Source organism: Flavobacterium sediminis, from assembly GCF_003148385.1.
In the GTDB taxonomy this organism is placed as follows: Bacteria; Bacteroidota; Bacteroidia; order Flavobacteriales; family Flavobacteriaceae; genus Flavobacterium; species Flavobacterium sediminis.
This window is the reverse complement of sequence record NZ_CP029463.1, coordinates 229634-287304: the sequence shown is the minus strand read 5'-3', so window position 1 is coordinate 287304 and position 57671 is coordinate 229634. Positions and strand designations below refer to the sequence as shown.

Sequence of the window (57671 nt, the reverse complement as noted above, 5' to 3'; positions counted from 1 at the left end):
GGAAAAAATAGAAAAAGGAGATGAGGTTATCGTTCCTGCCAATACCTATATTGCAACTATTTTAGCAATTCTGGAAGCCGATTTAATTCCGGTTTTAGTAGAACCAAAGTTAGAAACCTATACAATAAACCCTGATCGGATCGAAGAAAAAATATCCTCAAAGACAAAGGCAATCCTTCCGGTACATTTGTACGGACAATTAGCCGAGATGGATGAAATTTCAGCTATAGCTAAACGATATGATCTATTAGTTATAGAGGATGCAGCACAATCTCACGGAGCTAAAGCTCATTATGAAAACTATCCGAAAGCCTATAGCTTTTATCCCGGAAAAAACTTAGGTGCTTTGGGTGATGCCGGAGCCATTACAACAGATGATCCCGAATTAGCAGAAGTTTTGTATGAACTACGGAATTATGGTTCGAAGAAAAAATATGAGAACGAACGCATCGGCGTAAATTCTCGTTTAGATGAGTTACAAGCGGCATTTCTGAACTTAAAATTACCTTTTTTAGACAAGGAAAATGAAGCCAGAAGGCATATTGCCCGATGCTATTTAACGGAAATAACAAACCCTAAAATCATTTTACCGGATTGGAATAGGGAAGCTGCTCATGTTTTTCATCAGTTTGTTGTCCGTACGGAAAACAGAAATGCATTTCAGAACTTTTTGCAAGCGAACGAAATTGAAACGATGATCCATTATCCGATTCCGCCCCATCAGCAAAAAGCATTAAAAGACTGGAATCAGCTTTCGTTTCCTGTCACTGAGAAAATCCATCAGGAAATAATCAGCTTGCCGATCAACAGCAGTTTGACCGAAGAAGAAATAGCAACCATTATTAAGGTAGTAAATGCGTATTAAGTTTGAATGAATTTCAAAAAATAAAGGAAAATGTGCTTTTTAAAATCTTCTCATTCAATAGTCTGAGTTTGGTTTTAAGAGTCGTGACCAGTTTTTTGACCTCAAAGGCAATTGCTATGTTCATCGGAGCTTCCGGAATGGCATTAGTAGGCAATCTGAGAAACTTTCTATCTTCTTTAGAGGCTTTAGGAACTTTGGGAATCCAAAATGGAATTATTAAAAGAGTAGCAGAGAATTATTCCGACAAAAAGAGATTATCACATTTGTTCTCAATACATTTTTTAGGAATTCTCATTCTTTCCGTTTTTTTAGGAATCGGAATTGTTGTGTTTTCTGAGTTCATTGCGAACAAAATTTTCGATCATGCCGATTATTCAACGGTTCTGAAAGCCATTGGAATTTTATTCCCTTTTCAGGTACTGAATGTGTATTGCATTGCTTTTCTGAATGGGTTGAGTCGCTATAAAAAAGTAGTCTGGGTAAATAGTGTCAGTTACTTGTCCGGATTGGTACTTTCTGTTGTTTTGATGTATTTTTTCAGAACAATGGGGCATTATTGGCCGTTTCAGTCATAGGGCTTGTTTTGTTTTTGGTTTCTTTTTATTTTGTAAAGGAAGAAATCACAGCTTTTCAGATCGGGAGTTTAAGAAGTAGCTTTAAAGAGCTGAAAGGAACCTTGTCGTATGGACTAATGAGTTTGTTCTCAGCAATAATTTCGCCTCTTATTTATTTGTTTATCAGAAGTCTGGTTATCAATTGGGACAGTCTGGATGCGGCTGGATATTACGAGGCAATGAACAAGATTTCGGCCCTGTATATGATGTTTATTTCTTCCATGATAACCTTATATTATTTGCCGGAATTTTCAAAAGATACAAATCAGATAAAGCCTTTAACTAAAAATTACCTGACTAAGATCATTCCGCTTTTTGCTTTGGCACTGAGTGTTTTATACTTGTTGCGAATGTATTTTATTCCGTTGTTTTTAAGCAAGGAATTTTTACCGGTTTCCCAATTGTTCTTTTGGCAAATGCTGGGCGATATTTTTAAGGCAGCTTCTTTAATACTGGGAATACAGTTTTACGCCAGAAAGTTAGTGAAGCCTTATTTTATATTTGAAATTATTTCTTTTGCAACGATGATCTCTTTGAGTTGGTTTTTGATTTCGTATGCTAAAGTAGAAGGAGCCGTTATGGCTTATTGCGGGACCTATTTTGTGTATTTTGTAATGTTATGGATGTACTTTAACGGTTTATGGAGAAAACAAACAGAATAGGCATATTGATCCCTTGTTTTAATGAAGTTGAGCGTTTTAAAATGCTCAACTGGAGCAAGCAATTTGAAACCTATCGGGATGTCGATTTTCTGTTTATAAATGACGGAAGCTCAGATCAGACTCAGAATGTATTGGATACTTTTAGCAAGGAGTTTGAAAATGTTTTTTGCCTGAGCCTGTTAAAAAATTCGGGAAAGGCTGAGGCTATCCGGCAGGGAATTTTTCAGTTTAACATTATTCAATATGATTATGTAGCGTATTTAGATGCTGATCTGGCAACTCCGGTTTCTGAATTGATTCGTATCTCTCAGTTTTTACTGCAAAACGATAATTTGGCTCTGGTAATGGGAGCAAGAATAAAACTGACCGGAAATCAGGTAAGAAGATCGTTGGTACGCCATTATTTCGGACGTGTATTTGCAACTATCGTGAGTCAGGTTATTCTAAAATTTCCCATCTACGATACGCAATGCGGGGCTAAAGTCATACGTTCTGATTTGGCATACCGATTATTTAAAGATCCTTTTATAACCAAATGGCTTTTTGATGTTGAATTGCTTTTGCGGTTTAAAAGGTCAGATCGTGAGTTTGAGTTAAAAATTAAAGAGATCCCGTTGGAAATATGGGAAGAAAAAGGAGGTTCAAAAATAAGAAAAAGAGAATTTTTTCAGTTTCCTTTGCAACTTTTAAAAATATATTTCAACTATGTTTAAATGGATCGATAAGATTTATATCCCTTTTGTAAAAACAGCGGAGGTAAAATTTCTCATTCTCTTTGGGTTTTTCTTCAGAGCCCTATTCTTTGCGTTGTATTTTACAATTACTAAATGGCCGGATAGCTGGAGCTTTATGGAGTTAGTGCCTTATCTGATGAAATTTAATTTATCCGGTTATACCGGAGAAAGGAGTCCCGGATATCCGTTATTGATAGCATTAGGGGGAGGAACTATGCGGCTAACGATCGTATATCAATTTGTTATCGGTGTTGTAACTTCTGTGATCCAGTATAAGTTATTATTAAAATTAGGTTTTCAAAATAAAAATGCGCTTTGGATCGCGGTTTATCTGGAAACTTTACTATATGTGTTTTTTTATGAAACAGCTATTTTAATAGAAAGCCTTACCGTTTTTTTACTATCGGCCGTTTTTTATATTTTAGCAGATAATTATTTTAATAAGCGAGACCTTAAATCAGAGTTATTGTTTAGCCTTCTTTTAGGTTATCTGGTTTTAACCAAACCTTTCTTTGCTTATATTCCGTTTGTTATCTATGGTTTTAGTGTTTTGTATCGATTTCATTGGAAAAAGATCATCAACCAGAAGATCATTATTTTAATTTTTCCCTTATTAGCCTATTTCGGTTGGTCTTATGTCAATAAAGTAAACACAGGATATTTTGTTTCTACAACTTATTTTGGTCTCAACATTTCCCAAAATTGCGTTTATTTCGCTGAAAAAGGTCCGGAAAAATACCGGTGGATCATAGATCCTTATGTAAAATACAGAGAAGAAACCATCAGAGAAAAAAAAGATGTGGCAATGGCTATCTGGCATGCTCATTATCATGATTTACAACATAAATATCCTTATTTTCCGGAGTGTTCCTATTATTTGGGAGAATATGCAAAAGAAACCATCAAGAACAATCAGTATGATTATTGGAAACAGGTTGTAACCCGTTCCTGGTTGGATTTTTGGAGGGTAAAGATTTATTGGGATTTTGAAAAAGTAAAATTAAAACCACTTGTAAGAACCATTTGGCGTTTGCAAAAGATTACATTGTACTTTTTTAAATGGAGTTTTCTGGCTTTAGTTCCTTTTTTTGTCTTCCGATTTTTTAAGAAACGTAAGATCACTTTTGAAATAGTAGCAGTGACCATTATATTTGCCGGATCGCTTCTACAAGGTATTGTTACTTACGGAACGAATGTAAAGTACGCTTATCCGTATGAATTTTTAATGATTATTGTAGTGCTGTTGTTTTTTAAAAAAGAAGTCAAATTGCCCAGACGGATAAGTACTTTTTTGCAATGATCCGATAATGATGTTCTGTCTCAATAAACTTTCGGGCATTAGTTGAAATATCAATGATCTCGGCAGGATTTTCAATTAAAAAAGAGAGTTTTTGACATAGTTTTTCTACATCAGGAACAGCATTGATACAAACACGGTCATCCTGTAAATGGTAGTACTCGGAAAATTCGGTTTCGGCACCGGTAAAAACAACTTTTCCTTTAGCCATAGCCTCTAAAGCATTATAGCCCTGATCGTAAGCATAAACCTGATCTAAAAGGATATGTGCTTTGTTGTATAACTGAATATATTCGGCATAGGGAATGTTTTCCGTTACAATTGCCTCAACACAATTCGGGTATTTTTTTTGAATTCTTTCCAATGCCTGTTCAAAGAACGGAATGCCTTTTTTTTGATAACTCAAGTGGTTAATGCCTAAAAAGATGATAATTTTATCTTCAAAATGTAAAGGTTCAAATTTGATTTTGTCAACATTAACAGGATTCGGAATAAAATGGGTTTTAAAGCCCGTTTTTTGCATTGGAATCTCATAATCCAGATCAGATGTAATGAGCGATTGACAATTGTTTTTTAGCCATTGAAATGTTTTTCGGTAAGATGTTTTTCTGTATTTTAACGGAAACTGAAATAGTTTTTTGAGACCCGGATTTTCAAAGTAAGGGGTTAAAATAGAATAGTTAAGTTCTTGTTTGAAAAGATAGTCTATAACAGGAGTTTCATCGCCGCAAATTAATAAACTTCTGTTCTTTATCCTTTGAAACAGCTTTTTATAAAGCCATCGACTGAGTACCGGATAGGTTTCTAAAGCATCTGAATTAATTAGCTGAACATGGTTGTAATCTGAAAATTGAGGAAGTAAGAAATAAAAACGAATTGCCTTTTCAAGTTTTTCTAAATTGATGAGCTGTAGTTTTCGCAGTAGTTTATGAACATAAATGATCGGTTTAGTATGCGTAAAAGAAGCGTAGACAGAATGATCTACCGGAAATTGTTTGAATTTATCGCCGCAACCTACAATGGTAACCTCATGACCTAAAGTTTGTAGCCCTTCCTTTAAAGAATTGTGCAATCGGCTGTATTCACCAACTAAAAGGATTCGCATATAATTAATTCTAAAATATTCTAATTTCTGATTACATTTGTGTAAATATACTACAATTTGAGTGTGCTCTACCAACAAAATGATTTAGAAATTTTAGTTTCGACCATGAATCAAAAGGATCTCGGTTTTTTATATCGAATGTTTCCCGATGATCTATGGCAATCAATTTCCGTTTTGGTGGTGAATCAAACCGACGGAGAAGAGCTGCAGTCTGGTTTTGAAAATGTGAAAGTTGTGAACTGTTATGAATTCGGACTTTCAAAGAGCAGAAATATAGCCTTACAACAGGCTGAAAAAGATTTGGTTCTGCTAGCTGATGACGATGTTATTTTTGAACATGATTTTGCGGCTAAGTTATTACATGCGTTTAATAAAAATCCTTTTACAGATGTTGTTAGGTTCCGGTATACTCAAAACGGAAAACAGATCAAGAAATATCCGCAAGCCTTCTGTCAGGATTTAAACTGGTTTCAGGTTTTAGATATCTCTTCTGTAGAATTAGCTTTTAAGAGAAAAGTTATTCTGGAAACTAATGTCAGGTTTGATGAAAATTTCGGTATCGGAGCTTGTTTTCCGATAGGAGAGGAGGCAATTTTTGTGTCAGATCTGAAAAATAAAAACTTCAGGATAAGTGGTGAGCCGGAAGTCATTTTAGATCACCCGGGAGAAACAACAAGTAAAAGGATAAATTCTGAGATGCTTTATTTTAATCAAAGTGCCGTTTTTTTTAGAATTTTCAGGAATAAATATGTACTTTGGATTTTCTTAAAACTATTTTTTGATCTCAAACAAGGTAAAATAGGGATACTTCAGATTCCCAAGTTAATTTCACAGGCTATAAAAGGTAAAAAGCAGTATGTCAAAAATTCAAGATTGTAAAATAATTGCCATTCCGAAAATCCATGATCCGAGAGGGAATTTATCGGTTATAGAAGAACAAGTTATTCCTTTTGAAATAAAGCGTGTGTATTATTTGTATGATGTTCCGGCCGGAGCAGAACGCGGCGGACATTCGCACAAAGAACAGCAAGAATTTCTAGTGGCTTTATCCGGAAGTTTTGAGGTAATATTAAATGACGGTGAAAGGGAGAAAACAGTTGTTCTGAATAAACCCTATGAAGGCTTATTAATAGCTAATAATATTTGGCGCGAATTGCGCAATTTTTCTTCAGGATCTGTATGCTTGGTTATCGCTTCAGATGTGTTTGAAGAAAGTGATTATATCAGAGGATTTAATGACTTTTTACAAACAAAACGTTAGTTGTAAATACTAAAATCAAAACCTTTACTTCTTAAGAATTGCTTGAACCGCAAAAGCTTTTTAAGAACACTGCCGGGCATTTTATACAATAGTTTTGTTTTGAACGGAATTGAAGTCTTTATTGTTTTAAAATAATGTTCTGATCGCTCTAGATCACCGGCAATTTTAAACTGCATTGCATATTCTAAACGGTAGAGATCCAAAAACCGTTGTAAACTTCCGTTACTTTTTTCTTTTTCAGAGAATTGTTCAAAATTCATTAATCTTTTCCGAGTGATCGGAGTTTTAGAAAGTTGGTTGTCTAAAGAAAAATTGTATTCTACAGTGAATGCCGAAGTCAGGGCAACAGGATATTCAAGAGCAATCTTAGTATATAGTTCCAGATCCTGTCCGCTAGTTACAGTAGGATTGAATCTTTTCTCCGTAAAGATACTTTTCGGAATAGCAAGAGAAGATGTTAATCCGATCCGATAAGGTAAACTGGCGTCAAAAAAATTGTTCACGACACCTCTGAAGTCTTGGGCAATATTTTTATAAAATGTTCTGACGTTCTTGTGAGTAGCTATTTTCATAAAATAACGACTTGCATAGATACCACAATCAGGAAAATCCTGATACAAAAGATAAATTTCCTCTAAGTGATCGGGTAGCCAATAATCGTCAGCGTCTAAAAAAGCAATCAATTCTGATGTAGCCTTTTCAATTCCGAAATTACGTGCCGTTCCTACACCTTGATTGTCCTGATGGTATAATTTAATCCTTGAGTCATGGTATGATTTAAGAATCTCAACAGAATTATCATCGGAACCGTCATTAACAACGATAAGTTCGAAATCTGTAAAAGATTGTTGTAATACAGATTCTAGGGTTTTCTGAAAAATAAACCCTTTGTTGTAAAGTGGTATGATGATCGAAATTTTGGGCATTTATTTTGTAGCGACTAAAATGATTTCGTTTTTACGGAAGCCAAAATAATCATTTTTATCAAAACTTTTGACTTCAATCGAAAAACCAACGGATTCTAATCGTTTTTTTAAGCCTTCAACGGAATAGATACGAACATGATCTTCTTGTCCGAAATGGATCAAGCGGTCTTGTTCTGAAGTGATATTTTTGTCTTCGTAGATCTCTCCGTCTTTAAAAGGAGTCTGTATCAGAATCTTTCCGTTTGTCTTTAAAACCCGAAACAATTCTTTCATAGCTTGCACATCATCAGGAATATGTTCCAGAATATGATAACAAAGAATAAGGTCAAAAGAAGCATCAGAAGTAGCTATCTCAGTGATATCGTAGTGATGGTCAGAAATAAAATCACCTGACAGATCAGAGGCATAATAGTCCTTATTTTGTATATTTTTCCACTTTCGGTACAAACATCTGGAAGGGGAGAAATCTAAAACGGAATGTACCTGAGGTAAATATTCAGAAGCAATGATCTCCCATAGTCTTCTGTCGCGTGATAAGCTACCGCATTTCGGGCAAAGTTTGTCCTCATTTTCCAGAATGATCCATTCTTTATTTTTAAAATGGCAGATAGTACATTCGTGTTGGTTTCCTTTTTTAGATAAGGCAAAAAAACTCCGCAAACCGGGCTCAATCATATAAAGCACCTTATTAGGAATAAGGTTGCGGATAACTTTCTTGAGAGAATTATACATTTTGTTTTGGGCTAATGGTACAAAAATAGCCTAATTTATAAAGGAAAAACAGATTTAAATTTGGTTTTTTTGAAATTAAATTGTTTCGTATGCTTTTTTCAAATTGTTTGAATAAGAACTTGAAGAAATTTAAGAATCCGAATTTCTTTAAGAATTGATAACTTGTTCCTAATTTTGTGTCTGTATATTCTAAGCGTTGGTTACAGATCAGAAAGTATAAGTTTTCAATAGCCTTTTCTGTTTTTTTTATAAATACGGAGTTCGTCTCTACATTAAGATGGATCAAAGGGTTTTTAAAATGTTCCACAAGAACGTTTTCTTGCTTTAAAAGCTTTAAAAAAACAACATCTTCATAACCGTATTCTGTTATGTATTCCGGAAATCTGATAGTTTGAAAGATTTCTTTTTTAAGTGCCAGATTCCAGGTAAAGACAAATTGATATGGATTTTTTTTTCGAAATTCTAATTTTTTCACTTCTGTTTTCGTACCATATAACCAGCGAAGTTTGTTTTCGGCAAAAGGTTCTTCCGGATACAAAACGCCACCGAAGATGGCATCTTTATTAGTTTCTTTTAAAATAGTTACCCAATTTTTAATGTAGTTTTTTTGTTGCGGCATGGCATCGGCTTCCTGAATTAATATCCAGTTATATTGCGATTGCTCTACCAGAAAATTAATGTTTTGTCCCCGACCTAAATTTTTTTTGTTTTTTATATACCTACAGTGTGATAAATGTGTTATTTCTTCGTTATCAGCTGAAGTATTACGACTATCATCTCCTACAATTATCTCATAATCAAAACCTAAGGTGTCGGCTTGATTCTTTAATTCCCTTACTAATGGCAAGACATTATATTCGTATGTAGGGATCAGAATAGAAAGCATATTTACACCGTTCTTTGAACTACTTCAAATACTTTTCCTTCATCAAACTTTAGGGTTTTAGAAGGGAATTTCAATAATAAAGCATAATCGTGAGTAGCCATAACGATAGTTTTGCCGTTAGCATTAATTTTTCGTAACAATTCCATTACTTCAACACTGGTTTGCGGATCAAGATTTCCGGTAGGTTCATCGGCTAGTATTAAATCTGGGTCGTTAAGTAAAGCTCTGGCAATGGCAATGCGTTGTTGCTCTCCACCCGAAAGTTGGTGGGGCATTTTATTGAGATAATGCTTTAAGCCTACTTTTTCCAGTACTTCATCAATCTTAAGGTTTATTTCTGCTTTGTCTGTCCAACCGGTTGCTTTCAGTACAAAAAGAAGGTTCTCTTTTATATTTCTGTCCGGTAAAAGTTTAAAATCTTGAAAAACAACGCCCAATTTCCTTCTCAGGTAGGGAATGTTCTTTTCTTTTAAACCGTTTAAATCATAACCTACAAGTCTTCCTTCTCCTTCTTTTAAAGGTAAATCAGCATATAAAGTCTTTAAAAAACTACTCTTTCCTGCTCCGGTTTTACCTATCAGATAAATGAACTCCCCTCGTTTAACTTCTAAATTAATATTGGTCAATACGGGGTTTTTTTCTTGGTAAATGGTCACATTTTTTAAAGAGAGAATGCTTGTGGACATAATTTGACGACAGATTTTGGTGTAAAAGTAAGAACTAAATTTTCGGTTACAAAATTTTATTTCACTTAACGGGAAGTTCCTTTTTTTATTGCTTGGTTTAAAATAATTGTTTGATCGTTTTTATTTCGTTACGGTTAATAAAATGTTACAATAATCTGTTAACACTTTTCGTTAATACCATAAGGAAATATTATCTTTGAGGACTATTACAAAAAACAAATTCAAATGATTAAGAAAATCAGACTAGCCTCCCTTTTGTTTATGGGAAGTCCGGCTTTGCTTTTTTCGCAGCAAACGGCCATTTATACAAATGAATTGAAAGAGTTTGACAGAGCGGTTGAATTGTACAAAGACAAACAGTACCAATCCGCTCAGATTATGTTTGGGGAAGTTAAAAATACAATAAAGAATCAGGAAGTTCAGGCTGATTGTGCTTACTACATTGCAAATTGTGCCATTCGTTTAAATCAATACGGAGCCGATCAATTAATTGAAGATTTTGTAGAAGATTATCCGACAAGTACAAAACAAAATCAGGCGTATATTGAAGTGGCTCATTACTATTTTAACCAAGGAGGCTATGCTAAGTCCTTAGAATGGTTTGACAAAGCCGATACGAGTAATATGTCAAATGCCGACAGGGAAAAATACAATTTTCAAAAGGGATATGCCTATTTTACTTTGAAACGAAATAAAGAAGCTCAGAAACACTTGAATCAGGTAGTTAATTCGCCTGTTTACGGTAGTCAAGCTAAATATTATTTAGGTTATATGTCTTATGAAACAGATGATTATAATGCTGCTAATGAATACTTTGATCAGGTTTCAGATCAGGACAAGTACAAAGAAAAGATGGGCTACTTTCAGGCCGATATGAATTTTAAACTGGGAAATTTTCAAAAGGCTATTGATCTGGGGCTGGCTCAGTTGCCTAAGTCAAATGCTCAGGAGAAAAGCGAACTGTCTAAAATTATCGGAGAAAGTTATTTTAACCTGAAACAATACGATAAAGCACTCCCTTACCTGTTAGATTACAGAGGAAAAAAAGGCAAATGGAATAATACTGACTTTTACCAGTTAGGGTATACCTATTACAAGCAGAACGATTATGAAAATGCTATAAATCAGTTCAATAAGATCATTAACGGAAATGATCATGTGGCACAGAATGCTTATTATCATCTGGCAGAATGTTATTTGGAAACAGATAAAAAACAACAGGCTTTAAATGCTTTTAAAACAGCTTCTGAAATGGATTTTGATCTGAAAATTCAGGAGGATGCCTATCTTAACTATGCCAAGTTGAGTTATGAAATAGGAAATCCTTATCAATCCGTTCCGGAAGTATTGAAAGCTTATTTGGATAAATATCCGGATACATCTTACAAGCAGGAAATTAATAATCTATTGATCAGTTCATACATCACATCTAAAAACTATACAGAGGCTTTAGAGTTGTTAGAGAAAAACAAATCCCCTGAAAATCGTCTCGCTTACCAAAAAGTAGCTTTTTACAGAGGACTGGAACTTTTTACAGACGGGAATTATCAGGCGGCTTTTGACTTGTTTAAAAAGTCGATCTCAGAAAATAAAGATCTGAAGTTTACGGCACGTGCAACTTTTTGGAAAGCTGAAGCAGAATATAATTTAGAACAGTATAATGAAGCTATGTTAAGCTATAAACAATTTTTAGGTTATAGTGAAGCAGCTTCTGTACCGGAATATAAAAATGTTCAGTACAATTTAGCGTATGCGTATTTTAAATTAAAGGATTATGATAATGCCATCAAGCATTTTACGGATTTCTTAGCGGTGGTTAAGAATGATAATGTAAGAAAGGTTGATGCTTATTTACGCTTGGGAGATTGTAACTTTATTTCAGCTAAGTATTGGCCGGCAATGGAAGCATATAACAAAGCTATTGAAATGAATAGCGTAAGTAAAGATTATGCTGCATTCCAAAAAGGGATCAGTTACGGATTTGTCGGAAAGAATGACCGAAAGATTGAAGATCTGGAAAAATTTATTAAAACGTATCCGAACTCACAATATGCCGATGATGCTTTGTATGAGTTAGGGAATACGTATGTGAATGAAAATAACGAATCAAAAGCTATTGCATCTTATGATAAGTTAATCGCTAATTACCCGAGTAGTTCTTATGTAGCCAAATCGATTTTGAAACAAGGATTGATCTACTACAACAACAATAAATCAGAACCGGCTTTAGTGAAGTTTAAAAAAGTAGTAGCGGAGTTCCCGAATTCGCCGGAATCTTTACAAGCGGTTTCAACGGCACGTTTGATCTACGTCGATAACGGAAGAGTAGATGAATATTCAGATTGGGTAAAAACGTTGAGTTTTGTTGAAGTGTCGGATGCCGATTTGGACAATACTACTTATGAATCGGCTGAGAAGCAATATTTGATGAATAATAGCAAACAGGCTATTTCAGGATTCAGCAATTATGTAGCTAAGTTTCCGAATGGATTGCATGCTTTACATGCTAATTTCTATTTGGCGCAATTGTATTTTGCTGATGGTTTAGAAAGTAATTCGGTTAAACATTATGAATATGTGATCAGTCAGCCGAGAAATGAATTTACAGAACAAGCTTTAGCTCGTTTGAGTCAGGTATATTTAAAAGCGAAAGAATATGACAAAGCCATACCGGTTCTGTCCCGATTAGAAAATGAAGCCGATTATCCGCAAAATAAAACCTATGCGCAGTCTAATTTAATGAAAGCATATTATGAAAAAGAGAATTATGCGAGTGCTGTTGTATATGCCGAAAAAGTTTTGTCAAACGATAAAGTAGATGACCGGATAAAAAGTGATGCACAGATCATTATTGCACGTTCTGCTATTAAAACCAATGACGAAACAAAAGCAAAAGCAGCTTATGCAGATTTGTTGAAAATTGCAAAAGGAGAATTAGCTGCCGAAGCATTGTATTATGATGCCTATTTCAAAAATAAAGACGGAAAATTTGAAGAGTCAAACAAAGCGGTTCAAAAATTAGCAAAAGATTATTCAGGATATAAATATTACGGAGCAAAAGGCTTAGTAGTAATGGCAAAAAACTTTTACGGATTGAAAGATAGTTTCCAGGCAACTTATATTCTAGAGAGTGTAATTAAAAATTTCGGAGATTATCCTGATGTTGTGGAAGAAGCTCAAACCGAGTTGGCAGCCATAAAAGCAGAAGAAGCCAAAACGAATTCATCAATCACAGAATAAATTACTTCAGATGTTAACTGATAATCGAAAAAAAGAAAACGTACGTATGAAAAATATCAAGATATACCTTCCTTTAGCTATAGCTTTGTTCATAAGCCAAGTTTCGTTAGCACAAGAAGAAGATAATATAGGTTCAGAAGTTGTAAATGTTGTAAAACCTTATACTCCGGCTATTTCTGATGCTTTTAAAGTGAAAGAAACACCGGTAATAGACGATGATGAAAACACACAGAAAGAAGCAATAGAATACAATATTTTTTCTTTTCCGGTAGCCTCAACCTTTACGCCGGCAAAAGGAAAAGCAGCAGGAGTTGATAAAGCAGAAAAAGAAAAGCTCTATAGGAATTATGCAACTCTGGGTTTCGGAAATTATCCGACAATCAATGCCGAACTCTTTGTTACCGAAAATTTCGGGCGTAACAGTTACATAGGCGGAATGTTGCGTCACCTGTCATCGCAAGGCGGAATTAAAGATGTGGTTTTAGATGACAAATATTACAACACCAGTTTGGATGTTACTTACGGTACCCGGGATCGTGATATGAGTTGGAATGTTGATCTAGGTATAAAAAATCAAATCTATAACTGGTACGGATTACCTGTTGAGAATATCATCTTTACAGAAGATATGATTAATGCAATAGACGAAAAACAATCGTATAACACTATTGCACTGGGAGGAAAATTGAGTTTAACGGATAGTTATTTCAGCGAAGTAAGTTTGCAGTTCAAGCGCTTTTCCGATGCTTTAAGTTCAGGCGAAAATCGCTTTTTTGTAAAACCGAATTTTGATATTGAAGCTTTCGACCAAAAGATCAAGGCTAATTTCATTATTGATTATGTTGGTGGAAGTTTTGATAAAGATTACGAAGGTCTTTCTGATATCAGTTACAGTACTATCATTTTCGGAACTAAACCGAGTATTTTATACCAGCAAGACGATTTATCAGTTCAGTTAGGTGCAGGAGTATTCTACAGCACAGGTAAATTCAACGGAACAAGTGATAGTAAAATATTTGTATATCCTAATGTAAAAGCATCGTATAAGATCGTAGGCGATTTATTGATCGGTTATGCCGGTGCTGAAGGAGGATTAAATCAAAACTCGTATGCTGATTTTGTAGATCAGAACCCTTTTGTATCGCCAACGCTTTACGTTGCACCAACTGACAATAAATATGATATTTATGTCGGTTTAAAAGGGAAATTAGCTAATTCAGTAGCATTTAATGTAAAAGGTTCTTATAACAATGAAGATGGAAAAGCACTTTTTACAAGTAATCCCTATATTTATGCAAATGCAAATACAGAAGGCTATACTAACGGAAACTCTTTCGGCGTGGTATACGATAATGTAAAAACGATAAGCATTTTCGGAGAACTAAAAGCTGATTTCTCTAAAAGTCTAAGCTTAGGAATTAACGGAACCTATAATAACTTTTCAACAGATTATGAAACAGAAGCATGGAATTTACCGCAATTGAACATCGGAGCGACTGTTGATGTTGATTTTGATGAAAAATGGTATGCTGGAGCCAAAGTGTTTTTTGTAGGCGAAAGAAAAGACAGAATTACAGTTCAGAGCTTAGCGGCTGTTTTTCCGCCGGAGTTCATGACAGAGGAAGTAACACTTGATAGCTATTTTGACCTGAATATGCATGTGGGGTATAAGTATAATGACCGTTTAACCGCTTTCTTGAAAGGAAATAATTTAGCAAGCCAACAATACAATCGTTGGGCTAACTATCCGGTTCAGGGAATTCAGATTTTGTTAGGTGCAAATTATAAATTTGACTTCTAAACCACAGAATTAAAACAATATAACCTGTAAGATTTTTTAAAAGCTTACAGGTTTTTCTTTTTTTAGCTATGACATCACTTAAATCGAAAATATATACACATTATCAAGAACTTTTAGAAGATAAGGTTCAAACCCTGCGAAAACAAATTTCGGATCTGGCAGAGGATGCTCAAAACGATGCTAAAGGTTCTGCGGGAGATAAGCATGAAACAGCATTATCAATGATGCATTTAGAGCAGGAAAAGCTAAATCAGAAACTAAAAGAAACCTTAGTACAAAAAAGCATATTAGAAAGTATTGATATTTTAAAAGTAAATAAATTAGTAGGAATAGGAAGTCTGGTATATACGGATAAGTTCTTGTTTTTTGTAAGTACGGCACTGCCAAAAATAATTATTGATGGTGCAAACATAATCTCATTATCACTTGAATCTCCTATCGGAAAAGAGATGAAAGGAAAGCACGCCGGAGACGAATTTAGTTTTAATACGTCAAAATATAAAATCTTAAAAATAGAATAGATAGATTGTTACAAAACAACTTCTTTGTCAATCTGAGCCGGTTTCAGATTCTATAGTAAATTGATTATCATTTGAAATCGAAGATTTAACAACGTAGGACACGGTCAAAATAGCAACTGTTTAACTTTTTACAACCGTTTCTCTCGGTTCTTAAAGAAGATCTTCTTTTCCGAAGATTAAAAAATTAAATAAAAAAATTGAAATATGTAACTAAAGTTAACTAAAACCGATTCGTTTAGTTTGTAATAGTTGTAAAAAGTGTATTTTTTGTTTTAAAATATAACTAATAATCTCATTGTGGTTTATAAAAATAAGCTAAAAGCCCAACTTTGCTTCATCAAAATAATGTTACAAGATAAAAACATTAAAAAAATAAAGTAAAAAGATAGCAACGATATGTGTGGTATTTTAGCAGTTATAGGAAAAGGAAAAGATGAGGCTTTAGTTAAGCAACTTTCTAAAAGAATGAGTCACAGAGGTCCGGATGAAAGTGATGTTCATGTGACGGAGGCAGGACATATTCTGGCTCACGAACGATTATCAATTGTAGATTTACAAACCGGAAAGCAACCTATTCAGGGAACTTCAACCGCTTGGATGGTTCACAACGGAGAGATCTATAATCATAAGAAATTAAGAGAAACAGTTTTGAAAGACCATACATTCAGAACAACTTCTGATTCTGAAGTTATTGTACACTTATACGAAGAATTCGGATATGATTTTTGTGATTATTTGGACGGAATGTTTGCTTTTGTTGTGGTCAATGGAGATGATTTTATAGCCGGACGTGATCCGCTGGGGATTAAACCGTTGTACTACGGTATTGATGATAGAGGAAGGTACTATTTCGCAAGTGAAATGAAAGCAATTGCAGACCAGTGTACGACTTTTTCAACTTTTCCTCCGGGGCATTTTTATACTGAAAAAACAGGATTTGTTAAATATTACAAACCAGAGTGGGAAGAGGCCGCAAAAGCAGTTGAAGAGATCGATTATAAAGCCATTCGTGAAACATTGACCGAAGCGGTTAAAAAACGTTTAATGGCAGATGTCCCTTTTGGAGTATTGCTTTCTGGCGGATTGGATTCTTCTTTGACTTCTTCGATAGCGAAAAGATTACTGGAAAGTTCCGGACAAGTGTTGCACTCATTCTCTATTGGCTTAGATGAATCAGCACCTGATTTAATTGCTGCAAGAAAAGTAGCGGAGTTTATCGGTACCCAACATCATGAGTTCTACTTTACGGTTGAGGATGGTATCCGGAACCTTGAAAAATTAATATGGCATTTAGAAACATATGACGTAACGTCCATCAGAGCCAGCACGCCAATGTATTTTATGTCTAAGGCTATTAAAGAAACAGGAATCAAGATGGTATTGTCCGGTGAAGGAGCAGACGAGATTTTCGGAGGATATTTGTATTTCCGCAATGCACCTTCAGCAGAAGAATTCCAAAAAGAAACTATCGAAAGAGTTCAGAAGCTATTTACAGCTGATTTATTAAGAGCAGATAAGTCAACTATGGCTCATGGTTTAGAAGCTCGCGTTCCGTTTTTAGACAAAAGTTTCCTGGAATTAGCCATGAAAGTAAAACCGGAAGAAAAACAACCGAAAACGTATAACGGAGTAGAAAAATATATTTTGAGAAAAGCGTTTGATACCCTGAAAAACCCTATTTGCCGGATGAGGTATTATGGCGTCAGAAAGAACAATTTTCAGACGGAGTAGGATATAACTGGATCGATACCTTGATCGAATATTGTGAATCACAGGTAACAGATGAAGAATTTGCTAAGGCCGCAGAATTGTTTCCGTACAACACACCGTTAACAAAAGAAGCCTTTTATTATAGAAGTATCTTTCATAAACATTTTCCGCAACAAAGCGCAGCGCAAACCGTGAGAAAATGGATTCCGAAGTGGCAATCTAATCAAGACCCAAGCGGAAGAGCAAATGAAGCCCATGTAAAAGCAGATGTAACTATTGCTACTAAGGATACCTCTAAACTGACCGTTTAATTTTTTTATGGTTATAGTTTGTTTTGATAATCGTCGACTCGTGTAAAATGAGTCGGCGTTTATTGTTTTAGGGCAATAAATCAGCTATTTTGTTAATAACTTGCCGATAAAATGCAATTCTTTAAGATATTTTTTTTATCTTATTACTTATATTTGTCTGTTTAATAGAAATGAGAATATAAGCATTTAGATATGAGTGAAGAAGTAAAGAAGAACAATTATTCGGCTGATAGTATTCAGGCATTAGAAGGGATGGAGCACGTAAGAATGCGTCCTTCCATGTACATCGGGGATACTGGCGTTAGAGGTTTACATCACTTAGTTTATGAAGTAGTAGATAACTCGATTGATGAGGCTTTAGCCGGACATTGTGACACTATTTTGGTTGCCATTAATGAAGACAATTCTATAACAGTTGAAGATAATGGTCGTGGTATCCCGGTGGATATCCATAAAAAAGAAGGCGTATCAGCGTTGGAAGTAGTAATGACCAAAATCGGAGCCGGAGGTAAATTTGATAAAGATTCGTATAAAGTATCAGGTGGTCTTCACGGAGTAGGTGTTTCTTGTGTGAATGCGCTTTCAGATCATTTAAAAGCTACAGTTTACCGCGAAGGAAAAATTTGGGAACAAGAATATGAAAGAGGAAAATCTCTCTACCCTGTAAAACAAATCGGTACCACAGAAAAAAGAGGGACTATTGTAACTTTCAAACCGGATGGAACGATTTTTCAACAAACTTTAGAGTATTCGTATGATACCTTAGCCGCTCGTTTAAGAGAACTTTCTTTCTTGAATAAAGGAATTACCATTACACTTACAGATAAAAGAGAAAAAGACGAAAAAGGAGACTTTAAGTCGGAAACTTTTCATTCAAAAGAAGGTCTGAAAGAATTTGTAAAATTCCTGGACGGAAACAGAGTGCCTATTATAGGTCATGTTATCAGTATGGAGAATGATAGAGGCGAAATACCTGTTGAAGTAGCATTGATCTATAATGATAGTTATACAGAAAATATATTTTCGTACGTAAATAATATCAATACCCATGAAGGAGGAACGCACCTTCAAGGGTTCCGTATGGGATTAACACGTACCTTGAAAAAATATGCCGATGCTTCCGGATTGTTAGATAAATTAAAATTCGAGATTTCAGGAGACGATTTCCGTGAAGGATTAACAGCGATCATTTCAGTTAAAGTAGCCGAGCCTCAGTTTGAAGGGCAAACCAAGACTAAATTGGGTAACAGAGAGGTGGTTTCTCCGGTTTCTCAGGCAGTTGCGGAAATGTTAGAGAATTATTTAGAAGAAAATCCGAACGATGCTAAGATCATTGTACAAAAAGTGATTTTAGCCGCTCAGGCGCGTCACGCTGCTAAAAAAGCACGTGAAATGGTACAGCGTAAAACCGTAATGGGAGGCGGTGGATTACCCGGTAAACTTTCTGATTGCTCTAATCAAGACCCTGAAAAATGCGAAATTTTCCTTGTAGAGGGAGATTCGGCAGGGGAACGGCTAAGCAAGGTCGTGATCGAAATTTTCAGGCTATTTTACCTTTGAGAGGTAAGATACTGAATGTAGAGAAAGCAATGCAGCATAAAGTATTTGAGAATGAAGAGATTCGAAATATTTTTACAGCATTGGGGTTACTATCGGAACAGAAGAGGATAGTAAAGCATTGAATTTATCTAAATTAAGATACCATAAAGTAGTCATCATGTGTGATGCCGATGTGGATGGTAGCCACATCGCAACGTTGATTTTGACCTTTTTCTTCCGTTACATGAAAGACCTTATTGAACAAGGTCATGTTTATATTGCTACTCCGCCTTTATATATGGTTAAAAAAGGAAATAAAAAGGAATATGCTTGGAATGATGAGCAACGTGACCAGATTTCAAATCAAATGGGAAGCGGATCTTCTATCCAGCGTTACAAAGGTCTTGGAGAGATGAATGCGGAGCAGTTGTGGGATACAACTATGAATCCGGAATTCAGAACATTAAGACAGGTTAGTATTGATAGCCTTTCTGAAGCAGATAGAATATTTTCTATGCTAATGGGAGATGAAGTACCGCCTCGTAGAGAATTTATAGAGAAAAATGCAGCTTATGCAAAAATTGATGCGTAAGACGAATTGTAGTATAGCGGTTTTGTTTATGCTTTGTTTTTCAATGGCAAAAGCGCAAACAACATTAGAACAAGAAATAGGGTATCTGTTATCAGATGCCCTTTTCTATTCCGAAAAGTATATAATACCGGCAACTGACGGCGCGGTTTATCAGGCTTCATCAGCATGGATGAGTACTGCTAAAAAACGTGAAAAATGGACTGTTGAAGCCGGGATTTATGGAAATGTGTTTTTTGTTCCCAATAGAGATAGGTCATTTACAGTTTCGAACAGTGATTTTCAGTTTTTTCAGATTGAAGGAGCGGAAAGTGCAACTGTACCTACCGCATTAGGGATAATCATCAGGTGTATTTGGTGGGAGATTTAGACGGTGAACAGATCCGTTTTAAAACGCCGCAAGGTATTAATCAGGAGACAGTCGTTTATCCTTACTTACAGGTGGGGGTAGTATTGCCTTATGGCTTTGAAGTAATGGGGAAATATTCGACACGAACTAAGTTGAAAAAAGGCGATTATCAGGTCTTCGGATTTGGATTAAAGCACAACTTCAGTCAATATTTTCCATCACTTGAAACTAAAAAAATTAACCTAGCTGCCATGATGATGTATTCTAATGAAGATATTAGTTTCGATTTCTTAGATGTGAATACGAGTTATGGTAATATGGGGATCAATCGGTTCACCGGAATTGTAAATACTTATCATCTGCAACTTGCCGCTTCAAAAGAAATTAAAGATTTTGAATTAATGTTAAGTTTTATTGCAAATGTAAGTGATTTTAGTTACAAGGTAAATGGAACAACCGAAGAACCTACAATTTTTGCAAATGCAATTAATGATCTGTTGCCGGAATTAGAAGAAACTAAATTCAACTATGTGGGGGAATTCTCTGTGAATTATTTCTTTAATAAGTTCTATGCTAAAGGAACATTTTCTTTCGGCAAATTTGCGAATGCAAATTTAGGTTTAAACTATATAATCAACTGATAAATTAAACAGGATGAAAGTAACAGTAGTAGGTGCAGGACATTTAGGTGCTACTTGTGCTAATGTTTTGGCATACAGAAAAATTGCAAGCGAAATCGTATTGCTGGATATTGAAGAAGGTTTAGCAGAAGGTAAAGCGTTAGATATCATGCAAAGTGCTCCGACTACGGGGTTTACCTCTGTGGTTTGTGGTTGTACCAATGATTATGAAAGAACAGCTGATAGTGACGTTGTAGTGATCACATCCGGTATACCGAGAAAACCGGGAATGACCCGAGAAGAGTTGATCGGGATCAATGCGGGAATCGTAAAATTGGTAGCAACAAATGTTCTTAAATTTTCACCGAATGCAATATTCGTTGTGGTTTCCAACCCTATGGATACTATGACCTATCTGACATTAAAAGCAACCGGATTGCCTAAGAATAAAGTAATAGGTATGGGAGGGGCTTTAGATAGTTCTCGTTTTAGGTATTATTTGTCTCAGGCTATGAATGAACCTATGAATGATATTCAGGCAATGGTTATTGGAGGGCATGGAGATACGACAATGATTCCTTTAACTCGTTTAGCAACTTATAATGGTTTACCTGTTACAACTTTTCTATCTGATGAAGAACTACAGGAGGTAGCTGCTAAAACAATGGTTGGCGGAGCTACTTTGACTAAATTATTAGGTACGTCGGCTTGGTATGGACCGGGTTCGGCAGTAGCATTTTTAGTGGATAGTATTTTGAACAATCAAAAACGGATGATTCCTTGTTCAGTATATTTAGATGGAGAATATGGTGTTGAAGATGTCTGTATTGGAGTGCCTTGTATCATCGGAAAAAACGGAGTGGAGCAAATCGTTGATGTAAGGTTAGATGAGGAAGAAAAAAATAAGTTTGCAAAAAGTGTGGAAGCAGTACGGAATATGAATAAAGACCTTCGTTCAGTCTTGTAAACTTTTGAACTTCAAATGTTAAAAAAATAAACAACTTTCGGCTTATATAGGTTTAAACAGTAGAATAATCATATTTAGAAAAAAAACGAATTTTATTTTGTAATAAAATTGGTTAATCCTGTTGTAAATTATATATTTGTCCGTTTTTTATAAAAAAATAGAGTAATTAATATTTAGTAGTAATGCAGAATAAAGGACTAATTAAATTTTTCGCAGTATTATTTGCCTTGGTTTGTCTTTATCAATTGTCATTCACTTTTGTGGCAAACGGAATTGAAAAAGATGCGAAAGCACATGCAAATGGAGATTTCCAGAAAGAGGTAGCTTACTTAGACTCAGTAGCTAAAGAAAAAGTATTCTTAGGGTATACTTTTGACGAAGTAAGAAATAACCAAATTAATAAAGGTCTTGACTTAGAAGGAGGTATCAACGTGATCCTTCAAATCTCAGTTAAAGATATTTTAAATGGTTTGGCAAATGGTTCAAAAGACCCTGCTTTCAATAAAGCTTTAGCAGATGCAAAAAAGAACCAGGAAGGAAATCAGGATTATATAGATGCTTTCTTTAAAGAAGCAAATGCTGCAAATATCAAATTGGCAGATGCGGAAATTTTTGGAAACAGAAATTTAGATGACGTAATCAAGTTTGATATGACTAATGCTCAGATTGAGCCAATTATTAAACAAAAAGTTCAGGAATCTGTAGAATCAGCTTTCAAAGTATTAAGAGAGCGTATCGATAAATTCGGTGTAACTCAGCCTAATATTCAGTTATTAGGAAATTCAGGAAGAATTTTGGTTGAATTACCGGGAGCTAAAGATGTAGATCGTATTAAAAGACTTTTACAAAGTACGGCACAATTAGAGTTCTGGGAAACTTATAAAGTAGAAGAAGTAGGGAACTTCTTAATGGCAGCTAATGAACTTCTTAAGAAAACAGAAGTTAAAGAAGAAACTTCTGAAATTAAAGAAGCAGCTAAAGGACTTGATTCTTTGCTTACAGATAATGTAGATTCAACAAAAGTACAAGTGAATCCTTTGTTTGACAGTATGTTAATGCCGGGGCAACAAGGAACTCCGTATGTAGGAGTGTTCAATGTTAAAGATACGGCTAAAATTAGTTCTTATTTAAACCGAAGCGATGTTCGTTCATTATTGCCTTCAGAATTATCGAATGTAAGATTTGCTTGGGGTAAAATCAATGAAAAATCACCGGAAACGGTTGAATTATACGCTTTAAAAGGAAACAGAGAAAATAAAGCACCAATTAGTGGTGGTGTAATTGTAGATGCCAGAGATACTTTTGATCAATTAGGAAAGCCTGCTGTGTCAATGCAAATGAATGGTGTTGGAGCACGTGAGTGGGAAAAGTTAACCGGTAAAGTATCACAACAAGGAAATGCAATTGCTATTGTTTTAGATAATATTGTTTATTCGGCACCCGGTGTAAGCAGAGGTGCAATCAGCGGAGGTCAGTCTGAAATTTCAGGAAGTTTTACTATCAATGAAACAAAGGATTTAGCTAACATTTTAAGAGCAGGTAAATTACCGGCTGCTGCTGAAATCGTACAGTCAGATGTTGTTGGACCGTCATTAGGAGAAGAAGCTGTGAATAGCGGTATGATTTCATTCATTATCGGTTTCTCTTTAGTGCTATTATGGATGATCGTGTACTATGGTAAAGCTGGTTTCTATGCTAATTTAGCTTTATTAGTGAATATCTTATTCATTTTTGGTGCTTTAGCAAGTTTTGGTGCTGTATTGACATTGCCGGGTATTGCAGGTATCGTATTAACAATCGGTATGGCAGTAGATGCTAACGTAATTATCTACGAAAGGGCTAAAGAAGAGTTGGATTCCGGTAAAACGGTTGAAGAAGCCATCAATTATTCATTTACATGGAAAGGAGCAATGTCTTCAATTGTTGATGCTAATATTACAACAGCATTGACCGCTATTATCTTATTAGTTTTCGGTACAGGTCCGATCAAAGGTTTTGCTACCACTTTATTGATAGGTATTATTACTTCTGTATTTACAGCAATTTTTATTACAAGAATATTATTGGATTGGAGTTTGTCAAGAAACGAAAATATCACTTTTGCAACTTCAGTTACTAAAAACTGGTTTAAAAACTTAAACTTTGACTTCTTATCAAAACGTAAGATCGCTTATATGATTTCAGGTGTTTTGATCGTTTTGAGTTTGATCTCATTGTTCACAAAAGGTTTAAATCAAGGTGTTGACTTTGTAGGAGGTAGAACTTATCAGGTTCGTTTTGATAAAGAAGTTTCTGCACCTGAAGTAGCAGCTGACTTAACTAAGATTTTCGGAAGTGCTGAAGCGAAAGTGTTCGGTAATAAAAATCAGTTAAAGATTACTACAAAATATAAAGTAAATGAAGAAGGTGAAGGAGTAGATAAAGATGTAAATGAAAAATTATACAGTGGACTTCAAAAATATTTACCGGCTGATTTAACGTATGATAATTTTGTTAATTCTTATGAAGGTAAAGAATTTGGAATCATGCAGGCTTCTAAGGTTTCCGGTACTATATCTAAAGATATTAAGACAAACTCTATCTGGGCAGTATTAGGATCGCTATTAGTTGTATTTGTTTATTTGATGATCTCGTTCAGAAAATGGCAGTTTGGTTTAGGAGCAATTGTAGCGGTAGCGCATGATGTTATCATTGTATTAGGTATATTCTCGTTCTTCTATACTATCTTACCGTTTAATATGGAAATTGATCAAGCGTTCATCGCTGCTATCTTAACGGTTATCGGGTATTCATTGAACGATACGGTAATTGTATTTGACCGTGTAAGAGAGTATTTAGATTACAATTCGTCACCTGACTTTAAAGGATTGGTAAACAAAGCCTTGAACTCTACATTGAGTAGAACGGTGAATACATCTGCTACAACATTAGTTGTATTGATTGCAATCTTTGTTTTCGGAGGAGAAACAATTCAAGGTTTCGTATTTGCGATCTTAGTAGGTATTTTGGTAGGTACCTATTCGTCTTTATTTGTGGCAACACCGGTAATGAACGATACGATGAGTGCTAAAGAAGCGGAAAGAATGGCTTTGAATAAAAAAGAAGAATAATAAAAAGATAAAAATATTTCTTTAGAAAAAAGTCCTGACACTGTCAGGACTTTTTTTTGTAAATTAACATTTTAAAATGTATTTGTTATGAGGAAAATTTCTGTTTTAGTATTGTTGTTGCTAATAGCCTGTAATCAAAATATAGTTGTGGATGAATTGGATAAGAGTTTGACTAATAATCGTTGGCAGCAAGCAGATGATAAAGTATTTGAATTTGCGATAGAACAAGAAGGCGAATATCAGTTGGAACTGCATCTGGCGCATATTTATGATTTTCAATTTGAACAGGTGCCTGTTGAAGTGTATTTATTGAAAGAGGAACAGATTCTTTTAGGAGAAGAATTAGTGGTTAGTTTTAAAGATGATGATGGAAAAGAGTTAGGCGAGTGTGTAGGAGATATTTGTGATTTATATATCCCTGTGAGTTCGAAAATAAAGTTGTCTGAGGGAGAGTATAGAGTAGTGGTTCAAAACGGATTTAAAGGAACTTATTTACCTAATATGTTAGGAGTAGGTATACGGCTTAAAAAGACCCCGTAAAAAAAGCCGAGTTCACTCGGCTTTTTTTACGATTATTATTGCTTTTAAGCTGTTTTTTTAGCTCTGTATACTAAGTAGAAACCTACTATGATGAAAGGAATGCTTAGCCATTGTCCGGTTGAAAAAACACCTAAGGCACTTTCGAAACCTCCTTGGCTTTCTTTCACGAATTCTACTAAAAAGCGAACGGTCCAAAGTAAGATCAAAAAGATACCGAAAATATAACCTAATTTGTTTCTGGCATCTGTTTTCCAATATAAATAGAACAGAATGGCAAATACAAAAATGTATCCGAATGCTTCGTATAGTTGAGCCGGATGTTTAGGCGTTACAGCATTTAATAATTCGGCATATTGAGGATTGTTTGCAATGGCATCATAAGCTTGATTAACATTGGTAATTCCTGTCTTTTCCACTGCTGATCTAGGACTGTAATAGTCTCTGATGAATTTAATTCCGAAAGAAGAAGTAGTAGGAGTACCGACGATCTCTGAATTAAAGAAATTTCCCAGACGAACAAAGATCCCACCTAAGGAAACAGGGATTACAATACGATCTAAAATCCAAAGAACCGGCTTTTTAACTACTTTCTTACTGTAATAAATCATTACTAATATGATTGCAATAGCAGCACCGTGACTTGCTAAGCCTGCAAAACCTGTAAATTCCCAACCTTGAGCTGTTTCTCTGATCGGTAGTAAGATCTCTAATTTATGGTCTTTAAAATAATCCCAATCATAGAAAAAAACATGTCCTAATCTGGCACCGATAAGAGTGGCTAAAACAGTATATACAAATAAATTATCCAGTTTGTCTAAAGATTCACCTTCTCTTTGGTAAATAGCTTTCATGACGTACCAGCCTAATCCAAAGGCGACAACAAACATTAAACTATAAAAACGCAGGGTGAAAAAACCGATGTCTATTCCTTCAGAAGGATTCCAAACCATGTTTAAGGCAAGCATAAGTATTTATTTTAGGCTAAAATAAGGATTAAAATTGGTAAAAATGTTAAAGAAATTGAAATAAAAAGGACTTAAATCTGAAATTTAAAGAGCAATATTGTCAGGGAACCGGGTCGTATCCACTACCTCCCCAAGGGTGACAACTCAGGATTCTTTTGATAGCCAGCCAACCCCCTTTAAATAGTCCGTGTTTTTTTAACGCTTCTACTGTATAATGTGAACATGTGGGTTCGTATCTGCAAGTAGCAGGAGTGTACGGAGAAATGGCCACCTGATAGAAGCGGATTATAAAAAGGAATGGAGCAATGAGTATTGAACGTAGGGTTATTTTGTTGTTTTTTGAGCACATAATCAGTCTTCTGAAGTAAAATTATTAAATAATATTTGAAAGATAAAAGAGAACATGATTAATGTCAGCTTTTATACTTAAAAGAGTACTTATTTTTGTATTGTAGTTTTAAAATTTCATTTTTTTGGGCGTTGGTTAGAAATAACAAACGATTTTTTGTTTTAATTTATAGTTTTATAGAATTGTTAAAAAGAAAAAAGGATTGGTTTTTTACCAATCCTTTTTTTATTGAAATTAAATGCAATTAATAATTAAAAGTAGTTCCTTCTTTTCCGTCCTTTAATAGGATACCTAATTGAGCCAGATTGTCCCTTATCTGGTCTGATAAAGGCCAGTTTTTATCAGCTCTGGCTTGATTTCGCATACCAACAAGCATATTAAGTACTCCGTCTAATTTGTCAGAGTTAGCGCTGGTATTTTTTTCATCTTTAATCCCTAAAACGTCAAAAACAAAGGTAGCTAAAGTTGTTTTTAGAGTTTCGATGTCAGTAGCGTTTAAAGTTTCCTTTTCGTCATGAACTAAATTAACAAATCTGATTCCTTCAAATAACTGGGCTATTAAAATAGGAGTATTGAAATCATCATTCATGGCATCATAACAACTTTGTGTCCATTCTGCAATATTTAAACTGGAACTATCTGAAGCTTTAAGTTTATCAATAAGTTCAATACTTTCCATTAATCGGTTGTATCCTTTTTCGGCGGCTAAAATGGCTTCGTCAGAAAAATCTAAAATACTTCTGTAGTGTGCCTGCATCATGAAAAAACGAGCAACACCAGAACTGAAGCCTTTACTCAGATTCGGATTATCTCCCGAAAATATTTCTTGCGGTAAGATATTATTTCCGGTTGATTTAGACATTTTTTTACCGTTAAGGGTCAGCATGTTAGCGTGCATCCAGTAATTTACAGGGTTGTGTCCGGTGCAAGCCTCTGACTGAGCGATTTCACACTCATGATGTGGGAATTTTAAATCCATTCCTCCGCCATGAATGTCGAAGGTTTCTCCCAGATATTTAGTACTCATGGCTGTACATTCTAAGTGCCAACCGGGAAATCCGTCACTCCATGGAGAAGGCCAACGCATGATGTGCTCAGGTTCGGCTTTTTTCCAAAGAGCAAAATCCTGAGGATTTTTTTTATCACTTTGACCGTCCAAATCACGGGTGTTGGCAATCATATCTTCTAAGTTACGACCACTTAAAATACCGTATTTGTAATCTTTATTGAATTTAACAACGTCAAAATACACAGAGCCGTTAGAAAGATAAGCATAGCCATTATCAATAATGGCTTTGATGATTTCTATTTGTTCAATAAGATGTCCGGTTGCAGTTGGCTCTATACTAGGAGGTAAAAGATTGAATTCTCTAAGAATTTCATGAAAATCAACGGTGTAGCGTTGAACGATTTCCATAGGTTCAACCTTTTCCAAGCGAGCCATCTTGGCAATCTTATCTTCTCCGTCATCAACATCATCAACCATGTGACCGACATCTGTAATATTTCTTACATATCGAACTTTATAGCCTAAATGCAATAAATAACGAAAAATGACATCAAAACTCATAAAAGTTCTGACATTTCCTAAATGAACGTTGCTGTAAACTGTAGGTCCACATACATACATACCAACTCTTCCTTCATGGATAGGTTTGAATATTTCTTTTTCTCCACTAAGGGAATTATAAATTTTCAGTGTTTGGGATGTATAAAGTTTCATCTAAAAAGTGTATGTGAGTTTTTGTCTATTAATGAAATTTAGTTTCAAGTTTGATGTAGTCTAAGAATTCTTTTCTTACATTCTTGTCCTTAAATTGTCCTCCAAATTCAGCTGTGACTGTGCTACTTTCTATATCGCGAATGCCTCTTGAGTTAACACATAAGTGCTTTGCATCAATAACACAAGCAACATCTTCAGTATTTAATACTTTTTGCAATTCCTGTACAATTTGTATGGTTAGTCGCTCTTGTACTTGAGGGCGCTTTGCAAAATAATCAACAATACGGTTCATTTTTGATAGCCCCACTACTGTTCCGTTAGAAATATAAGCAACATGAGCCCTACCTACTATAGGTAAAAGATGATGTTCACAAGTAGAGTAAACTACGATGTTTTTTTCAACCAGCATTTCACCGTATTTGTATTTGTTTTCAAAAGTTGATGAACTAGGCTTTTTATTAGGGTTTAATCCACTGAATATTTCACGGACAAACATTTTAGCAACACGGTTAGGAGTTCCTTTTAAACTGTCGTCAGTTAAATCCATTCCTAAGGTATGTAAAATATTCTCAACGTCTTTTTTGATTAATTCTATTTTTTGATCATCTGAAAGGTCAAATGCATCTTCGCGTAAAGGAGTCTGAGCACTTGTAGCAATGTGGTTATTGCCAATTTCGTCTTGTAAATCCTCGTTTTGAATCATTTTTATGGTTTTATAAAGCTTTTTTTAATTCGCAAAGATAACTAAAACTTTAAAAATAATAGAAGCTAAAATAAAAATGGTTTTTTATGAGTTTTTTTGGATATTTCATTTACTTTGAAAACTAAATAATAGATAAAAAATGTTAATTATTAAGAAAAAGGTGTTTTAATATTAAATATTTGTAAATTTGTGAACCTAACTATATCCATGAAAAAATGAAAAAAATATTTTTTATTCTTCTGTTTTTAATTGGCCTTTATTCGGGCTTTTCTCAATCCAAAACCAATAAATGTAAATTTAATTTTTCTTTTGAGGTTTTAAATAGTAAAGAAAATATGTCACCAAAAGATGAATATGTTTCTTTAAACTGGGATTTTTCAAAATTGAATTTAAAAAAAGATTTAGTTGAAATTGAGATCGTTCCGATCTTAGATTGCTTTAATGGTTTAGATGCAACTGATTTGAGAGATGTTGTAACTATTAAAAGTACAGATAAAGACTTTAAAAGTACTGAAGAGAGAAAAATTAGACATTTAGAGTTAATGTCAAAATGTTTTAAATATAGATTGATTGTGAGAAATAATAATTGCTCAGAAACTTCTGAGTGGAAGTATTTTTCTTTTTTTTAATTAATTATTGCTAGATAATGATAAAGAAATTACTTTTTCAATTCGTTTTATTACTGTCTTTTGTAGGGTATTCTCAGTCTCCGACTTGTGATGCTGCAGATCCTATATGTTCTGGTAATGTGGCCCCTTTTCCTAATACAACAGGAGTTCCTTCTTTCGGAGGGCCAGGATGTTTAGGTACTACACCTAATCCGGCTTGGTTTTATTTCCAAATATCGGAATCCGGAAATTTGGAGTTTACTTTAAATCAAGGGAATAATGCACCTAATTACAATAATCAAGATGTCGATTTTATTCTTTGGGGACCTTTTACAGGACCTAATTGTGTCGATTTGTACGATTATAGTCCGGGAGCGACAGTAGATAATATTGTCGATTGTAGTTATTCTGCTGCTGCAACTGAAACAATTTCAATTCCTAACGGAATAGCGGGAGAATTTTATGTTTTATTAGTAACTAATTATTCTAATAATTCAGGATATATAGAGTTAAATCAAACAAATCAAGGACAATCCGGAGCAGGATCTACTGATTGTGATATAGTGTGTGGTGTTGATTTAGGCGCTGACCAGTATTTTTGTACTACTAATGTTAGTTGTTATACCTTAACGGCAGAGTTTAACCAAGCTCCTACGCAAGCAGGTACACCAACGTATTCTTGGTATTTAGATACGGTATTTTACCAATCAACGAATGTAAATACATTACAGGTTTGTCAATCAGGAACCTGGAGTGTTGAAGTAGTTCGTCCGGGATGTTCCGATGTAGCTACAGATAGTGTAGATGTTGTTTTCTCGTCACCTCCGGTTTTAAATACACCAAGCGATATGTCGGGGTGCGGCCCTTTTGATTTGAATTCTCAGATTTCTGCAATCGTGGCTCCGAATGATCCATCGAATTATGTCGTTTATTTTTATCTGGATGTCTTTGAATGTTGGGGAGGTACCTCTAACTATATTCAAAATCCGGGTGCTTTTATGCCAACGGCTGCTTCAACTGAGATTTATGTCAGAGTTGAAAATGCAGGAAATCCAAGTTGTGCTAATGCAGACGAATATTTTACAATTAATTTAAGTACTTGTGTTACCGCAACACAGCCTTCTGATTTATATTTATGTGATTTAGACGGAGACGGAGTAGAGTCATTTGATTTAACGCAGCAAGACGCTACAGTATTAGGGTCGTATACACCTGCATCTGATTATACGATAACGTACCATACGACGCAGGCCGGAGCCGATGACGGAACTATAGATTTAGCGACACCTTTCAATGCCTATCTCAATACGAGTAATCCCCAGACGATTTACGTTCGATTAGAGGAAAATGCTACAGGAGATTACGGTACGACGACTTTTGAGTTAAATGTTTTGGGAGTTCCGTCTATAGTGATCACAGATCCTTCAGCGGTATGTTCGCCTAATACAGTAGACATAACAGATCCTTCCGTTACGGCCGGTAGTAGCAATACAGGGACATTTGATTATTGGGAAGATGCAGCGGCAACGGTAGCAGTATCCGATCCGACAGCAATAGATGTCAGTGGTACTTATTATATAAGCACAACAGTAGGTAGTTGTAGTGATATCCAGCCTGTAGCGGTAACGATCAATCCAACGCCAAGTTTAGTGATTACGGATCCTGCATCGGTATGTTCACCTACTACGATAGACATAACAGACCCTGCTGTAACAGCAGGTAGTACCTTAGGCGGGACGTTGAGTTACTGGGAAGATGCAGCCGGAACGATAGCGGTATCCGATCCTACAGCGATAGATGTCAGCGGCACGTATTACATTATGAGTAGTTTAGGTAGTTGTAGTGATATTCAGCCTGTAGTAGTGACGATCAATGCGACGCCAAGTTTAGTGATCACAGATCCTGCATCGGTATGTTCACCTAATACAGTAGACATAACGGATCCTGCTGTAACCAGCGGTAGTACAAACTTAGGGACTTTCAGTTATTGGGAAGATGCAGCAGCAACGGTAGCAGTATCCGATCCGACAGCGATAGATATCAGTGGAACATATTATATTATGAATGCGCAAGGTAGTTGTAGTGATATTCAGCCTGTAGAGGTAACGATCAATCCAACGCCAAGTTTAGTGATTACGGATCCTGCATCGGTATGTTCACCTACTACGATAGACATAACAGACCCTGCTGTAACAGCAGGTAGTACCTTAGGCGGGACGTTGAGTTACTGGGAAGATGCAGCCGGAACGATAGCGGTATCCGATCCTACAGCGATAGATGTCAGCGGCACGTATTACATTATGAGTAGTTTAGGTAGTTGTAGTGATATTCAGCCTGTAGTAGTGACGATCAATGCGACGCCAAGTTTAGTGATCACAGATCCTGCATCGGTATGTTCACCTAATACAGTAGACATAACGGATCCTGCTGTAACCAGCGGTAGTACAAACTTAGGGACTTTCAGTTATTGGGAAGATGCAGCAGCAACGGTAGCAGTATCCGATCCGACAGCGATAGATATCAGTGGAACATATTATATTATGAATGCGCAAGGTAGTTGTAGTGATATTCAGCCTGTAGAGGTAACGATCAATCCAACGCCAAGTTTAGTGATTACGGATCCTGCATCGGTATGTTCACCTACAACGATAGACATAACAGACCCTGCTGTAACAGCAGGTAGTACCTTAGGCGGGACGTTGAGTTACTGGGAAGATGCAGCCGGAACGATAGCGGTATCCGATCCTACAGCGATAGATGTCAGCGGCACGTATTACATTATGAGTAGTTTAGGTAGTTGTAGTGATATTCAGCCTGTAGTAGTGACGATCAATGCGACGCCAAGTTTAGTGATTACAGATCCTTCAGCGGTATGTTCGCCTAATACAGTAGACATAACGGATCCTGCTGTAACCAGCGGTAGTACAAACTTAGGGACTTTCAGTTATTGGGAAGATGCAGCAGCAACGGTAGCAGTATCCGATCCGACAGCGATAGATATCAGTGGAACATATTATATTATGAATGCGCAAGGTAGTTGTAGCGATATCCAGCCTGTAGAGGTAACGATCAATCCAACGCCAAGTTTAGTGATTACGGATCCTGCATCGGTATGTTCACCTACAACGATAGACATAACAGACCCTGCTGTAACAGCAGGTAGTACCTTAGGCGGGACGTTGAGTTACTGGGAAGATGCAGCCGGAACGATAGTGGTATCCGATCCTACAGCGATAGATGTCAGCGGCACGTATTACATTATGAGTAGTTTAGGTAGTTGTAGTGATATTCAGCCTGTAACAGTGACAATTAATTCAGTTCCTGGTTTTGTAGTGAATGATCCTGCATCGGTATGTACACCAAGTACAGTAGACATAACGGATCCTGCTGTAACTAGCGGCAGTACAACAATAGGGACATTGAGTTATTGGGAAGATGCAGCAGCAACGGTAGCGGTATCCGATCCTACAGCAATAGATGCCGGCGGCACATATTATATTATGAATTCAGTTAATGGTTGTGCAGCTATGGAAGCAGTAAATGTAACTATAAATGCGAGTCCTACTTTTGTAAGTATCAGTAATAACAGCCCGATATGTTCAGGAGAAACGGCAACGTTTTATGTAGAAGGAACAGCAAATGCTTATGTAGCGTATACAATTGACGGAGGAAGCAGCACACAAGTACAGTTAGATACATCAGGTCAGGGTAGTATTTCGGTTAACAATGCTACATCAGATGTAGTAGTAAATATAATATCTATAGATAATGGTTGTACGGTAGTAGTCGGTCAGAACAGTACGGTAACCGTTAATCCTCTGCCAAGTATTACCTCTGTGACTAATGACGGTCCGGTATGTGAGGGAACCTCGGGTAGTTTTACCATTACAGGAACTCCGGGATCAGAGGTAGAGTATACCTTAAACGGAACCCCGGGTAGTGTAACATTATCATCATCAGGGACAGGAAGTGTACCGGTAGCTAATGTAACGGTAGATCAAAACTTGGAGTTGAGTATGATAACCAACCTTTCAACTACGTGTTCAAGTACGGTAGGAAACAGCAGTACATTATCAGTATTGCCTTTACCGACAGCAAGTATCAGTGCGCAAAGCAGTGCAGTTTGTTTAAACGGAGCAACGTTCTTGGATTTTAGCGGAACACCAAATGCAACAATAGAATTTACAGACGGAGCATCAACCTATCAGGTACAATTAGATGCGTCAGGAAGTTATACGAATTGGGCAACCCCTGACTTAACAGTAGATACGACTTACACTTTAGTAAGTGTAACATCTTTAACGACACCTGCTTGTGTACAACCGTTAGGAGATAATGTAACGATAACGATCAATCCGACACCATCTATTAGTGATTTGGTATATTCCGATCAGATCTGTAACGGAACATCAACAGATATCTCCTTTACATTAAACAATACAACGTCGTACTATTGGAGTGCAACGATTGTGAATATTGACAATACCACTTATGTACAAGGCGGAGATGAAACCGTAGCGATCAACCAGGTAGTGAACCTACAAGATTTATTGGAGGTAGGTTACATTACGGTTCAGATTACACCGGTATTAAGTGGAGGTAGTTGTTCAGGAATAGAAGAAGAATTTACCATACAGGTAAATCCGATGCCTGATCCGGCAAATATCGACATTAACATAGCCTCAGTATCTGTATGTAGCGGAGATGTGGTAGAGGTTAATATCTCAGGTCTTCCTACAGGTATGGACTTCAACTGGGTAGCACAAACCAGCGGATTGAGTACAACAGGTTCCACCAGCGGAACAACAGACAGTACGATCTCATTACCGTTTACGGTGAATGATCCTATGCAGTCCGGAACAGTATACTTTGAGATCACTCCTGTTTTAGGGACTTGTGTAGGTCCTGTGATCGTGAGCGATACCATAACGGTAAATCCGATACCGGGCAGTATCTTAGAGCCAACAGTAGCACCTGAGATCTGTAGCGGAGAGATTGTTTATGACGATCTGGATATTTATGTAGGTTACCCTAACATAACGGGTGTAGAGGTTTACTGGGAAGTACAGGATGCCGTAGGCGTAACAGGAGCTTTACCGGGTAATACGAATGTATTGCCTGCAGAAATACCTGATCAGTTGTTTACAACAAGCGATAGTCAGGGATATGTGATCTACAAAGTCTGGACACAGTTAGGTAGTTGTATGGGCGAGATCAAATACATTACGGTTTATGTGAACCCATTGCCAGAGCCGGAACTTGAAAACAGTGCCATTTGTGTGGAACAGGTAAGCGGTGTGGTTTATCAGACCACGATATTGAATGCAGGAGACTTCAGTGGCGGTAACTATCAGTTTGAATGGTTTATGGATGCCGGAAGTGGTCCTGTATCAGTAGCAACATCATCTAATGATTCAACATTAGAGGTATCAGAGGCAGCGAGTTATTATGTAGTGGTAACGAATCTGGACACAAATTGTGAAGGGATCTCCAATACTGTAGTAGTAGAGGAGACCAATCCTGCGACAAATATAGTGACTACGGTAACGGATGCCTTTACGGATAGTGCAACGGTAGTGGTAACGGTATCCGGAGGAAGTAACGGAGATTACCTGTATCAGTTGGATGAGGAATCGTTACAATCGAGCAATGTGTTTACCGGAGTAAGTTCGGGAGAACATCAGATCACTGTAGTAGACACACAAGGATGTACCTTCTTACAGGATACGGTAACGGTGATAGACTATCCTAAGTATTTTACACCGAATGGAGACGGAATACATGATACTTGGAATATTGTTGGATTAAATCAGGCAGAAGCTAAATTGTATATCTTTGACCGTTATGGTAAATTGATAAAACAAATAAGTACATTAAATGAGAGTCAAGGATGGGATGGGACTTACAATGGGCATCCTTTACCATCAACAGACTACTGGTTTAGTCTACAGTATCAAGAGAATGGTGTGGCAAAAGAGTTTAAAGCTCACTTCTCGTTGAAACGATAAAATAATAAAATTAGAAAAATAAAAAAACCGCTATTAAGCGGTTTTTTTATTTTAAACTAATAAATATTATAGTATGTTTTTTTGGAAAAAATTAGTTTGGATATACAGCCAAAGCTTCTTTTAAGATATGAACTGATTTTACTAGATCTTCTTTGTTTAATACATAAGCAATGCGAACTTCATCCAGACCAACTCCCGGAGTTGAATAAAATCCTGCTGCTGGTGCTACCATGACAGTTTCACCATTTAAGTCATAATTCTCCAGTAACCATTGAGCAAAGTTATCTGCGTTTTTAACAGGTAATTTAGCAATGCAGTAAAATGCTCCTTTAGGAACAGCTACTTTTACCCCCGGTATTTTATTTAATTCACTAATTAAAGTATCTCTACGGCCCTTATATTCTGTGATAACTTCATCAAAATAACTTTGTGGTGTATCAAGAGCAGCTTCACTGGCAATTTGAGCATAAGTAGGGGGACTCAAACGGGCTTGAGCAAATTTCATAGCTGTAGCCATGACTTCTTTGTTTTTAGAAACAATACAACCGATACGAGCTCCGCACATACTGAATCTTTTAGAAACAGAGTCGATCATTATAGCATATTCTTCTAAGCCTGGAACATTCATAACAGAATAATGTTTGTATCCGTCATAAGTAAATTCACGGTAAACTTCATCAGCTATTAAAAATAGATCGTGTTTTTTTACGATGTCGGCTAATTTTTGAATTTCTTCTTCCGAATACAAGTAACCGGTAGGGTTTCCCGGATTGCAAATTAAAATAGCCTTAGTTCTGGGAGTAATTAGTTTTTCAAAAGCTTCAATCGGAGGCAAAGCAAAATTTTCTTCAATCCCGGAAATTACAGGAACGACTTTTACCCCGGAAGCAGTTGCGAAACCATTATAATTAGCATAAAAAGGTTCCGGAATTATAATTTCATCATCTTGATCCAAAACACTTCCTAAAGCAAAGAGTAAAGCTTCAGAACCACCTGTTGTAATGATGATGTCTTGAGATTCAACAGGTAATCCTTGGTTTTTATAATATTGTGATAATTTGTTTCTATAACTTTCAAATCCGGCAGAATGGGAATACTCCAAAACAGAGATATCTGCATCTTTTACAGCATTTAAAGCTACTTCAGGGTCTTGATATCCGGTTGCCCGATATTTAGATGATATACTTTATGACCTCTCTTTTTAGCAGCTTCAGCATACGGAACCAACTTTCTGATAGGGGATTCCGGCATTTGTTTTCCTTTGTTCGATATTTTTGGCATGACTTGTTTGTTTTACTCGACAAAATTGCATTTTTTTTAGTTGCAATAAAAACAAATTCTAAAATTTTGTTTATCAATATAAAAGAAAAATATTCTATGAAATAAAAATCGAGTCTTTATAAAAAAAATAGTGTTGTTTTGTTAAATTATAAACGATTTTATGATTAAATTTAATAATTGATAAAAAAAATAGTTTTTTTTATCTTTTTGAAAATTAAATAGTAATGAAGGGGAATTTTAAAATAAGCTATTGTTTTTTCTTCTTGGTATTCCTGAATAGTAGTTTATTCGGGCAATTTCAGTTGGACAAAAGATACAAGAAATATAAAATTCCTTTTGAGCATACACATAATTTAATCATTTTAAAATGTACTTTAAATGGAAGTCCCTTGAATATGATTTTAGATACCGGTTCTGAGAAAAATTTACTGTTTACCTTCCCTGAAAACGATACAATTACTTTTTACAATTTACAAAAATTGAAAGTTAAGGGAATAGGTATAGGTGAAGATATAGAAGCCTATTTATCGAGGAATAATAAATGTGCAATCGGAGATTATGTAAACTCTAGTTTTGAAACACTTTTGGTTCCTGATGTGAATATAGGACTTATTGATAAATTAGGAATTCCTATAAACGGTATAATCGGTTCCGAATTTTTTACGGCATATTGGGTAGAAATTGATTATCAAAGAGAAAAGATAGTTGTTATTCCTAAAGAGAAGTTTAAAACTAACAGACTTAAGAGATACGAACGTGAACAAGTAGTCGTTCAACGTGGAAAACCTTACATTAAGATCAAAATAAAAGAAAGTGAACATGAAGATGAAAAAGACTACAAATTACTTTTGGATACCGGATTAGGAGACGGTCTTTGGCTTTTTGAGAATGATACGTTGAAATGTACCCATCGTTTTTTCAAGGATATTTTAGGGAGAGGGCTGACAGGGGAAATTACAGGAAAGAAGTCACGAGTTAATGAATTATTTATTAAAGGATTTAAGTTTTCTGAGGCATTGGTTTCATATCCCGATTCGGTTTCATTAACTGACCTTGAGAGGCTTCAAGGTAGGAATGGTTCTTTAGGAGGCGAGATTTTAAAGCGTTTTAACTGGATTCTGAATTATGAGACCGGAAGTTTTTATTTTAAGAAAAATAGTTTGTTTGACGAAGCTTTTAATTACAATATGTCAGGGATAGAAGTTCAACATAACGGTTCGCAGTGGATTAAAGAAACAGTTTATGATAATTCGGTCGGGAATAAGGTTAATATGAACGAATTTATTTTTGAAGACTCTAATCGTAAATACAATTACACATATAAACTCAAGCCTATTTTTGAGATTTATTCCATTAGGGAAAATTCACCGGCAGAAAAAGTTGGTTTACAAGTCGGGGATTTAATAGTAAGCCTTAACGGAAGGAGCGCACAACATTTGTCTATTCAAAAAATAACAGAGATTTTTCAGTCTCAAGAGGGGAAGAACATAAAAATTGAAGTTGAGCGTGACGGAGAAAATTTAAAATTTGAGTTCCGACTTGAAAAAGTATTATAAAAAAAGCCCCATTCGGGGCTTTTTACTAATTTATTTATCTTTTTTAACGATGACAGTTCCTTTAATTCTTAGCGGAATTACGCCGTTAGGCTTGTTTACTGCATTGGTCTCCACTGTAACCGTTTTACTGATCGGTCCCGGATTCATATTGTATTTCACTACAATCTTATCTGATTTACCTGGCATAATAGGAGCGTCTGGTTTTTCTGCGACAGTACATCCGCAACTTGAATTTACTTTTTTAATAACTAAGGGAGCATCACCTGTATTTGTAAAAACAAATTCTCGTACACCGCTGTCTTCCCCTTTAACTACTTCTCCGTAGTTAATGGTTTCCGTCTTAAATTCAATCTTAGCACCTTCTTGTGCAAATACATTGATACTTAGTAGAAATAGAACAATAAGTCCAAGTAGTTTTTTCATCATAATAAAATTAATAGGTTATGGTAAAAATAAGCGAATAAACTTAAAGAACCAATAAATCCTCTTTTTTATTTTACCATATATCCTTACTTTTGCATAAAAATTACAAAAAGTGTACCAAAATTCAATTTTATATAATCCTTTTAAACCGATCCTTGTTAAGGAACGAGTCTGATTTTGGTGTCAGTTGACCTTTCCGATAGTATTTTAATGGATCTTAAACTTGAAAGAAACTTAGTTCTCGGAAAGAGAAATTATCATAATGAATTTGTAAATTATTAAAAATCAATACTTAAAATATATCATAAACGTATGATTCCTGCACAATTTAATCCTAAAGATGTAGAACAAAAATGGTACGACTATTGGATGAAGAATAATTATTTCCATTCAACGCCTGACCACAGAACTCCTTATACTATTGTAATTCCGCCACCTAATGTAACCGGAGTGTTACATATGGGGCATATGCTGAATAATACTATTCAAGACGTGTTGATCCGCCGTGCTCGTTTAAAAGGACTTAACGCTTGTTGGGTTCCGGGAACCGATCACGCTTCAATTGCGACCGAAGCAAAAGTTGTTGCTAAATTGAAAAATGAAGGCATTAATAAAGCCGACTTAACACGAGAGGAATTTTTGAAACATGCTTGGGAATGGACTGACAAACATGGCGGAATCATTTTAGAACAACTTAAAAAACTAGGTTGTTCATGCGATTGGGAACGAACTAAGTTTACTATGGATGACGATATGACAGCTTCAGTTATCAAATCGTTTGTAGACTTATATAACAAAGGATATATTTATCGCGGTTACCGTATGGTAAATTGGGATCCGGAAGCAAAAACGACATTATCTGATGAAGAAGTGATCTATGAAGAGCGTCAGGGAAAATTGTATCATTTGCGTTATAAAATTGAAGGGACAGAAGAATATGTTACAATTGCAACCACTCGTCCTGAAACTATTTTAGGAGATACTGCTATTTGTATCCATCCGGATGATGAACGTTATACGCATTTAAAAGGTAAAAAGGCAATTGTTCCTATTTGCAATCGTGTAATTCCGATCATTTTTGACGAGTATGTTGATATGGAATTCGGAACCGGTTGTTTAAAAGTAACTCCCGCTCATGATGTAAATGATAAAGAATTAGGAGAACGCCATAATTTAGAGATCATCGATATTTTTAATGAGGATGCTACTTTAAATAGTTTCGGATTGCATTACCAAGGAAAAGACCGCTTTGTAGTTCGCGAAGAAATAGCCAAAGAACTGGAAAATATAGGTGCCTTGGTAAAAGTTGAAGACCATCTAAATAAAGTTGGAACTTCAGAACGCACAAAAGCAGTTATTGAACCGAGATTATCAGACCAGTGGTTCCTGAAAATGGAAGAATTGGTAAAACCTGCCATCAAAGCAGTTTTAGAAACTGAAGAAGTAAAATTATATCCTTCTCGTTTTAATAATACCTATCGCCACTGGATGGAAAACATCCGGGATTGGAATATTTCCCGTCAATTGTGGTGGGGACAACAAATTCCGGCGTACTATTATGGTGAAGGAAAAGAAGATTTTGTAGTAGCCGAGACCAAAGAACAAGCTTTAGAGTTAGCTAAAAGCAAAACCGAAAATACCGCTTTAACAGTTGCGGATTTAAAACAAGATGTTGATGCATTGGATACTTGGTTCTCATCATGGTTATGGCCTATGGCTGTTTTCGGAGGCGTATTAGATCCTGAAAATGAAGATTTCAAATACTATTATCCGACAAATGACTTGGTTACCGGACCGGATATTTTATTCTTCTGGGTAGCTCGTATGATTATTGCCGGATACGAATATACAGGTAAAAAGCCATTTTCAAATGTATATTTAACAGGATTGGTTCGCGACAAGCAACGCAGAAAAATGTCAAAATCATTAGGAAACTCACCGGATCCGTTAGATTTGATCGATAAATTCGGTGCTGATGGTGTTCGTGTAGGCTTATTGTTAAGTGCTTCTGCCGGAAACGATATCATGTTTGACGAAGAACTATGTAATAACGGTAAAGCCTTTGCAAATAAGATCTGGAATGCTTTTCGTCTGATCAAAGGATGGGAGGTTGCAGATATTCCTCAACCGGAAGCTTCAAAAGTTGCCATTAACTGGTACGAAGCGAAGTTGCAAAAGACATTGATCGAAATTGAAGATAATTTTGAAAAATATCGGTTGTCAGATGCGTTGATGGCAATTTATAAACTGGTTTGGGATGATTTCTGTTCTTGGTTTCTGGAAATGATTAAACCGGGATACCAACAACCGATTGACCGTGCAACATTTGACAAAGCTATTGAGATGTTAGAGGCTAATCTGAAGTTATTGCATCCGTTTATGCCGTTCTTAACAGAGGAAATCTGGCAACATATTACAGAGAGAAGACCGGAAGATGCTTTGATTGTTGCAAAATGGCCGGAAGTAAAAGAAGCTAATGCAGATTTAGTGGATCAATTTGATTTTGCTGCTGAAGTAATTGCAGGAATCCGAACAATCCGAAAGGAAAAAAATATTTCATTCAAGGAAGTTATTGATCTGAAAGTAATCAACAACGAAAAAATGCCAATTACTTTTGATGCTATTATTTTAAAACTTGGCAATGTAGAAAGTTTAGAATATGTAACGGAACAAGTAGAAGGAGCATTGACTTATCGCGTAAAATCAAATGAATATTTTATTCCTATTTCAGGAAGCATTGATGTTGAAGCTGAAATAGCTAAGCTGCAAGAAGAACTAAAATATACACAAGGCTTTTTACGTTCGGTTCAAGGAAAGTTGTCAAATGAAAAATTTGTTAACGGAGCTCCGGAGAAAGTAATTGAAACGGAGCGTAAAAAAGAGGCAGATGCTTTAGCTAAAATTGCGACTATTGAGCAAAGTTTAGCCAGTTTGAAATAATAATTGTATTTCAGAATATTTGATTTAAAATCCCAATTCATAGAATTGGGATTTTTTTATGGTTTTATGAATTCAGGAAATGTTGGAATTTCTCCAGATATTGTGCAATATGGAATCCATCCATCAGTCCGTGATGTGCTTCAATAGAAATAGGTAAAAACTTTTCATGGTTTCGTTCCGAAAGCTTTCCGAAAGTAATTTTGGGTACAGATTCTTTAGAGTTAAGATTAGTAGGATGTAATATAGCGCTAAATGAAACCCAAGGCAAAGTAGAGTAACGAACTAAATTGATTTTCCTGTCTTCACCATTTAAGCGCAATCCGCTTGAATTTTGTACTGCATCGATTTCTTCTTGTAAATTTGTATTAAAAGATTCAAAATTATCACTGTAATTTACAAACGTAAAAGCGAATGTTCCGTCTTTTCTCCCAATTGTAGTTCCGACATGAATGGTGTCTAATTCAAAAACTTTATCATCAATAATTCGTAATTTGAATTCCGGAATTTCATTAACCGCTTTTATAGACTGATGCATATAATAAGCAAAAAAAGAAATACTATTGTCTTTTGCTTTTTGAAAAGCCTTTGTACAATTTACTTCTGTAGTTACACCAAAATAAGGACTGACCATTTTTGAGAAAAATTCAAAATGCTCTTTACGGTTCCATTTTTCAATATCAATCTCTTTCATTTTACTTTGATTAAGAAATTACTAAATCATACTTTTCCAATAAACCTTTTAGCCCTTCTACAGAAAATTTAGCTCTTTTCATTTTATTTTGCTCCGGATCAATAGAAAAATTATAGCTGGTCGTGAAATCAGCTTTCGAAAGATTAGTTTGGTAAAAAACAGTACGTCTTAAATCACAGTTATCAAAAACCGTTTCTGATAGATCACTTTCCATAAAATCAGCAGAAACCAAACTGCATCCTGTAAAGTGCATTTTCTTAAGTTTTAGACCATAAAATTTAGTAAAATCCAATCGGCAATTGGTAAAATTGAAATAGTAGATTACTTGGTCGGTCATCGCAAAATTGACATTCGTAAAATTACAATCATCAAATTCTACACCACGCAATGAAACATAGTTGATCTTAGTATCATTGAAGTTACAATGCAGAAAAGTACAATCCACAAAGACAACACTTAAAAAAATACATTGTGTAAAATCGCAATGATCAAAAGTACAATTTTCAAATTCTTTGAATTTAATGTCGTTTTCATTAAAATTTTTGTTTTGGTATTTCTGATCGTGAATAAAATCGGAGTTCATGTTGTATTTCGGTTAGTATAAGAACCAAAAATAATCATTTTGCAGCAGAACCTTTGGAAATATGTTTTTTTGCAGCACTTTAAAAAGTATTTTTGCGTTCCAAACCCAATACAATGAAACAATTTACAATTATCAGCTTATTCCTTTTCATGGCTTCAACGGCACAGGAACATTATAATCTGATCGTCGGAACGTATACCAATGCTTGCTTTAGTGAAGGAATTTATGTCTATGATTTTAATTTACAGACTTTGGAATACCAATTGAAATCACATACTGATAAGGTCATGAATCCAAGTTATTTTGCTCTTGATTCGGAGAAGGAGCATTTGTATTCTGTTAACGAAAACGGAAATGAAAGTACACTTAGTGCTTTTCGTTACGATCCTCAGACAGGGCTACTTAATTTGATGAACAAAGTAGATAGTAAAGGAGCTGATCCTTGCTATATCATTAATGATGATAAAAATGTGATCTCAGCTAATTATACAGGCGGAACGATTAGTGTGTTTCCTAAAAAGCCTGACGGAAGTTTAGCGGATGCCGTTCAGGTAATAGAGCACAAAGGTTCCGGACCCAATGAAAAACGTCAGGAAGCTTCCCATTTGCACATGGTCTATTTTAGTCCCGATCATCAATATGTATTTGCCAATGATTTGGGGAGCGATAAGATTTATATTTATCATTACCATGCAAATGGTGGCACTCAGACGTTGCTTTTAAAGGATGAAATAAATTTAAAAAAAGGAAGTGGCCCAAGACATTTGGTTTTTAGCCCTAAAGGTAATTTTGTATATGTATTACAGGAATTAGACGGAACTTTGTCAGTTTTAGAATGGAAAAAAAACCAGTTACATCTGATTCAGGAAACTACTGTTGCTCCTAATTTGTTTAATGGAATAAATGGCGCAGCCGATATTCACATGAGTCAGGATGGAAAATTTCTGTATGTAACCAATCGTGGCGATGCTAATACCATTTCGGTATTTAAAGTTTCTGGTAATGGAACATTGAACATGATCCAGCAGATCAGCACACAAGGAAGCGCACCGCGCAATTTTACTTTGAGTCCTGATGATGCGTACGTTTTGGTAGCCAATCAAAATACAAATAATATAGTGATTTACAGTCGGAATACTAAAAACGGAACATTGACCGATACCGGAAAGAGAATAGATTTGTGCCAACCGGTTTGTTTGGTATTTGACAAAGTAGAATAAAAAAACGTCGCTTAATGCGACGTTTTTTTTTATATTATTTTCCTTTTTTGCGTTTGGCAGCTCTTTTAGCTTCAACGGCACGGTTTCTCGGAGCTGTTTTTCTCGGTGTTCTTTTTCCGGGACCTCCCAGATTCACTTTTTTATTTTTATCTTTCTTTTCGTGAAAAGCATCGCCTTTTTCTTCTCTTTTAATTGGTTTTCCAATGGTTTTGAATTTGCGACGATCTTTTTCAAAATCTAATTTCTTTTCAGAGATTTCAATGTAATCCGGTAGATCCATTGCCTTAAGCTCTTTTTCCATTAAAAGTTCCGCTTCAATCAGAATTTCTTCTTCTTGCGGACTTACCATACTGATAGCCGTTCCTTCTTTATCAGCACGACCAGTTCTACCGATTCGGTGAATGTATTGTTCCGGAACTTCTGAGAATTGTAAATTGATAACGTGAGTAATATCAGAAATATCTAATCCACGAGCCATAATGTCTGTAGTGATTAAGCCTCGTAATTCGCCCCGCTGAAAAGAAGCCATAGTATTTAACCGATAGTTTTGTGATTTATTAGAATGGATCACACCAAATTGTCCGGCAAAGTCTTCGTCCAATAGATCAAAAGTAGTGTCGACCAATTTTTTATTGTTCACAAAAACAAGGATACGTTCCATATTGTCATTGCGGACCAGTAAATCTTTCAATAAATTTACTTTTGTCAGAAAGTTGGGAACATGGTAAACAAATTGCTCTATCTTTTCTAAAGGAGTTCCGCTAGGTGCTAAAGAAACTTCTTCCGGAAAATCAAAATATTCATCCAGTATTTCATCGACTTCTTCAGTCATAGTGGCCGAGAATAAGATATTTTGCTTTTTATCTTTCATCATCGTCAGGATTGAAGTGATCTGGAAGCGAAATCCTAAATTCAAAATCTCGTCAAACTCATCAATCACCAATTTTTGTAAAGCATCAAAACGAAGCACGCCGTCTAAGGCTAAATCCATTGTACGTCCGGGAGTACCTACTAAAATGTCGACTCCTTCAGCAACTGCTTTTCTTTGTGTATTGATGTTAACCCCACCAAAGACCCCTGCAACTCGAACCGACATAAATTGAACCAGTTTTTCTAACTCTTCCTGAACCTGAACCACTAGTTCGCGAGTGGGTACTAGAATTACCACACGCGGGCTATCAGTCGTTTGAAATTTCCACTGTTTTAAAATAGGGATCAGATAGGCAAAGGTCTTTCCGGTTCCGGTTTGAGCAATTCCCATCATATCTCGTCCTGATAAGATAACAGGGAGAGCCTTTTCCTGAATAGGAGTAGGAGTAGTTAAGCCAAGAGTGTCTATGGCTTTTTGTAAGGATTTAGGTAAATCGAAATCTTGAAACGTCTTCATCTACGGCATAGTTTCTGCAAAAGTAGTGTTTTTTAGTGACTATGACCCTAAAGTAAGAAATAACGAAACTTCTTGACAGAGAAAATTATATAGTCATAGAAAACAATTGACGCTGCGGTGCCTTGCGTTTTAAGCGCAGATCAAAGGCCATACAAATATTACGAACAAAAGGCTTTCCTTTTTCAGTAACTTCCAGAGATTGCCCTTTAAGTTGCAGAAGTCCGTCGTGTTGCATTTCTTCCAAAGAGGCTAAAACATCCTCTAATTCGTTAAACTGCATAGATGGGTCAGCCCAGGAAGTTTCAAAATGACACATAATATTTAAAATGTGCTGGCGAATAATTAAATCTTCCGTATTTAAAATGTGACCTCTGTAAACCGGAATCTCATTTTTATCTAAACGAGCATAATAATCTTCTAAAACTTTTTCATTTTGAGCAAAGGCTGTCCAGCTATCACTGATAGAAGAAACTCCCAGACCGATCATCAGTTTGGTATTGGTTGTGGTGTACCCCATAAAGTTTCGATGCAGTTTTCTATCGGCAAAAGCTTTAAACATGGAGTCACTTTTTAAAGCGAAGTGATCCATACCAATCTCTGCAAAGCCGTGTTTACTCAATTGAAGTTTACCTTCTTCATATAAGGCTCTTTTCTCATCATCTTTCGGTAAATCTTCATCATTAAAGCCTCTTTGACCATTTCCTTTGATCCACGGTACATGGGCATAGCTGTAAAAAGCCAAGCGATCAGGATGTAGTGAATTGGTTTTGTCTATAGTGTCCAGAACATCATCCAGAGTTTGAAAAGGTAGTCCAAAGACCAAATCATGACTGATAGAAGTATAGCCGATTTCTTTAGCCCAAAAGGTTACTTTGGCAACATTGTGAAAAGGTTGAATGCGATGGATAGCTTGCTGCACTTTTTCAGAATAATCCTGAACACCAAAACTTACACGTCTGAATCCCAGATCAAATAAGGTTTGCAAGTGCTCTTTACTGGTATTGTTGGGATGTCCTTCAAAACTGAACTCATGTTCATCAGCTACTACACTTTCTTTTAAAATACCTTCAATGAGTTGTTTCAGATTTTCAGGTGAAAAGAAAGTAGGTGTTCCGCCACCCAGATGGATCTCTTTGATCTTAGGTTTAGCGGAAAAAAGGTCACAATACAATTCCCATTCTTTTAAGACCGCTTCTATGTAAGGATGTTCCACTTCATGACGTTTGGTAATGCGTTTGTGACAGCCACAAAAAGTACACAAACTTTCACAAAAAGGTAGGTGAATGTATAAACTGATCCCATCTTTATCATTAGTTTGTTTAAAAGTATCTACACAGGCATGAATCCATTTGTCATAAGAAAATGAATTTTCTTCCCAATAAGGGACAGTCGGATAGCTGGTGTATCTCGGTCCTGGTACATTATATTTTTGCACTAATGAAGGTTGCATGGCTAAGTTTATTGCTAATTAAAGACAAAATTACTCTAGATTATCAAAAAAAAAAATGATAATTGTCATATAGGCAGCTATGTAACAAAGATTACATATTTGGTGCGTTTATTGAAGTAAATTTGTTATGCAAAAATAAACGAGATTAAACACATTTTAAGTATATGAATTCAAAATTTAACGAAATAATAGGTCAAAAGCAATTAGTTCTGGTAGATTTTTATGCAGATTGGTGCGGACCGTGTAAGATGATGTCTCCGATTTTGCAAGAAGTAAAATCGGTAATAAAAGACGAGGTAAAAATCATTAAAGTAAATGTAGATCAGCATCAGGATCTGGCATCAGAGTTTATGGTACGTGGTGTTCCTACACTCATGTTGTTCCGGGACGGGAAAATGTTATGGAGACAATCCGGTGTACTGGCAACTCATGATTTAGTGGGGATTATACGACAACATTTGAATTAATTTATTAACTTTATAAAAAAATCAACCATGAAACTAAAAATGTTAGGTCTTTTGATGTCGCTTTTTGTAGCAGCATCTTGTGTTAACCAAAAACAAAGCGGTGTAGAAGTTGTCAAGCCTGATGGTTTTGAAACTAAGATGGCTGAAGCAGATGTACAGTTATTAGATGTCAGAACACCTGAAGAGTATGCCTCCGGACATTTACCAAATGCTAAGAACTATAATGTTTTAGCTGATGATTTTGAATCTAAAGTAGCTGCTTTAGATAAAGAAAAACCGGTAATGGTATATTGTAAAATGGGAGGGAGAAGTTCTAAGGCTGCCGCTAAATTAAAAGAATTAGGGTTTAAACATATCACCGATTTAGAAGGAGGGATTATGAGTTGGGAATCGGCTGAAAAAACCATTGTGAAGTAACCACAAAAACTAAATAGTATGAAAAAAAATATTGGGAACACTGATCGGTTAGTAAGACTGGTTGTTGGAGTAGTAGGTTTACTTTTAGGGCTTTCCGGTATTGTTGAAGGAACAGTAAAATGGATAGCCATTGTAGTTGGGGTTTTAATGCTTCTTACGGCGTTGGTTCGTTTTTGTCCGGCTTATCCTTTGTTAGGGATTAATACCCGCCGTAAAACAAAAGAAGAAAAATAAATTAGATTGTTTTTTGTATTCTAACAAGCCTCTATGAAAGTAGAGGCTTTTTTACGGTATTATTTTTTGCTAAATTATTATAGTTTTTTTATTCTAAAAAGATTAAGATTTCTTACTTATAAGCGAAAAACTATTAGAAATCTAAAACAAAATAGCTTAAAAAGTGATTTTGCTTGAAAATTACTCGATAAGCAACTATAGTTAGGAAGAGAAGTTTCATTTTAAACATAGAAAGGATGTGAATTTTCTTTATTTTTAGATAAATAAAAAACATCAAAAATGAATATATATGATATTGGTCTGGATAAAAATCCGGCCAACTTTACCCAACTCACTCCGCTAACTTTTATTGAGAGATCTGCTACTATTTTCCCTGAAAAAACTTCCGTTATTTACGGTACCAAAAAATACAGTTGGAAAGAAACCTATGATAGATGTCGGAAATTGGCTTCTGCCTTGACTAAAATAGGAATCAATAAGAATGATACGGTTTCAATCATTGCTGCTAACACACCGGCAATGTACGAAGCTCATTTTGGTGTACCGATGTCGGGAGCGGTTTTAAATACACTTAATGTACGCTTATCAGCAGATACCTTAGCTTTTATGTTACAACATTCAGACGCTAAAGTTTTGTTAGTTGATAAAGAATTTTCAGAAGTGATAGCTAAAGCTTTAAATCAAATTGAACATTCTATTTATGTCATAGACATTGATGATGTTCATGTGAATACAGGATTTCCTGTCGGAAAAATAGAATATGAAGCTTTTTTGGAAACCGGAGATAATGATTTTAATTGGATCAAGCCGGAAAATGAATGGGATGCCATAGCTCTTAATTATACGTCAGGGACAACTGGGAACCCTAAAGGAGTTGTTTACCATCACCGGGGAGCTGCTTTAAATGCGATCAATGATCTATTGGTATGGAAAATGTCTAATGCAGCAGTTTATTTATGGACACTACCGATGTTTCATTGTAATGGCTGGTGTTTTCCCTGGGCTTTAGCTGCTGCTTCAGCTACCAGTGTTTGTTTGCGTAAAGTGATTGCAAAAGACATTTATAAAGCAATTGCTGATGAAAAAGTGGATCATTTCTGCGGGGCTCCTATTGTATTACAAACGATGATTAATGCGCATCCTGATGATAAAAAAGTTTTGGAACACAAAGTAAAAGCAATGGTTGCCGGTGCAGCACCACCGGCTTCAGTGATCGAAAATATTGAAAAAGAAGGTTTCGAAATCACACATGTTTACGGACTAACAGAAACCTATGGACCTTCTGTAATATGTGAGTGGAAAGAAGAATGGGACGATCTGCCGTTAGAAGAACGTGCTGAATTGAAATCAAGACAAGGAGTTCGGTATTTACTTTTAGACGAACTGGATGTACTAAATCCGCAAACGATGGAACCGGTACCGGCAGACGGTGTTACCATAGGTGAGATTATGATGAAAGGAAACAATGTAATGAAAGGTTATTTAAAGAATCCATCGGCTACGGAAGAAGCATTTAAGAAAGGATGGTTCCATACCGGAGATCTGGCTGTTAAGTATCCTGATGGTTATGTACAGATTAAAGATCGCTCTAAAGATATTGTGATCTCGGGAGGTGAAAATATTTCTACGATAGAAGTAGAAGGTGTAATTTACAGAATACCGGAAGTAGAAGAGGTGGCTTGTGTTGCAAAACCGGATGAAAAATGGGGAGAAGTAGTTTGTGCTTTTATCAAATTAAAAGAAGGAGAAAACATAACGAACGAACAGATCGTGGAACATTGCCGTAAAGAATTAGCCGGTTTTAAAGTTCCTAAATATTTCTATTTTATGGATTTGCCAAAAACATCTACCGGAAAAGTTCAAAAATTTGAATTAAGAGCAATAGCCAAAACTTTATAGTTTTGGCTATTGCGCATTTTAATGTTTTGCTAACCATTCATTGATGGTCTGTATGGTTTCGGGAGTTACCGTATGAGCATAATTAAACTCCACATAAGTGTTGGGTATGCCTAATTTGTCTACGATGGATTTACTTTGTCTGCCGTATTCGATTGGTAAAGTAGTATCCTTTGTGCCATGAATGATCAAAGCATTTAATTTTTTAAGTTTTTCTTTAGAAGCAATGATCGGTTTGATCTCAGTTAAGATTCGACCGCTTAAAGCAATAATTCCTTTTAATTTTTGAGGTTGTGTCAATCCAACACTAAAAGACATAATAGCACCTTGGCTAAAACCGCCCAAGTAAATAGCGTTGCTGTTAAACGAGTGTTTTTCTTTCAATTGGTTAATGAATTGGATAAGTACTGTTCGGCTTTTTTCGGCTTCTTCGGCATTAATTATAGGTCTTCCTGAGCTGAAATCAACAGCAAACCAGCGATAATGATTTTCAGAAATAGTAAACGGAGCGCGAGCTGAAATGACTAAAAACTCATCAGGAAATTGATCAGCTCGGGAAAATAAATCTTTTTCATTGCTTCCCACACCATGTAAGAGAAGTAATAATGGCGGATTTTCAGTTTGAATTTTAGGTTCTCTGACCAAATAATGCAAAAGCATTGTATCGCCTTTAGCATAATTATATTGTGATGTTGAACTCATGATAATAGTTTTAAAATTATTTAATAAACCTGAAAACACCTCATGCTCAGACTGGCATATTGGTATCCTTCATAGATATATTTAACAGCTTCATTCTTTTCTGTCATAGCCAGAACATAAAGCATAGGCAAATAATGGTCGTTTGTAGGTATGGAAAGTGCAGCAATGCTCCCTAATTTTTTGTAATCGACCAACGTATTAAAATCGTATTGGTTGATCTTTTGTTTTACCAATTCGTCAAATTCTACCGCCCAATCGGTTGGTTTGGCATCAATATTAAACCAATTTACTTTATTTAAGTTATGGACAATATTACCGCTACCTATAACCATAACACCTCTTTCTCGGATTCGTTTCAGGGCTTGTGCCAGTTGAAAGTGATAAGCTGAAGGTTGGGTATAATCTAAGCTCAATTGGAATACCGGAATATCGGCTTTAGGAAAAATATATTTCAGAACTGTCCAGGCACCGTGATCCAATCCCATAGAATGATCTTCAATAATCTGAAATTGAGACGCCATTTCGCTGACTTCTCTGGCTAGTATCGGATGTCCTTTAGGCTCGTATTTTATTTGGCTCAGGCGTTCGTCAAAACCACCGAAATCATAGATAGTTCGAGGTGTTGGGTTAACAGAAACATAAGTTCCGCGGGTTTCCCAGTGGGCAGAGATCATCATGATGGCATTGGGGCGTTCTATTTGGGTTCCCAATTGTTGTAGTGTTCGTGTAAATGTATTATCAAATACAGCATTCATAGGATGTCCATGTCCTAAAAATAACATCGGCATTTTCTTTGATTTTGGAAAAGTAGCACTTATCTTTTCAAATTCGGTCAGGTTAAAGCCTGTTGCCATTACAGGACTTATTGCCATGAGTTTTAAAAATTCCTTTCGATCCATGATTCTCTCAATTTACAAAGCAAATTTCAGATTTTCAGGATTGTATTTCGTTCACATAGGTTAAGAAAGGAAATTATTTTTTGTGCATGTTCTGGCGAATGCGACTCAATGATTGCGGTTTAATCCCAAAAAGGAAGCGATAAGGTATTGCGGAACCCGTTGTAGAAAATCAGGATTGGTACCGATTAAATCTTTATAACGCTGTTCAGCATCATCGGTAAAAGTTTTCGCAATTCGCTGTTGGGAATGGATATAGGCATTTTGAATAAGAATGCGGAAGAAACGCTCAAATTGCGGTAATTTTTGCATAGCCAATTCAAAGTTTTCCTGAGAAATAGCTAAAGCTGTAGTGTCTTCTAATGCTTCAATACTAATAATAGAAGGCTGGTGGCTGAAAAAACTGTACAGATCTGAAATCCAGTGATTTTCAAAGGCAAACTGAACGGCGTGTTTTTCACCTTTTTCATCAGTTAAATAGGAGATAAGAAGACCTTTTTCAATATAATAAATAGTAGAACAGAAGTGATCTACTTCTAAAACAGTCTCTTTTTTGGAAAAATAGACCGGTTTCAGAAAATCAAGAAAAAGTGCAAAATCTTCATCCGTTAAGGATGAATTGATTTTGCGTTCTATATCTTGTCGTAGTTTCGGATGCATATTTTATTCAGAGCAATTTGCTTTTTTCAGAGGCATGGTTGAGGTAAAATGGATTTGGGATTTGTCTTTAAAAGCTGTTCCCTCATCATTTAATTCGCCATAGCCTTCAATTAATTGATTGTCTCTTATAATAAATGCAATTTCGCGTGCGCCCATGCCGCCTTCGGAATGGTAATCGTAGATCCCGATTAAAGTATCACCATGAAGTGTTCCTTCGAATGTACCTGAATTATAGTCTTTTTCAGCTAACAAGTAGCTTAATTCTCCGGAAACGCTTTTGCCTACAGCGTCAATTTTTAGTGTGATATTCTCGTCATTTACTTCATAGATATAACATCCGGCTGCTAAAAGCGGTTTTTCTTCTTCCGTTTGAACAACTTGTTCAGGAGCTGTCGGAGTTTCATGTTCCGTTGCCGGTTTTTCTTCTGTTTTTTTACAACTTACCCCAAACAACCCGATAGCTGCTAAAAAAAGGACTTTTTTCATAATGTATATTTTTAAGACTTAGTAAAACTTAGAATTGTTTTTCCGTTTGATTTTAAATTCAAAGTAGCATCTGAAATAGAATATTCGTCTACTTGCTGTAATAAAGTTAAGAAAGTAGTTTCATTTTCTGCACTTTTCAGACACATTTTGCGAGTAGTAATGATATTTTTAAAAGATAATTTTTCATTTTCATACAGCATAGCTCCGTTCATTCTGTTGCAACCGGTACTGCCGTAAAAGTAATTCTCATCGTTTTTAATTTCCAGTTGCGGGAAGTTATCAAAGTCAGCTTCCGTAAGTATTTGATCGTTCATCTTTTGAAGTTTCCAGGTACCTAAAAGTTTGTAATCTATGATATAACGACCACAACCGTTTAAAGATTGTTTCGGTTCTCCGTTTTTCTGATATTCAATTGTTACTGAGTTCGGATACTCTTTTCCGGACATTTGGTTGACACAGTTTTCATCTGTTAGTGTCACTTTAAAAGAGAGCATTTTATCTTTAAAGGAATAAATAGAAGTATTTTTAGATACTTTAGGTGCTGTGTACGGAATTGCAATAGTATCGCTGAGCGACAGAAATAAGATGTTCTTTGTAGAAAAGCGTATGCTCCAGAAAGGCTCTGTCCCGTTTCCTGAAAAATAATCAGTCATAAATTCCATATTTTCCGGTGTTGTCTGGGCTTTACTAAGGTTTTCTTGAGCAGAAAGATTTGTGTCTTTAGAACTTTTGCAGGAAAGAAAAAGTATAAAAAAGAATAGAACACTTATTTTTTTCATTGTATGTGAATTTATGTTTTAAAGATAATTAAAAGCATTGGTTCGGGCAAAAGCTGAAGATTAAAAAAAATCCCGCCTTTTCGACGGGATTTTTAATTTGAATATATTTTGATGAGATCTAAATCCCCAAATAATTACTTGGTGTAATTTGTTTCAGTTCCTTTTTGATAGCATCAGAAACATTTAAAGTTTCTATAAAAGCCTGAATGGATTCCTTATTGATCGCACTATTGGTTCTCGTTAAATCTTTCAAAGCTTCGTAAGGGTTCGGATAGCCTTCGCGTCTTAAAATGGTTTGAATGGCTTCTGCTACAACAGCCCAGTTTCTTTCTAAATCTTCGGCTAATTTGTTTTCGTTCAACAATAATTTACTCAAGCCTTTTAAGGTCGCTTCGAAAGCAATGATCGTGTGTCCGAACGGAACGCCTACATTTCGTAAAACAGTACTATCCGTTAAATCGCGTTGTAAACGGGAAACCGGTAGCTTAGCTGATAAGTGTTCAAAAATAGCATTTGCAATTCCCAAATTTCCTTCACTGTTTTCAAAGTCAATTGGGTTTACTTTATGCGGCATCGCACTTGAACCTACTTCTCCGGCTTTTATTTTTTGCTTGAAATAATCCATAGAAACATAAGTCCAGATATCACGATCCAGATCAATGATGATTGTATTGATGCGTTTAAGAGCATCAAAGAAAGCAGCAAAATGATCGTAGTGCTCAATTTGCGTTGTTGGGAATGAATGGTGTAAACCTAAACTTTCTTCCACAAACTTAGTTCCGAATTCTTTCCAGTCGATAGTCGGATATGCAATTTTATGGGCATTGTAGTTTCCGGTAGCACCTCCGAATTTGGCAGCAAACGGAACGTTGAACAACAAACGCATTTGCTCTTCAATTCGCTCTACAAAAACTAATATCTCCTTCCCTAATCGGGTAGGGGAAGCAGGTTGTCCGTGAGTACGGGCTAGCATAGGAACGCCTTGCCATTCCACACATAGTTCTTTTAACTTTTGAAGAACCGAAATAAGCGTTGGCATATATACATTTTCAAAAGCTTCTTTTGTAGAAAGCGGAATAGCTGTATTGTTGATATCCTGGGAAGTCAATCCGAAATGGATAAACTCTTTATAAGCTTCTAATCCTAATTGGTCAAATTTATTTTTGATAAAATACTCAACCGCTTTAACATCATGGTTGGTAGTTTTTTCTGTGTTTTTGATCCATAAGGCATCTTCAGTACTGAAATCTTGGTACATTTTACGCAACTCAACAAAAAGTTTTTTGTCAAAATCGGCTAGTTGCGGTAAAGGAATTTCACAAAGTGAAATAAAATATTCAACTTCAACTAAAACGCGGTATTTTATTAAAGCCTCTTCGGAAAAATAAGGTGCTAAACCTTGTGTTTTACTCCTGTAACGGCCATCTACCGGTGAAATAGCATTCAGTTCTGTTAGTTGTTGCATGGTTGTGTTGTTTAATTTTTTAAAAGAAATGCAAATTTAATAATTAGTGGTAACTAATTCATAATTAGTTATTAGTTTTTTTGTTTTTTGAGACGGAGTCAAAACTCTTTTTATTTCAATTCATAAATTAACCAAGTAACAGGTTCCGAAGCTTTTCCATACCTTCGGTTGCTGAAAGTGCAAACGTTTCAAGTGGATTGGCTAAGTCGAAAATAGTTGCCGGTTTGGGGTCAATATAAAAGACAGGAATATGGGGCTGAGTATAGTGAACTAATCCGGCTGCGGGATACACTTGCATAGATGTGCCGATAACCACTAAAATATCAGCTTGTTCTACAAGAGGAAGTGCTCGGTCTATTTCGGGTACGGCTTCACCGAACCATACAATGGCCGGACGTAGTTGCTCATCTTTTGCATTCAGATCCCCTAACCGTATGTCTTCTGTCCAGTGGATTTTTTCATTTTCTGAATGTTCTCCCCGAACTTTGGTTAATTCGCCGTGTAGATGGATAATTTTAGAACTTCCGGCTCTTTCGTGAAGATCGTCTACATTTTGGGTTATAATATGAACTTCAAAATTCTGTTCTAATTCAGCCAGAATATGATGCCCTCTGTTTGGGACAACTTCTTTTAACTGTGCTCTTCTTTTATTGTAAAAGTTTAGAACCAATTCCGGATTTTTATACCAGCCTTCAGGAGAAGCGACTTCCATAATGTCATGATTCTCCCATAAGCCATTTGAATCTCTAAAGGTACTGATACCGCTTTCGGCACTCATTCCGGCACCGGTTAAAACGACAATTTTTTTCACTTGCTAATATTTAGACAGATTATATATGTCGGTTGTTATATAGTTATACTTTTCCTAATGTATATAGTTGTTCTAAAGTAGGGCTTATACTTCCGCCTTCTGGTTCTAAAGTAATACCGAAGGCTTCGGCATCATCTACTTTTTCTACTTTGAAAATTTTAGAATTACTAATTGCAAAGCCTTTTAATAACCCTATACTTTTTGGTGTTAAGGGATCTAATTTTAATCCCCAAACCTGATATACCTTGCCTTTCGGAGGATCTGGCAAACCGGCAGCATCTATAAAAACATCTTTGGTTTCTTTATTATAGTACGCTTTTGCAAAGGCATAGGGAGCTACTTCCTGACCATTTAAGGTAATTTGTATATTGTTTTGATCTCTTAAAACAGTTAATATATTTTGAGCTTCTTGTTTTTTTAATTCTAAATCAACAATAGACTCCTGCATTTTACTTTTTTCCACAGACAATTGATCGATAGTTGATTTTGTTTGATTCAATTTGTAAAATTGAAATCCGAAACCTAAAACGAATATGGCAGCGGCTGCCCATCCGGTATAGCTAATCCATGATTTTTTCTGACTAATGGGCACAACTTTATGCTTGTCTAATAATCGAGTTCTTATTTTTTCATAATTTGTGGCTGATAGGTGCGGGGCAACACTTTGAGAAAGATTAATAACTGCATTTTCAATGGCTAAAATTTCATCCTGAACTTCAGGGTATTGTTTTGCCATTTCTGCAATTGTTTCATTTTCTTTCTCAGAAAGTTTTCCGAATACATATAATTCTAATGTACCCGAATCTATTAATTCTCTACTATTCATTGATCATCATTCTTAATTCATTCATGCAATTTCTATTTTGAGTCTTTACCGTTCCTAAGGGGATCTCTAATTCTTCAGAAGCTTCTTGTTGAGTATATGCTCTGAAAAATAACAATTCTATTAACTGTATACATTTAGGTTTTAATTTTTGAATAAACTTTTTTACTCCTATAGCATCTATTTTGTTAATTGTCTTAGAGTTGTCTTCAAGCATATATACGAAGTTATCGACAGAGGAGTTTCTTAAGTTGTTGTTAAAGTTTTTGGATCGCAATTTGTCAATGGTAGTATTTCGGGTAATATTTAACATCCAAGTATACAATCGTCCTTTCGAGTTATTATACGTATCAATGTTGTTCCAGATCTTTACAAAGACTTCTTGAAGAATATCCTCAGCTTCTTCCCGGTTCCTGATCAAGTTGAAGATTACGCCGTAAAGATTCTTAGAATAATTATCATATAACAAAGTAAAAGAATGGTTGTCTTTTTTAGACAAAGCTGCAACTAAAAGTTTTTCTTCCATAGTTTTTATATTAATGCTAAAGTAAGAATTTTTTTTTTTTTCATTTTTTTAAAACCAAGATTCAATATTTCCCGTAAATGGTAATATAACAATATTAAAAACTATTTAAGATGAAAAAAACAAAATTACCTTTAGGGCTATTATTCTTGGGAATGATAGGTTTAATTTTAGTAGCAGCCGATCATATTGACGCACCTGCAGTACAGGGAGGGACGTCTGATATCACGGATTTTTATTCTTTTCAGGGGGCAAATACAAATAATTTAGTGTTTGTAGCTAATGTTCAGGGATTATTATCACCTACTGCTACTTCAAGTGCCTCATTTGATGAAAATGTTATGGTAGAGTTCAATATTGATAACAATGGTGACAATATTGAAGATTTAGTTATTCAGGCATTACCCAGAAACGGGAAAATGTATTTTTTCGGACCGGTGGCATCAGGAACTTCGGGAACATCAAGTAATGTAAAAACAGCAGCAGCCTTAGGGAATGTGGAAATTACAGAATATGGTGAAGTAGCAAAAATAGGAACAGCCGCAGGAGCCAGTTTTTTT

Annotated in this window: 48 protein-coding genes and 3 pseudogenes (2 of these 51 running past the window's edge); 27 read left to right on the top strand and 24 right to left on the bottom strand. The window is 35.6% G+C overall.

The features are described from left to right. The 5 genes in view from DI487_RS01290 to DI487_RS01270 are tightly spaced (at most 32 nt apart) and all read left to right on the top strand, a layout consistent with a single transcriptional unit that may run on beyond the window. Positions 1-865 carry the 3' portion of a DegT/DnrJ/EryC1/StrS family aminotransferase gene (locus DI487_RS01290; protein ID WP_109568044.1) on the top strand. The gene continues 218 nt to the left of window position 1, outside the view, so 865 of the gene's 1083 nt are visible here — the last part of the coding sequence; the start codon falls outside the window, past its left edge; it ends in the stop codon at positions 863-865. 32 nt (positions 866-897) lie between these two features. Beyond that, a complete protein-coding gene (locus DI487_RS01285) occupies positions 898-1440 on the top strand; it encodes an oligosaccharide flippase family protein (RefSeq protein ID WP_170108154.1) in 543 nt (180 codons plus the stop codon). Next, a complete protein-coding gene (locus tag DI487_RS01280) occupies positions 1422-2141 on the top strand; it encodes an MATE family efflux transporter (RefSeq protein WP_109568042.1) in 720 nt (239 codons plus the stop codon). Before DI487_RS01285 ends, DI487_RS01280 begins: the two co-directional genes overlap by 19 nt. Beyond that, positions 2120-2854 (top strand): glycosyltransferase, encoded by a 735-nt coding sequence (locus tag DI487_RS01275; protein ID WP_109568041.1) that lies wholly within the window; start codon positions 2120-2122, stop codon positions 2852-2854. Before DI487_RS01280 ends, DI487_RS01275 begins: the two co-directional genes overlap by 22 nt. Further along, positions 2847-4175 carry a hypothetical protein gene (locus DI487_RS01270; protein WP_109568040.1) on the top strand — a complete coding sequence of 443 codons (1329 nt, stop codon included), beginning with the start codon at positions 2847-2849 and terminating at the stop codon, positions 4173-4175. The genes DI487_RS01275 and DI487_RS01270 overlap by 8 nt, the downstream gene beginning before the upstream one ends. Here the strand turns inward: DI487_RS01270 and DI487_RS01265 are convergent. Further along, complete coding sequence (locus DI487_RS01265) at positions 4138-5277, bottom strand: glycosyltransferase family protein (protein WP_109568039.1); 1140 nt, start codon at positions 5275-5277, stop codon at positions 4138-4140. The two genes, DI487_RS01270 and DI487_RS01265, sit on opposite strands and share 38 nt — an antisense overlap. A 63-nt stretch (positions 5278-5340) precedes the next feature. Between DI487_RS01265 and DI487_RS01260 the strand changes: the two genes are divergently transcribed. Next, positions 5341-6156, top strand: coding sequence for a glycosyltransferase family 2 protein (locus DI487_RS01260; RefSeq protein ID WP_109568038.1), 816 nt, complete (start codon positions 5341-5343; stop codon positions 6154-6156). Beyond that, positions 6134-6538 (top strand): sugar 3,4-ketoisomerase, encoded by a 405-nt coding sequence (locus DI487_RS01255; RefSeq protein ID WP_109568037.1) that lies wholly within the window; start codon positions 6134-6136, stop codon positions 6536-6538. Before DI487_RS01260 ends, DI487_RS01255 begins: the two co-directional genes overlap by 23 nt. Here DI487_RS01255 and DI487_RS01250 read toward each other — a convergent pair. From DI487_RS01250 to DI487_RS01235, 4 genes are read right to left on the bottom strand one after another with little or no spacing between them, the layout of a single operon-like run. Further along, positions 6535-7464 carry a glycosyltransferase family 2 protein gene (locus tag DI487_RS01250; RefSeq protein ID WP_109568036.1) on the bottom strand — a complete coding sequence of 310 codons (930 nt, stop codon included), beginning with the start codon at positions 7462-7464 and terminating at the stop codon, positions 6535-6537. The two genes, DI487_RS01255 and DI487_RS01250, sit on opposite strands and share 4 nt — an antisense overlap. Next, complete coding sequence (locus DI487_RS01245; RefSeq protein ID WP_109568035.1) at positions 7465-8196, bottom strand: class I SAM-dependent methyltransferase; 732 nt, start codon at positions 8194-8196, stop codon at positions 7465-7467. It abuts the gene before it with no gap. Then, positions 8189-9082 (bottom strand): glycosyltransferase family 2 protein, encoded by an 894-nt coding sequence (locus DI487_RS01240; RefSeq protein WP_109568034.1) that lies wholly within the window; start codon positions 9080-9082, stop codon positions 8189-8191. Before DI487_RS01240 ends, DI487_RS01245 begins: the two co-directional genes overlap by 8 nt. Before the next feature lie 2 nt (positions 9083-9084). Further along, positions 9085-9768, bottom strand: a complete 684-nt coding sequence (locus DI487_RS01235) for a cell division ATP-binding protein FtsE (RefSeq protein ID WP_109568033.1) — start codon at positions 9766-9768, stop codon at positions 9085-9087. A 225-nt stretch (positions 9769-9993) separates the two neighbouring features. Between DI487_RS01235 and DI487_RS01230 the strand changes: the two genes are divergently transcribed. The 10 genes and pseudogenes from DI487_RS01230 (at position 9994) to DI487_RS01185 (ending at position 25065) form a co-directional block, all read left to right on the top strand. Beyond that, positions 9994-13008 (top strand): tetratricopeptide repeat protein, encoded by a 3015-nt coding sequence (locus DI487_RS01230; protein WP_109568032.1) that lies wholly within the window; start codon positions 9994-9996, stop codon positions 13006-13008. Positions 13009-13054: 46 nt separating this feature from the next. After that, positions 13055-14809, top strand: coding sequence for a porin family protein (locus tag DI487_RS01225; protein WP_109570567.1), 1755 nt, complete (start codon positions 13055-13057; stop codon positions 14807-14809). A gap of 68 nt (positions 14810-14877) precedes the next feature. After that, positions 14878-15330, top strand: coding sequence for a GreA/GreB family elongation factor (locus DI487_RS01220; RefSeq protein ID WP_109568031.1), 453 nt, complete (start codon positions 14878-14880; stop codon positions 15328-15330). 396 nt (positions 15331-15726) lie between these two features. After that, positions 15727-17351 (top strand): annotated as a pseudogene (gene asnB, locus DI487_RS01215) (asparagine synthase B). Positions 17352-17543: 192 nt separating this feature from the next. Next, positions 17544-19482, top strand: a pseudogene (gyrB, locus tag DI487_RS01210) (DNA topoisomerase (ATP-hydrolyzing) subunit B). After that, entirely contained in the window at positions 19475-19849 is a 375-nt protein-coding gene (locus DI487_RS01205; protein WP_146193351.1) for a DUF6588 family protein, read from the top strand. Before gyrB ends, DI487_RS01205 begins: the two are co-directional and overlap by 8 nt. Next, complete coding sequence (locus tag DI487_RS01200; RefSeq protein ID WP_109568029.1) at positions 19837-20469, top strand: DUF6588 family protein; 633 nt, start codon at positions 19837-19839, stop codon at positions 20467-20469. Before DI487_RS01205 ends, DI487_RS01200 begins: the two co-directional genes overlap by 13 nt. A 13-nt stretch (positions 20470-20482) precedes the next feature. Next, the gene (gene mdh / locus DI487_RS01195) at positions 20483-21415 is read left to right on the top strand and encodes a malate dehydrogenase (RefSeq protein WP_109568028.1); all 933 of its coding nucleotides are present in this window, start codon (positions 20483-20485) and stop codon (positions 21413-21415) included. A gap of 182 nt (positions 21416-21597) precedes the next feature. After that, the gene (gene secDF, locus DI487_RS01190) at positions 21598-24525 is read left to right on the top strand and encodes a protein translocase subunit SecDF (RefSeq protein WP_109568027.1); all 2928 of its coding nucleotides are present in this window, start codon (positions 21598-21600) and stop codon (positions 24523-24525) included. A gap of 87 nt (positions 24526-24612) precedes the next feature. Further along, positions 24613-25065, top strand: coding sequence for a gliding motility lipoprotein GldH family protein (locus DI487_RS01185; RefSeq protein ID WP_109568026.1), 453 nt, complete (start codon positions 24613-24615; stop codon positions 25063-25065). Positions 25066-25109: 44 nt separating this feature from the next. On the opposite strand, the gene lgt is transcribed toward DI487_RS01185, so the two are convergent. The 4 genes from lgt to folE form a co-directional block, all read right to left on the bottom strand. Then, positions 25110-26030: a prolipoprotein diacylglyceryl transferase gene (gene lgt, locus DI487_RS01180; RefSeq protein ID WP_245896484.1), complete on the bottom strand. Its 921-nt coding sequence runs from the start codon at positions 26028-26030 to the stop codon at positions 25110-25112. Positions 26031-26130: 100 nt separating this feature from the next. Further along, positions 26131-26379, bottom strand: a complete 249-nt coding sequence (gene yidD, locus DI487_RS01175) for a membrane protein insertion efficiency factor YidD (protein ID WP_109568025.1) — start codon at positions 26377-26379, stop codon at positions 26131-26133. Between the two features lie 244 nt (positions 26380-26623). Beyond that, positions 26624-28102 (bottom strand): cysteine--tRNA ligase, encoded by a 1479-nt coding sequence (gene cysS, locus DI487_RS01170; protein WP_109568024.1) that lies wholly within the window; start codon positions 28100-28102, stop codon positions 26624-26626. A 28-nt stretch (positions 28103-28130) separates the two neighbouring features. Further along, positions 28131-28805: a GTP cyclohydrolase I FolE gene (gene folE / locus DI487_RS01165; protein ID WP_109568023.1), complete on the bottom strand. Its 675-nt coding sequence runs from the start codon at positions 28803-28805 to the stop codon at positions 28131-28133. 215 nt (positions 28806-29020) lie between these two features. Between folE and DI487_RS01160 the strand changes: the two genes are divergently transcribed. Continuing rightward, the gene (locus tag DI487_RS01160; RefSeq protein ID WP_109568022.1) at positions 29021-29434 is read left to right on the top strand and encodes a hypothetical protein; all 414 of its coding nucleotides are present in this window, start codon (positions 29021-29023) and stop codon (positions 29432-29434) included. 17 nt (positions 29435-29451) lie between these two features. Continuing rightward, positions 29452-35421: a T9SS type B sorting domain-containing protein gene (locus DI487_RS01155; RefSeq protein WP_109568021.1), complete on the top strand. Its 5970-nt coding sequence runs from the start codon at positions 29452-29454 to the stop codon at positions 35419-35421. Between the two features lie 91 nt (positions 35422-35512). On the opposite strand, the pseudogene DI487_RS01150 reads toward DI487_RS01155, so the two are convergent. Then, positions 35513-36702 (bottom strand): annotated as a pseudogene (locus DI487_RS01150) (pyridoxal phosphate-dependent aminotransferase). Between the two features lie 224 nt (positions 36703-36926). Here DI487_RS01150 and DI487_RS01145 point away from each other — a divergent pair. After that, on the top strand, positions 36927-38258 hold the full coding sequence (locus DI487_RS01145) for a PDZ domain-containing protein (protein ID WP_109568020.1): 1332 nt from the start codon (positions 36927-36929) through the stop codon (positions 38256-38258). A gap of 30 nt (positions 38259-38288) precedes the next feature. On the opposite strand, the gene DI487_RS01140 is transcribed toward DI487_RS01145, so the two are convergent. Further along, the gene (locus tag DI487_RS01140) at positions 38289-38681 is read right to left on the bottom strand and encodes a DUF1573 domain-containing protein (RefSeq protein ID WP_109570565.1); all 393 of its coding nucleotides are present in this window, start codon (positions 38679-38681) and stop codon (positions 38289-38291) included. Positions 38682-38993: 312 nt separating this feature from the next. On the opposite strand from DI487_RS01140, the gene DI487_RS01135 reads away from it, so the two are divergent. Continuing rightward, positions 38994-41621, top strand: a complete 2628-nt coding sequence (locus DI487_RS01135) for a valine--tRNA ligase (RefSeq protein WP_170108153.1) — start codon at positions 38994-38996, stop codon at positions 41619-41621. A 64-nt stretch (positions 41622-41685) separates the two neighbouring features. On the opposite strand, the gene DI487_RS01130 is transcribed toward DI487_RS01135, so the two are convergent. Both DI487_RS01130 and DI487_RS01125 read right to left on the bottom strand, forming a co-directional pair. Next, entirely contained in the window at positions 41686-42312 is a 627-nt protein-coding gene (locus tag DI487_RS01130) for a chloramphenicol acetyltransferase (RefSeq protein ID WP_109568019.1), read from the bottom strand. Between the two features lie 10 nt (positions 42313-42322). Further along, positions 42323-42895: a pentapeptide repeat-containing protein gene (locus DI487_RS01125; RefSeq protein WP_109568018.1), complete on the bottom strand. Its 573-nt coding sequence runs from the start codon at positions 42893-42895 to the stop codon at positions 42323-42325. A gap of 113 nt (positions 42896-43008) precedes the next feature. On the opposite strand from DI487_RS01125, the gene DI487_RS01120 reads away from it, so the two are divergent. Next, positions 43009-44115 (top strand): lactonase family protein, encoded by a 1107-nt coding sequence (locus tag DI487_RS01120; RefSeq protein WP_109568017.1) that lies wholly within the window; start codon positions 43009-43011, stop codon positions 44113-44115. A gap of 34 nt (positions 44116-44149) precedes the next feature. Here the strand turns inward: DI487_RS01120 and DI487_RS01115 are convergent, their stop codons facing one another. Beyond that, positions 44150-45502, bottom strand: a complete 1353-nt coding sequence (locus DI487_RS01115) for a DEAD/DEAH box helicase (RefSeq protein WP_109568016.1) — start codon at positions 45500-45502, stop codon at positions 44150-44152. 85 nt (positions 45503-45587) lie between these two features. Next, entirely contained in the window at positions 45588-46952 is a 1365-nt protein-coding gene (gene hemN, locus DI487_RS01110; protein WP_109568015.1) for an oxygen-independent coproporphyrinogen III oxidase, read from the bottom strand. Between the two features lie 164 nt (positions 46953-47116). On the opposite strand from hemN, the gene trxA reads away from it, so the two are divergent. The 4 genes from trxA to DI487_RS01090 all read left to right on the top strand — a co-directional run bounded on the left by trxA (position 47117) and on the right by DI487_RS01090 (position 49969). Next, entirely contained in the window at positions 47117-47419 is a 303-nt protein-coding gene (gene trxA, locus DI487_RS01105) for a thioredoxin (RefSeq protein WP_109568014.1), read from the top strand. Positions 47420-47446: 27 nt separating this feature from the next. After that, entirely contained in the window at positions 47447-47836 is a 390-nt protein-coding gene (locus DI487_RS01100) for a rhodanese-like domain-containing protein (RefSeq protein WP_146193349.1), read from the top strand. An 18-nt stretch (positions 47837-47854) separates the two neighbouring features. Next, positions 47855-48070 (top strand): YgaP family membrane protein, encoded by a 216-nt coding sequence (locus DI487_RS01095; protein ID WP_109568013.1) that lies wholly within the window; start codon positions 47855-47857, stop codon positions 48068-48070. 279 nt (positions 48071-48349) lie between these two features. Further along, a complete protein-coding gene (locus DI487_RS01090; protein WP_109568012.1) occupies positions 48350-49969 on the top strand; it encodes an acyl-CoA synthetase in 1620 nt (539 codons plus the stop codon). An 18-nt stretch (positions 49970-49987) separates the two neighbouring features. On the opposite strand, the gene DI487_RS01085 is transcribed toward DI487_RS01090, so the two are convergent. From DI487_RS01085 to DI487_RS01045, 9 genes are all read right to left on the bottom strand, one after another. After that, positions 49988-50668: an alpha/beta hydrolase gene (locus DI487_RS01085; protein ID WP_109568011.1), complete on the bottom strand. Its 681-nt coding sequence runs from the start codon at positions 50666-50668 to the stop codon at positions 49988-49990. A 20-nt stretch (positions 50669-50688) separates the two neighbouring features. Next, positions 50689-51567 (bottom strand): 4,5-DOPA-extradiol-dioxygenase, encoded by an 879-nt coding sequence (gene ygiD / locus DI487_RS01080; RefSeq protein ID WP_218925779.1) that lies wholly within the window; start codon positions 51565-51567, stop codon positions 50689-50691. A gap of 105 nt (positions 51568-51672) precedes the next feature. Continuing rightward, positions 51673-52224: a Crp/Fnr family transcriptional regulator gene (locus DI487_RS01075; RefSeq protein WP_109568010.1), complete on the bottom strand. Its 552-nt coding sequence runs from the start codon at positions 52222-52224 to the stop codon at positions 51673-51675. Positions 52225-52227: 3 nt separating this feature from the next. After that, positions 52228-52710, bottom strand: coding sequence for a hypothetical protein (locus DI487_RS01070; protein ID WP_109568009.1), 483 nt, complete (start codon positions 52708-52710; stop codon positions 52228-52230). Between the two features lie 11 nt (positions 52711-52721). Beyond that, positions 52722-53489 carry an META domain-containing protein gene (locus tag DI487_RS01065; protein ID WP_109568008.1) on the bottom strand — a complete coding sequence of 256 codons (768 nt, stop codon included), beginning with the start codon at positions 53487-53489 and terminating at the stop codon, positions 52722-52724. Positions 53490-53607: 118 nt separating this feature from the next. Beyond that, positions 53608-54954 carry an adenylosuccinate lyase gene (gene purB / locus DI487_RS01060; protein WP_109568007.1) on the bottom strand — a complete coding sequence of 449 codons (1347 nt, stop codon included), beginning with the start codon at positions 54952-54954 and terminating at the stop codon, positions 53608-53610. Between the two features lie 127 nt (positions 54955-55081). Continuing rightward, positions 55082-55765, bottom strand: coding sequence for an SIR2 family NAD-dependent protein deacylase (locus DI487_RS01055; RefSeq protein ID WP_245896482.1), 684 nt, complete (start codon positions 55763-55765; stop codon positions 55082-55084). A 43-nt stretch (positions 55766-55808) separates the two neighbouring features. Beyond that, positions 55809-56591, bottom strand: coding sequence for an anti-sigma factor (locus DI487_RS01050; RefSeq protein ID WP_109568006.1), 783 nt, complete (start codon positions 56589-56591; stop codon positions 55809-55811). After that, positions 56584-57114, bottom strand: coding sequence for an RNA polymerase sigma factor (locus DI487_RS01045; protein WP_109568005.1), 531 nt, complete (start codon positions 57112-57114; stop codon positions 56584-56586). The genes DI487_RS01050 and DI487_RS01045 overlap by 8 nt, the downstream gene beginning before the upstream one ends. Before the next feature lie 110 nt (positions 57115-57224). Here DI487_RS01045 and DI487_RS16440 point away from each other — a divergent pair, with 110 nt between their 5' ends. Further along, a protein-coding gene (locus tag DI487_RS16440) for a DUF4331 family protein (RefSeq protein WP_109568004.1) crosses the window boundary here: on the top strand, positions 57225-57671 show its 5' portion. 201 nt of this gene lie beyond the right edge of the window; the window shows 447 of its 648 coding nt (coding positions 1-447); the start codon lies at positions 57225-57227; its stop codon lies beyond the right edge, outside the window.

Excerpts from the sequence above, each read along its gene's own strand:
- DI487_RS01275 (WP_109568041.1), top strand. The coding sequence starts at position 2,120 with ATGGAGAAAACAAACAGAATAGGCATATTGATCCCTTGTTTTAATGAA.
- DI487_RS01270 (WP_109568040.1), top strand. The coding sequence starts at position 2,847 with ATGTTTAAATGGATCGATAAGATTTATATCCCTTTTGTAAAAACAGCG.
- DI487_RS01265 (WP_109568039.1), bottom strand. The coding sequence starts at position 5,277 with ATGCGAATCCTTTTAGTTGGTGAATACAGCCGATTGCACAATTCTTTA.
- DI487_RS01255 (WP_109568037.1), top strand. The coding sequence starts at position 6,134 with ATGTCAAAAATTCAAGATTGTAAAATAATTGCCATTCCGAAAATCCAT.
- DI487_RS01250 (WP_109568036.1), bottom strand. The coding sequence starts at position 7,464 with ATGCCCAAAATTTCGATCATCATACCACTTTACAACAAAGGGTTTATT.
- DI487_RS01245 (WP_109568035.1), bottom strand. The coding sequence starts at position 8,196 with ATGTATAATTCTCTCAAGAAAGTTATCCGCAACCTTATTCCTAATAAG.
- DI487_RS01240 (WP_109568034.1), bottom strand. The coding sequence starts at position 9,082 with ATGCTTTCTATTCTGATCCCTACATACGAATATAATGTCTTGCCATTA.
- DI487_RS01235 (WP_109568033.1), bottom strand. The coding sequence starts at position 9,768 with ATGTCCACAAGCATTCTCTCTTTAAAAAATGTGACCATTTACCAAGAA.
- DI487_RS01230 (WP_109568032.1), top strand. The coding sequence starts at position 9,994 with ATGATTAAGAAAATCAGACTAGCCTCCCTTTTGTTTATGGGAAGTCCG.
- DI487_RS01225 (WP_109570567.1), top strand. The coding sequence starts at position 13,055 with ATGAAAAATATCAAGATATACCTTCCTTTAGCTATAGCTTTGTTCATA.
- DI487_RS01220 (WP_109568031.1), top strand. The coding sequence starts at position 14,878 with ATGACATCACTTAAATCGAAAATATATACACATTATCAAGAACTTTTA.
- DI487_RS01205 (WP_146193351.1), top strand. The coding sequence starts at position 19,475 with ATGCGTAAGACGAATTGTAGTATAGCGGTTTTGTTTATGCTTTGTTTT.
- mdh (WP_109568028.1), top strand. The coding sequence starts at position 20,483 with ATGAAAGTAACAGTAGTAGGTGCAGGACATTTAGGTGCTACTTGTGCT.
- secDF (WP_109568027.1), top strand. The coding sequence starts at position 21,598 with ATGCAGAATAAAGGACTAATTAAATTTTTCGCAGTATTATTTGCCTTG.
- DI487_RS01185 (WP_109568026.1), top strand. The coding sequence starts at position 24,613 with ATGAGGAAAATTTCTGTTTTAGTATTGTTGTTGCTAATAGCCTGTAAT.
- lgt (WP_245896484.1), bottom strand. The coding sequence starts at position 26,030 with ATGCTTGCCTTAAACATGGTTTGGAATCCTTCTGAAGGAATAGACATC.
- yidD (WP_109568025.1), bottom strand. The coding sequence starts at position 26,379 with ATGTGCTCAAAAAACAACAAAATAACCCTACGTTCAATACTCATTGCT.
- cysS (WP_109568024.1), bottom strand. The coding sequence starts at position 28,102 with ATGAAACTTTATACATCCCAAACACTGAAAATTTATAATTCCCTTAGT.
- folE (WP_109568023.1), bottom strand. The coding sequence starts at position 28,805 with ATGATTCAAAACGAGGATTTACAAGACGAAATTGGCAATAACCACATT.
- DI487_RS01160 (WP_109568022.1), top strand. The coding sequence starts at position 29,021 with ATGAAAAAAATATTTTTTATTCTTCTGTTTTTAATTGGCCTTTATTCG.
- DI487_RS01155 (WP_109568021.1), top strand. The coding sequence starts at position 29,452 with ATGATAAAGAAATTACTTTTTCAATTCGTTTTATTACTGTCTTTTGTA.
- DI487_RS01145 (WP_109568020.1), top strand. The coding sequence starts at position 36,927 with ATGAAGGGGAATTTTAAAATAAGCTATTGTTTTTTCTTCTTGGTATTC.
- DI487_RS01140 (WP_109570565.1), bottom strand. The coding sequence starts at position 38,681 with ATGAAAAAACTACTTGGACTTATTGTTCTATTTCTACTAAGTATCAAT.
- DI487_RS01135 (WP_170108153.1), top strand. The coding sequence starts at position 38,994 with ATGATTCCTGCACAATTTAATCCTAAAGATGTAGAACAAAAATGGTAC.
- DI487_RS01130 (WP_109568019.1), bottom strand. The coding sequence starts at position 42,312 with ATGAAAGAGATTGATATTGAAAAATGGAACCGTAAAGAGCATTTTGAA.
- DI487_RS01125 (WP_109568018.1), bottom strand. The coding sequence starts at position 42,895 with ATGAACTCCGATTTTATTCACGATCAGAAATACCAAAACAAAAATTTT.
- DI487_RS01120 (WP_109568017.1), top strand. The coding sequence starts at position 43,009 with ATGAAACAATTTACAATTATCAGCTTATTCCTTTTCATGGCTTCAACG.
- DI487_RS01115 (WP_109568016.1), bottom strand. The coding sequence starts at position 45,502 with ATGAAGACGTTTCAAGATTTCGATTTACCTAAATCCTTACAAAAAGCC.
- hemN (WP_109568015.1), bottom strand. The coding sequence starts at position 46,952 with ATGCAACCTTCATTAGTGCAAAAATATAATGTACCAGGACCGAGATAC.
- trxA (WP_109568014.1), top strand. The coding sequence starts at position 47,117 with ATGAATTCAAAATTTAACGAAATAATAGGTCAAAAGCAATTAGTTCTG.
- DI487_RS01100 (WP_146193349.1), top strand. The coding sequence starts at position 47,447 with ATGAAACTAAAAATGTTAGGTCTTTTGATGTCGCTTTTTGTAGCAGCA.
- DI487_RS01095 (WP_109568013.1), top strand. The coding sequence starts at position 47,855 with ATGAAAAAAAATATTGGGAACACTGATCGGTTAGTAAGACTGGTTGTT.
- DI487_RS01090 (WP_109568012.1), top strand. The coding sequence starts at position 48,350 with ATGAATATATATGATATTGGTCTGGATAAAAATCCGGCCAACTTTACC.
- DI487_RS01085 (WP_109568011.1), bottom strand. The coding sequence starts at position 50,668 with ATGAGTTCAACATCACAATATAATTATGCTAAAGGCGATACAATGCTT.
- ygiD (WP_218925779.1), bottom strand. The coding sequence starts at position 51,567 with ATGGATCGAAAGGAATTTTTAAAACTCATGGCAATAAGTCCTGTAATG.
- DI487_RS01075 (WP_109568010.1), bottom strand. The coding sequence starts at position 52,224 with ATGCATCCGAAACTACGACAAGATATAGAACGCAAAATCAATTCATCC.
- DI487_RS01070 (WP_109568009.1), bottom strand. The coding sequence starts at position 52,710 with ATGAAAAAAGTCCTTTTTTTAGCAGCTATCGGGTTGTTTGGGGTAAGT.
- DI487_RS01065 (WP_109568008.1), bottom strand. The coding sequence starts at position 53,489 with ATGAAAAAAATAAGTGTTCTATTCTTTTTTATACTTTTTCTTTCCTGC.
- purB (WP_109568007.1), bottom strand. The coding sequence starts at position 54,954 with ATGCAACAACTAACAGAACTGAATGCTATTTCACCGGTAGATGGCCGT.
- DI487_RS01050 (WP_109568006.1), bottom strand. The coding sequence starts at position 56,591 with ATGAATAGTAGAGAATTAATAGATTCGGGTACATTAGAATTATATGTA.
- DI487_RS01045 (WP_109568005.1), bottom strand. The coding sequence starts at position 57,114 with ATGGAAGAAAAACTTTTAGTTGCAGCTTTGTCTAAAAAAGACAACCAT.